The sequence below is a fragment of the Marinicauda pacifica genome (assembly GCF_004793635.1).
GTDB classification, from domain to species: Bacteria; Pseudomonadota; Alphaproteobacteria; order Caulobacterales; family Maricaulaceae; genus Marinicauda; species Marinicauda pacifica.
The window spans coordinates 1,055,298-1,111,310 of record NZ_SRXV01000001.1 but is presented as its reverse complement, the minus strand read 5'-3'; the positions used below and the strand labels follow the sequence as shown (position 1 = coordinate 1,111,310).

The 56,013-nt window shown below is 65.7% G+C and carries 53 protein-coding genes (2 of these 53 running past the window's edge); 26 read left to right on the top strand and 27 right to left on the bottom strand.

Translation table 11 applies throughout. The features are described 5' to 3' along the window. The 5 genes from E5162_RS05335 to E5162_RS05315 form a co-directional block, all read right to left on the bottom strand. A protein-coding gene (locus E5162_RS05335; RefSeq protein ID WP_135943892.1) for a sodium:calcium antiporter crosses the window boundary here: on the bottom strand, window positions 1–90 show its beginning. The gene continues 954 nt to the left of window position 1, outside the view; the window shows 90 of its 1,044 coding nt (coding positions 1–90); the start codon lies at window positions 88–90; the stop codon falls past the left edge of the window. Between the two features lie 38 nt (window positions 91–128). Further along, entirely contained in the window at window positions 129–560 is a 432-nt protein-coding gene (locus E5162_RS05330; RefSeq protein ID WP_135943891.1) for an HIT family protein, read from the bottom strand. After that, window positions 557–1,117, bottom strand: coding sequence for a hypothetical protein (locus tag E5162_RS05325; protein WP_135943890.1), 561 nt, complete (start codon window positions 1,115–1,117; stop codon window positions 557–559). The genes E5162_RS05330 and E5162_RS05325 overlap by 4 nt, the downstream gene beginning before the upstream one ends. Continuing rightward, a complete protein-coding gene (locus E5162_RS05320) occupies window positions 1,114–2,259 on the bottom strand; it encodes a GNAT family N-acetyltransferase (RefSeq protein WP_135943889.1) in 1,146 nt (381 codons plus the stop codon). The genes E5162_RS05325 and E5162_RS05320 overlap by 4 nt, the downstream gene beginning before the upstream one ends. 154 nt (window positions 2,260–2,413) lie before the next feature. Continuing rightward, window positions 2,414–3,361: an isopenicillin N synthase family dioxygenase gene (locus E5162_RS05315; RefSeq protein ID WP_135943888.1), complete on the bottom strand. Its 948-nt coding sequence runs from the start codon at window positions 3,359–3,361 to the stop codon at window positions 2,414–2,416. Window positions 3,362–3,471: 110 nt separating this feature from the next. Between E5162_RS05315 and E5162_RS05310 the strand changes: the two genes are divergently transcribed. From E5162_RS05310 to E5162_RS05300, 3 genes are all read left to right on the top strand, one after another. Then, window positions 3,472–4,194 (top strand): glutathione S-transferase family protein, encoded by a 723-nt coding sequence (locus E5162_RS05310; protein ID WP_135943887.1) that lies wholly within the window; start codon window positions 3,472–3,474, stop codon window positions 4,192–4,194. An 81-nt stretch (window positions 4,195–4,275) separates the two neighbouring features. After that, window positions 4,276–5,448 (top strand): hypothetical protein, encoded by a 1,173-nt coding sequence (locus E5162_RS05305; RefSeq protein WP_135943886.1) that lies wholly within the window; start codon window positions 4,276–4,278, stop codon window positions 5,446–5,448. 213 nt (window positions 5,449–5,661) lie between these two features. Next, on the top strand, window positions 5,662–5,934 hold the full coding sequence (locus E5162_RS05300) for an SEL1-like repeat protein (RefSeq protein ID WP_135943885.1): 273 nt from the start codon (window positions 5,662–5,664) through the stop codon (window positions 5,932–5,934). Between the two features lie 34 nt (window positions 5,935–5,968). On the opposite strand, the gene E5162_RS05295 is transcribed toward E5162_RS05300, so the two are convergent. Further along, on the bottom strand, window positions 5,969–6,694 hold the full coding sequence (locus E5162_RS05295) for a polysaccharide biosynthesis/export family protein (RefSeq protein ID WP_135943884.1): 726 nt from the start codon (window positions 6,692–6,694) through the stop codon (window positions 5,969–5,971). An 89-nt stretch (window positions 6,695–6,783) separates the two neighbouring features. On the opposite strand from E5162_RS05295, the gene E5162_RS05290 reads away from it, so the two are divergent. The 3 genes from E5162_RS05290 to E5162_RS05280 are packed head-to-tail and all read left to right on the top strand — an operon-like array spanning window position 6,784 to window position 10,226. Next, entirely contained in the window at window positions 6,784–8,304 is a 1,521-nt protein-coding gene (locus tag E5162_RS05290) for a GumC family protein (protein ID WP_135943883.1), read from the top strand. 45 nt (window positions 8,305–8,349) lie between these two features. Then, on the top strand, window positions 8,350–8,964 hold the full coding sequence (locus tag E5162_RS05285) for a hypothetical protein (protein ID WP_135943882.1): 615 nt from the start codon (window positions 8,350–8,352) through the stop codon (window positions 8,962–8,964). Next, window positions 8,961–10,226, top strand: a complete 1,266-nt coding sequence (locus E5162_RS05280; protein ID WP_135943881.1) for an O-antigen ligase family protein — start codon at window positions 8,961–8,963, stop codon at window positions 10,224–10,226. The genes E5162_RS05285 and E5162_RS05280 overlap by 4 nt, the downstream gene beginning before the upstream one ends. Here the strand turns inward: E5162_RS05280 and E5162_RS05275 are convergent. Genes E5162_RS05275 through E5162_RS05260 form a run of 4 tightly spaced genes read right to left on the bottom strand, consistent with a single transcriptional unit; the run spans window position 10,205 to window position 14,281 of the window. After that, window positions 10,205–11,128, bottom strand: coding sequence for a glycosyltransferase family 2 protein (locus E5162_RS05275; protein WP_135943880.1), 924 nt, complete (start codon window positions 11,126–11,128; stop codon window positions 10,205–10,207). The genes E5162_RS05280 and E5162_RS05275 overlap by 22 nt on opposite strands. Further along, window positions 11,125–11,907 (bottom strand): polysaccharide deacetylase family protein, encoded by a 783-nt coding sequence (locus E5162_RS05270; protein WP_135943879.1) that lies wholly within the window; start codon window positions 11,905–11,907, stop codon window positions 11,125–11,127. The genes E5162_RS05275 and E5162_RS05270 overlap by 4 nt, the downstream gene beginning before the upstream one ends. After that, window positions 11,904–12,833 (bottom strand): glycosyltransferase family 2 protein, encoded by a 930-nt coding sequence (locus tag E5162_RS05265; RefSeq protein ID WP_135943878.1) that lies wholly within the window; start codon window positions 12,831–12,833, stop codon window positions 11,904–11,906. The genes E5162_RS05270 and E5162_RS05265 overlap by 4 nt, the downstream gene beginning before the upstream one ends. Then, window positions 12,830–14,281 carry an oligosaccharide flippase family protein gene (locus E5162_RS05260; protein ID WP_135943877.1) on the bottom strand — a complete coding sequence of 484 codons (1,452 nt, stop codon included), beginning with the start codon at window positions 14,279–14,281 and terminating at the stop codon, window positions 12,830–12,832. Before E5162_RS05260 ends, E5162_RS05265 begins: the two co-directional genes overlap by 4 nt. A 198-nt stretch (window positions 14,282–14,479) precedes the next feature. Here E5162_RS05260 and E5162_RS05255 point away from each other — a divergent pair, with 198 nt between their 5' ends. From E5162_RS05255 to E5162_RS05240, 4 genes are all read left to right on the top strand, one after another. Continuing rightward, window positions 14,480–15,562 carry a GNAT family N-acetyltransferase gene (locus E5162_RS05255; RefSeq protein WP_135943876.1) on the top strand — a complete coding sequence of 361 codons (1,083 nt, stop codon included), beginning with the start codon at window positions 14,480–14,482 and terminating at the stop codon, window positions 15,560–15,562. Next, window positions 15,559–16,674, top strand: a complete 1,116-nt coding sequence (locus E5162_RS05250) for a glycoside hydrolase family 5 protein (RefSeq protein ID WP_135943875.1) — start codon at window positions 15,559–15,561, stop codon at window positions 16,672–16,674. The genes E5162_RS05255 and E5162_RS05250 overlap by 4 nt, the downstream gene beginning before the upstream one ends. Window positions 16,675–16,784: 110 nt before the next feature. Next, window positions 16,785–17,573, top strand: a complete 789-nt coding sequence (locus E5162_RS05245) for a glycosyltransferase family 2 protein (RefSeq protein ID WP_135943874.1) — start codon at window positions 16,785–16,787, stop codon at window positions 17,571–17,573. Window positions 17,574–17,602: 29 nt separating this feature from the next. Further along, window positions 17,603–19,312 (top strand): ArnT family glycosyltransferase, encoded by a 1,710-nt coding sequence (locus E5162_RS05240; protein WP_233342151.1) that lies wholly within the window; start codon window positions 17,603–17,605, stop codon window positions 19,310–19,312. A 457-nt stretch (window positions 19,313–19,769) separates the two neighbouring features. On the opposite strand, the gene typA is transcribed toward E5162_RS05240, so the two are convergent. Then, window positions 19,770–21,593, bottom strand: a complete 1,824-nt coding sequence (typA, locus tag E5162_RS05235; RefSeq protein WP_135943873.1) for a translational GTPase TypA — start codon at window positions 21,591–21,593, stop codon at window positions 19,770–19,772. 151 nt (window positions 21,594–21,744) lie between these two features. On the opposite strand from typA, the gene E5162_RS05230 reads away from it, so the two are divergent. Next, window positions 21,745–24,354 carry a M14 family zinc carboxypeptidase gene (locus E5162_RS05230; RefSeq protein WP_135943872.1) on the top strand — a complete coding sequence of 870 codons (2,610 nt, stop codon included), beginning with the start codon at window positions 21,745–21,747 and terminating at the stop codon, window positions 24,352–24,354. A gap of 561 nt (window positions 24,355–24,915) precedes the next feature. On the opposite strand, the gene E5162_RS05225 is transcribed toward E5162_RS05230, so the two are convergent. Next, window positions 24,916–25,677 (bottom strand): crotonase/enoyl-CoA hydratase family protein, encoded by a 762-nt coding sequence (locus E5162_RS05225; protein WP_135943871.1) that lies wholly within the window; start codon window positions 25,675–25,677, stop codon window positions 24,916–24,918. Between the two features lie 61 nt (window positions 25,678–25,738). Further along, window positions 25,739–26,191, bottom strand: coding sequence for a MarR family winged helix-turn-helix transcriptional regulator (locus tag E5162_RS05220; protein ID WP_135943870.1), 453 nt, complete (start codon window positions 26,189–26,191; stop codon window positions 25,739–25,741). A gap of 138 nt (window positions 26,192–26,329) precedes the next feature. Here E5162_RS05220 and E5162_RS05215 point away from each other — a divergent pair, with 138 nt between their 5' ends. Then, complete coding sequence (locus tag E5162_RS05215) at window positions 26,330–27,343, top strand: alpha/beta hydrolase (protein WP_135943869.1); 1,014 nt, start codon at window positions 26,330–26,332, stop codon at window positions 27,341–27,343. Between the two features lie 137 nt (window positions 27,344–27,480). On the opposite strand, the gene E5162_RS05210 is transcribed toward E5162_RS05215, so the two are convergent. After that, the gene (locus E5162_RS05210) at window positions 27,481–28,389 is read right to left on the bottom strand and encodes an alpha/beta fold hydrolase (RefSeq protein WP_135943868.1); all 909 of its coding nucleotides are present in this window, start codon (window positions 28,387–28,389) and stop codon (window positions 27,481–27,483) included. Between the two features lie 117 nt (window positions 28,390–28,506). On the opposite strand from E5162_RS05210, the gene E5162_RS05205 reads away from it, so the two are divergent. The 3 genes from E5162_RS05205 to E5162_RS05195 all read left to right on the top strand — a co-directional run bounded on the left by E5162_RS05205 (window position 28,507) and on the right by E5162_RS05195 (window position 32,006). Next, entirely contained in the window at window positions 28,507–29,310 is an 804-nt protein-coding gene (locus E5162_RS05205) for a DUF547 domain-containing protein (RefSeq protein WP_158291200.1), read from the top strand. A 222-nt stretch (window positions 29,311–29,532) separates the two neighbouring features. Then, window positions 29,533–30,921 (top strand): membrane-bound lytic murein transglycosylase MltF, encoded by a 1,389-nt coding sequence (mltF, locus tag E5162_RS05200; protein WP_135943866.1) that lies wholly within the window; start codon window positions 29,533–29,535, stop codon window positions 30,919–30,921. Window positions 30,922–31,070: 149 nt separating this feature from the next. Further along, on the top strand, window positions 31,071–32,006 hold the full coding sequence (locus E5162_RS05195; protein WP_206751039.1) for a mechanosensitive ion channel family protein: 936 nt from the start codon (window positions 31,071–31,073) through the stop codon (window positions 32,004–32,006). Window positions 32,007–32,094: 88 nt separating this feature from the next. On the opposite strand, the gene E5162_RS05190 is transcribed toward E5162_RS05195, so the two are convergent. The 4 genes from E5162_RS05190 to E5162_RS05175 all read right to left on the bottom strand — a co-directional run bounded on the left by E5162_RS05190 (window position 32,095) and on the right by E5162_RS05175 (window position 34,565). After that, complete coding sequence (locus tag E5162_RS05190) at window positions 32,095–33,468, bottom strand: NAD-dependent succinate-semialdehyde dehydrogenase (RefSeq protein ID WP_135943865.1); 1,374 nt, start codon at window positions 33,466–33,468, stop codon at window positions 32,095–32,097. Window positions 33,469–33,603: 135 nt separating this feature from the next. Continuing rightward, on the bottom strand, window positions 33,604–33,918 hold the full coding sequence (locus E5162_RS05185; RefSeq protein WP_135943864.1) for a type II toxin-antitoxin system RelE/ParE family toxin: 315 nt from the start codon (window positions 33,916–33,918) through the stop codon (window positions 33,604–33,606). 7 nt (window positions 33,919–33,925) lie between these two features. Beyond that, the gene (locus tag E5162_RS05180) at window positions 33,926–34,180 is read right to left on the bottom strand and encodes a ribbon-helix-helix domain-containing protein (RefSeq protein ID WP_135943863.1); all 255 of its coding nucleotides are present in this window, start codon (window positions 34,178–34,180) and stop codon (window positions 33,926–33,928) included. A 79-nt stretch (window positions 34,181–34,259) separates the two neighbouring features. After that, on the bottom strand, window positions 34,260–34,565 hold the full coding sequence (locus tag E5162_RS05175; protein WP_135943862.1) for a hypothetical protein: 306 nt from the start codon (window positions 34,563–34,565) through the stop codon (window positions 34,260–34,262). A 153-nt stretch (window positions 34,566–34,718) separates the two neighbouring features. On the opposite strand from E5162_RS05175, the gene E5162_RS05170 reads away from it, so the two are divergent. Continuing rightward, a complete protein-coding gene (locus E5162_RS05170) occupies window positions 34,719–35,138 on the top strand; it encodes an ion channel (RefSeq protein WP_135943861.1) in 420 nt (139 codons plus the stop codon). A 51-nt stretch (window positions 35,139–35,189) separates the two neighbouring features. Here E5162_RS05170 and E5162_RS05165 read toward each other — a convergent pair whose 3' ends face one another. Further along, window positions 35,190–36,074, bottom strand: a complete 885-nt coding sequence (locus E5162_RS05165; protein ID WP_135943860.1) for a methylenetetrahydrofolate reductase — start codon at window positions 36,072–36,074, stop codon at window positions 35,190–35,192. Between the two features lie 85 nt (window positions 36,075–36,159). After that, complete coding sequence (ligM, locus tag E5162_RS05160) at window positions 36,160–37,560, bottom strand: vanillate/3-O-methylgallate O-demethylase (RefSeq protein WP_135943859.1); 1,401 nt, start codon at window positions 37,558–37,560, stop codon at window positions 36,160–36,162. A gap of 152 nt (window positions 37,561–37,712) precedes the next feature. On the opposite strand from ligM, the gene purU reads away from it, so the two are divergent. Beyond that, entirely contained in the window at window positions 37,713–38,576 is an 864-nt protein-coding gene (purU, locus tag E5162_RS05155; protein WP_135943858.1) for a formyltetrahydrofolate deformylase, read from the top strand. Window positions 38,577–38,642: 66 nt separating this feature from the next. On the opposite strand, the gene E5162_RS05150 is transcribed toward purU, so the two are convergent. The 5 genes from E5162_RS05150 to E5162_RS05130 all read right to left on the bottom strand — a co-directional run bounded on the left by E5162_RS05150 (window position 38,643) and on the right by E5162_RS05130 (window position 46,412). After that, window positions 38,643–40,847 (bottom strand): TonB-dependent receptor, encoded by a 2,205-nt coding sequence (locus E5162_RS05150; RefSeq protein ID WP_206751038.1) that lies wholly within the window; start codon window positions 40,845–40,847, stop codon window positions 38,643–38,645. Window positions 40,848–41,228: 381 nt separating this feature from the next. Then, complete coding sequence (locus tag E5162_RS05145) at window positions 41,229–42,533, bottom strand: MFS transporter (RefSeq protein WP_135943856.1); 1,305 nt, start codon at window positions 42,531–42,533, stop codon at window positions 41,229–41,231. Between the two features lie 79 nt (window positions 42,534–42,612). Continuing rightward, window positions 42,613–44,118: an AMP-binding protein gene (locus E5162_RS05140; RefSeq protein ID WP_135943855.1), complete on the bottom strand. Its 1,506-nt coding sequence runs from the start codon at window positions 44,116–44,118 to the stop codon at window positions 42,613–42,615. Window positions 44,119–44,127: 9 nt separating this feature from the next. Next, window positions 44,128–44,991 carry a p-hydroxycinnamoyl CoA hydratase/lyase gene (locus E5162_RS05135; protein ID WP_135943854.1) on the bottom strand — a complete coding sequence of 288 codons (864 nt, stop codon included), beginning with the start codon at window positions 44,989–44,991 and terminating at the stop codon, window positions 44,128–44,130. Between the two features lie 23 nt (window positions 44,992–45,014). After that, window positions 45,015–46,412, bottom strand: a complete 1,398-nt coding sequence (locus E5162_RS05130; RefSeq protein ID WP_135943853.1) for an aldehyde dehydrogenase — start codon at window positions 46,410–46,412, stop codon at window positions 45,015–45,017. Window positions 46,413–46,492: 80 nt separating this feature from the next. On the opposite strand from E5162_RS05130, the gene E5162_RS05125 reads away from it, so the two are divergent. After that, window positions 46,493–46,927 carry a MarR family winged helix-turn-helix transcriptional regulator gene (locus E5162_RS05125; RefSeq protein WP_158291199.1) on the top strand — a complete coding sequence of 145 codons (435 nt, stop codon included), beginning with the start codon at window positions 46,493–46,495 and terminating at the stop codon, window positions 46,925–46,927. Window positions 46,928–46,952: 25 nt separating this feature from the next. Here the strand turns inward: E5162_RS05125 and E5162_RS05120 are convergent, their stop codons facing one another. Together E5162_RS05120 and E5162_RS05115 are read right to left on the bottom strand one after the other, a co-directional pair. Continuing rightward, on the bottom strand, window positions 46,953–47,711 hold the full coding sequence (locus E5162_RS05120) for a GntR family transcriptional regulator (protein ID WP_135943851.1): 759 nt from the start codon (window positions 47,709–47,711) through the stop codon (window positions 46,953–46,955). 133 nt (window positions 47,712–47,844) lie between these two features. Continuing rightward, entirely contained in the window at window positions 47,845–49,089 is a 1,245-nt protein-coding gene (locus E5162_RS05115; RefSeq protein ID WP_135943850.1) for a LysR family transcriptional regulator, read from the bottom strand. Between the two features lie 119 nt (window positions 49,090–49,208). Between E5162_RS05115 and E5162_RS05110 the strand changes: the two genes are divergently transcribed. The 8 genes in view from E5162_RS05110 to E5162_RS05075 are tightly spaced (at most 3 nt apart) and all read left to right on the top strand, a layout consistent with a single transcriptional unit that may run on beyond the window. Further along, entirely contained in the window at window positions 49,209–49,910 is a 702-nt protein-coding gene (locus tag E5162_RS05110) for a 4-carboxy-4-hydroxy-2-oxoadipate aldolase/oxaloacetate decarboxylase (RefSeq protein WP_135943849.1), read from the top strand. A 3-nt stretch (window positions 49,911–49,913) separates the two neighbouring features. Next, window positions 49,914–51,005: a 4-oxalomesaconate tautomerase gene (locus E5162_RS05105; protein ID WP_135943848.1), complete on the top strand. Its 1,092-nt coding sequence runs from the start codon at window positions 49,914–49,916 to the stop codon at window positions 51,003–51,005. After that, on the top strand, window positions 51,002–51,901 hold the full coding sequence (locus E5162_RS05100) for an NAD(P)-dependent oxidoreductase (RefSeq protein WP_135943847.1): 900 nt from the start codon (window positions 51,002–51,004) through the stop codon (window positions 51,899–51,901). Before E5162_RS05105 ends, E5162_RS05100 begins: the two co-directional genes overlap by 4 nt. Continuing rightward, complete coding sequence (locus E5162_RS05095; protein WP_135943846.1) at window positions 51,898–52,920, top strand: amidohydrolase family protein; 1,023 nt, start codon at window positions 51,898–51,900, stop codon at window positions 52,918–52,920. The genes E5162_RS05100 and E5162_RS05095 overlap by 4 nt, the downstream gene beginning before the upstream one ends. Next, window positions 52,917–53,828, top strand: coding sequence for an amidohydrolase family protein (locus E5162_RS05090; protein WP_135943845.1), 912 nt, complete (start codon window positions 52,917–52,919; stop codon window positions 53,826–53,828). The genes E5162_RS05095 and E5162_RS05090 overlap by 4 nt, the downstream gene beginning before the upstream one ends. Further along, window positions 53,825–54,229: a protocatechuate 4,5-dioxygenase subunit alpha gene (ligA, locus tag E5162_RS05085; RefSeq protein ID WP_135943844.1), complete on the top strand. Its 405-nt coding sequence runs from the start codon at window positions 53,825–53,827 to the stop codon at window positions 54,227–54,229. Before E5162_RS05090 ends, ligA begins: the two co-directional genes overlap by 4 nt. Before the next feature lies 1 nt (window position 54,230). Beyond that, complete coding sequence (locus E5162_RS05080; RefSeq protein WP_135943843.1) at window positions 54,231–55,079, top strand: class III extradiol dioxygenase subunit beta; 849 nt, start codon at window positions 54,231–54,233, stop codon at window positions 55,077–55,079. Further along, window positions 55,076–56,013, top strand: partial view of a Gfo/Idh/MocA family oxidoreductase gene (locus E5162_RS05075; RefSeq protein ID WP_135943842.1) — the 5' portion only. Its footprint extends 4 nt past the window's final position; the window shows 938 of its 942 coding nt (coding positions 1–938); it begins with the start codon at window positions 55,076–55,078; its stop codon lies off the right edge, out of view. Before E5162_RS05080 ends, E5162_RS05075 begins: the two co-directional genes overlap by 4 nt.

Here is a 56,013-nt window from a genome sequence, read left to right as displayed (position 1 = left end):
CGCACCGGCCGACGCAATGATGAGCGTGCAGATCAGGAAGCCGGCAATGACGGCTGGAAGGGGCAGATTGGCAATGAGGCTGATTGTCATGGCGAGACCAACGGGTCATGCCGCGACGGGTTCCCCGGCTACAGCGCTGCCTTGATCTTTTCAGCCTGGGCCTTGAGCGTTTCGGTATTGGCCTGGCCGCTCTGGCCGTGTTCTCCGATGGCCTGGCCGGTATATCGCGGGATCACGTGGAAGTGAATGTGAAAGATCGACTGTCCGGCCGGCGCCCCGTTGAACTGGGTAACGGTCACGCCGTCAGGATCCAGTCCCCTGGCAACCGCCTTGGCGATGGCTTTGACCCGCGTGATCGCCGCCTGTGCGGCTTCGTCGGAGAGTTCCAGCAGGTTGCGCGCGCGTTCCTTGGGAATGACGAGCGTGTGGCCCGGACTCTGGGGAAAGATGTCCATGACGCAGAGAACATGCTCGTCTTCATGGACTGTGACCGCTGGAATCTGCCCGGAGATCATCTTGGCAAAGACATTCTCGTCGTCGTAATCGCCGTGAAGGCTCATTGAGGCGGCTCCCTGTCATCATCGCTGCGCGAACGGTCGTGATAACCGATAGAACGCGTCCACGCCAAAAAGGCTTTGAATTTTTTTGCCATCGCACGCCAGTCAACCAGCGGAGCGTCCGGATTGTAGCCGAGTTCCTGGCGGGTGAAGGGTTTGCGGCTACCCGGATACCAGCCATGCCAGCATTCCACGCATTCGCGGGCCGCCAGGGGGGCTGGCAGGCCTGCAAGTTGCCTGAGGCGCGTCTTCATCCGCATGGTGCGCCCGGCTACGCCGCGCGTGGAGCCGCCGCATCGAGGACACGCCAGGGCGTTCGCGTCCAGTTCGAGGCTGGCACCTAGGCGGCCGGGGCGACGCAGGAACGCCTCTGCATCCGTGCGCTGATCGGACCGGACATAGATGGGGAAGCCGTCTGATACCGACATTTGGCCCGACAGGACGCCAATGCGTTGTTCATTGTGCGCAAAAGCCTCGATGCCGGCACCCCTCAGGGCGGCCAGAACCGGTTGCGCCTGGCTGGCCTCCAGCGGTGTGGTGAGTTTCACGAAACCGGTCATAGATCCTGCTTGAAGGGCATTTCGGTTTCCAGGTCCTCGATCTCTTGAGCGATCGCGACGCGCTCGCGGCGCAGATAACGATCTACCGCATCTGCGAAACTCTCATCGGGCAGGTAGTGGGCCGAGTAGACAGCCTGGGGCCGGTATCCGCGCGGCATCTTGTGGGGCCCCTGGGCGCCGGCCTCGACCCGTTCGAGGCGGTGCTCGATCGCGAAATCGATTGCGCGATGATAGCAAAGTTCGAAGTGAAGATTGTCCCGGTGCTCCAGAATGCCCCAATACCGGCCGAAGAGGGCGTGCGAGCCGATGAAGTTCAGGGCCGCAGCGATATAACCCGCCTCGTTGCGCGCCATGACCAGCAACACGTCGTCAGCCATGCGTTCGTGGATGAGTGCGAAGAATTCACGATTGAGGTAGGGCGTGCCCCATTTGCGCGCGCCGGTCTCCTGGTAGCAGGCGAAGAAGACGTCCCAATGGTGTTCTGTCAGATCCGAACCGCGAAGCGCCTCAATGGTGAGACCCTCGCATGCGGCGACGCGCTCCTTGCGCAGCGCCTTACGCTTTCGTGAGGAGAGGTCGGCGAGGAAGTCGTCGTAACTGCCATAGCCGCGATTGGTCCAGATGAACTGGATATCGCAGCGTTTTAGCAGACCTGCCTCCCCGAGCGCCTGCCAGGCGTCTTCTTCAGGGAATAGCACGTGCCAGGACGACAGGCCCCATTCGCCCACGACATGGCGGGCAGCCTCCACGAGGGCGACCTGGACGTCCCGATGGCTGGCCAGCACGCGGCGTCCGGTGGCAGGCGTGAAGGGAATTGCGGTCAGGAGCTTGGGGTAATACTGCCCTCCGGCGGTTTCGAAGGCGTTGGCCCAGCCGTGATCGAACACGAATTCGCCGTAGGAATGGCCTTTCAGGTAAAGCGGCAAAGCTCCAACGAGCGCGCCGGTCGCCTCGTCCTCGGCCAGAAGGTGCTTGGGACCCCAGCCGGTGTCTTCCGCCGCGCACCCCGAACTCTCCAGAGCCTCCAGAAAATTCCAGGACAGAAAAGGGTCGTACGCGGCACCGGGCGGATTGGCGACGGCGTCCCAAGCCTCGCGCGAGATCTCCGAGAGGCGTTCGATCATGCGAATGCGAAGGGACATAAAAAATGGTTTCCGGCCGCCGGCGGTGACGGCCAACATATAGAGCGGTCCCCGCGTTCCGGGGAGGGTTCCCTGAATCCCGTGCTCCAGGGAACGCACCTCGTGGAAATTCCTGCCGCTCGCCGGGCGTTTTTCCGCACCCGCCGACCCGGCGCTACATCAGGCCGATCTCTCGCAGACGCTCGGTCAGATATGCGTCTGCGGTGATGGGCTGTTCATAGCGGTCAGGCCTCTCGGCCGAAACGCATCCGGGCAGTGTCTTGATTTCGAAGTCCGGATTGAAGTGCAGGAAGAAGGGCGTTGAATAGCGCGGATACTTCATCCGTTCTGCCGACGGGTTCACGACGCGGTGGGTGGTGGACGGCAGCACGTCATTGGTCAGGCGCTGCAGCATGTCGCCGATATTGACGACGAGAGCATCGCGCGGCGGTTGGATGGGAAGCCAGTCACCATTGCGGGTTTTGACCTGGAGCCCGGCTTCCTCGGCGCCCAGCAGCAAGGTGATGACGTTGATGTCTTCGTGGGCTCCCGCGCGCACGCCGCCCGGTTCTCCCTCGATCGGGGGATAGTGCAGCAGGCGCAGGACCGAGTTGCCTTCGTCGACCGTGGAGTCGAACCAGGTTTCCTCAAGCTCGAGATCGCGTGCGATGGCGCGCAGCAAGACGCGTCCCATGGTATCGAGCGCTTCGTAAAGCGCCTTGGTTGACGCATCGAAGCCGTCGACTTCCGCGACGCTGACATTGTCCGGCATGGAGCGCGCGTAGCGATGGCCGTCAGGAAGATCGCGTCCGCGATGCCAGAATTCCTTCAGGTCCCGTTCCTTTGCCCCCTTGGCGACTTCGATCCCGAACGGCGTGTAGCCGCGCGCACCGCCCTGACCCTCCTGGTGGTATTGCCGTTTGGTCTCTGGCGGCAGGGCGAAGAATGCCTTTGTGTCGGCCACGGCACGATCGATGATGGTCTGGTCCACGCCATGATCGCGGACGACGGCAAAGCCGTACTCGCGAAATGACCGGCCGAGCGCGGCGGCAAATCCGTCCGGATCGCTCGCCGACTGGGCGAAGGAGACCGGGGCGATGCTGTCTTGAGTCAATATTGTCATGATGGTCCGGGTTTAATCCTGAGCTCGCGCGCTCGTGAAGAAGGCCGGGTTGACCAAAACGCCGCAGAGCCCAATCTGCAAGCCGACACTGCAGAGCCTGGAGAGCCCTCATGACCGCGCCGATCGAACTGTATTACTGGCCGACCCCGAACGGGTGGAAGATTTCCATCGCACTCGAGGAGATGGAACTGCCCTATGCCGTGAAGCCGGTCAATATCGGTGCTGGCGAGCAGTTCAAGTCCGAATTTCTGGCCATCAGTCCCAATAACCGCATGCCGGCGATCGTTGATCCTGATGGGCCCGACGGCAAACCTATATCGGTCTTCGAAAGCGGAGCCATCCTGCAATACCTCGCGCGCAAGACAGGACGCTTCTACGGCGATACCGAGCGCGACCGGGTCCAGGTGGATGAGTGGCTGATGTGGCAAATGGCCGGGCTGGGCCCGATGGGCGGACAGGCTCATCACTTCCGCAGCTATGCCCCGCGGATCGAGCCGGACGCGTCCAAACTGGAATACGGCAAGACGCGCTATACCAACGAGGTAAACCGTCTCTACGGCGTACTCGACACCCAGTTGACCGGGCGGGACTTCGTGACCGGAACCTACTCCATCGCGGACATGGCCATCTGGCCCTGGATCCTGCCGGACGGGCAAGGCCAGGACCTGGGCGACTTTCCCGCCCTGAAGGCCTGGTATGAGCGTTTGAAAGAGCGTCCCGCCTTGCGGCGCGGACGCGATGTGGGCAAGGAATTCAGCCGCTCGCTGGCCGACGACAATGAGGACATGAAGAAGGCCCGCGATGTGCTTTTCGGGCAAAAGGCCCGCAAATAGCGAACCGGCCCGGACCGGTTTTGCTTCAAGCCTGCTCACCTGCGTGCTTTGTTGCCGCCGGGGCTTGAAGTGAGGGCTAAGGTGGAAGCAACCAATCAGGAAGACGGGTCCGTACGCAGGGTGTCCACCGCGACGCTGCGCGTTCTGCGCCCTCTCGCCTTTTTCTGCTTGCTCGTGTCTGCGGTGTTCTTGGCGTACCAGGCGGGCTCGATCCATTACCGTGAGACAGGCTGGTCGCCTGTGCTGCGAACGAGCGAGGCGCGCGTCCAGGCTCTCATCGAGGACCGGGTCAGGAATGTGGATGCCGCGCGCGCCTATTGGGACTCGGAGCTGGCCCGGCGGGTCGATCCGTCCCGCTCTCCGATTCCAGACCTCGACGGCGTGCGTTCGCTGGGCGGGGCGCTTGACCTCCTGTCCGAGCGAAAGGCGTTTGCGCTCTCGCTCCGCGACGGGGGGTCGCAAGGCGTGGCGAATGCCCGCTTGCGTGCCCGGCCGGTCTGGCAGCAAGAGCGCCTGATCGAGGCGGAGCTGACCGGTCTCGCGCGCACCGCCCGCGAAGCCGGCATCGCCCCTCCCGAGCTTGTCCTGGCCGACCCGGCGATTTTGCGCAGGGCCCGGCAGAGCGAGCGGCTCTATGGGCGCGCGATTTCAGAGTTCGACCGCTGGTTCGTCGATCCGGCCGGCCGAAGCCTGCGGCTGGCTGCGTTTCCCGGCTGGACGGGCCGCGTCGAGGACGCGGTGCTTCTGCACGCGAGTGTGAGCCCTGACACGCGCGACCCGGCTGAACGCCATCTGGCCGGCCTCCTGCGAGGCACCGGCGATCCGGGTGTTCGCGCCGGCGCCCGCATGCTGTACGCCGGGCACCAGGCCGGCCTGCTCACCGCCGGTCTCGTCGAAGGCGCCAGCGAGCGCGAGCTGATGGAGATGGCGCAGGGCGCGAACCGGTTGCGGTTGCGTCTCGGCGCGGGGCCGGCGCTGCGCGTCATGCCCGCAGTGCGCTCAGCTCAAGACGTCGAACATCTCGTGCGCCTCTCAAACCTGCTGGGTCCGGATACGCTGGCGGTGGTCGAGCTGTTCGGGGACGACGCGGCCTATCTGCTCGACGCGATGAGTATGCCGGCAGCGCCAGGCTGGTCGGTCAGAATGCGGCTCGCGCTCGCAGCTACATGCGGTCTTCTCGCATTGCTCCTGGTCGTCAGCGCGCCGCTCGGCGCGGCGCTCAGGCGCACGCACGGGTCAGGCGGGGCGGGCTAACGATTCAGGAATACGGTTTAATCGAAAGTAGGAAATCCTAACGAAAATAAACGGTTAAATTGTGTTATTCTTGATGCGCTTTAACCGTGTGGATACCAAAGGCCGACATTCTCCATCTCGTAGAAGGGGCTCGAAGAGGCCTTGAGTGGATGGCAAAGCCCGGTGACACCGTTGAGATGCGGGCACCCGGCGACAGAAAAGGGGAATGGCAGAATGGCCTTCACCGATGTTGAAACCGCGCAAGTGCATGAAGCGGTTACGGTCGAGCCGAAAGGCGATGACCTGTGCAAGTTGGGCCTGCTCTATTCGACGGGCCAGGGTGGTGTGATCGACTATGTCGAGGCCCACAAATGGTTCAACCTCGCAGCCCTGATGGGCTCCGAACCGGCCAAGCACTACCGCCGCGAAGTCTCCGAAGAAATGGACATGGACCAGATCGCGGCCGCTCAGCGCGCGGCGCGCGAATGGCTCTCCACGCGCCACTAGGCGTCATAGCCAAGTAGGTCGGCCTTCGCTTACGCTAGTTGTCGTTCAGGATCGAGTTCGCCAGGGCGTAGCCGAAGGCTTCGTTGAACGGCACGATGTTGGCGATGTACTGCTCGACGAACAGGTTGACCTCCGCAATGGTCGAGCGCGGCACGAAAACGATATCGTGCCGGCGTAGCGGAACCTGGTCGGCCGGCCGGCCGCTCAATGCATCGCGCAGGTCGACGGTGCGCATCATGGCCGATCCATCCGGAGCCCGGCGCAGCACCACGACTTCGCCTCGGCGGGCCGTATTCTGGAAGCCGCCGGCAAGCAGCACCGCCTCCAGCGTGCCTGTGCGCATGTCAGGCAGCGGATACAGACCCGGGGTCGCGACTTCGCCGCCCACGAAAATATTCTGGGAGGCCGCACCGGTGGCGCGAACCTCCACGATAGGATCGCGCAGGACGCTCGAATAGCGCTGGGCGATCAGGCGCGCGGCTTCAGGCTCTGTGAGGTCGGCGACCATCAGCGCGCCGAGCATGGGCAGGTTCGCGCGCCCGTCCGGACCGACTGTGACCGGGCCCGACAGCTCGTTCGCAGTGTATACCGTTACCGTAATCTCATCACCGGGATAGAGCCGGTAGGCTGGATCCTCCGAGCTCCACTCGGCGAAGCGTGCCGGATCGAACCCGGTCGAGGGCGCCGACTGCGGCGATCCCGCGCAAGCGGTCAACGCAAGCAGGGCGAGCGCGACCGGGCTTTGGCGAAAAATGACCATCGTGCACCCTCTTAAGAAGTCTGACTATTTTTGCACCGTGGCGCGGTACGGCTAAGGAAAAATTAAGCGCACGCGCGCGAGATGGGGGCATGAGCGATTACGAGCAATCCAGCACCGGCCGGGGGCCAGGCGCCAATTCGCCACGCCGCGAGATGGACCTGTTCGATATCGTTGCGCTGGCCTGGGCCGAAAAGATCCTCATTGTGCTGGTCTTCCTGGCACTCTTCATTCCGGCCGCCATTGCCGCCTACGTCCTGCTCCAGCCTACTTACGAGGCCCAGTCGCGGCTCCTGATTCTGCTCGACGAGGAAAACCCCACTCCGGCGGCAGCCGGTACGGGCGACGCCTTCGTGCTCGATCAGGTCATGCAGTCAGAGATCGAGATTCTGAATTCGGACGCGGTCCGCCGCTTTGCGCTGGAACGCAGCGGAGCGGAGGTGACGCCCACGGCGTTGCAGCGTCTTCGAGACGGGTTTTCCATCAACCGCCCGCCGTTTTCCAGCGTCCTGATCGCGCAGTTCGAATCTGCCGACCCGGAGCGGGCGGCCCGGACCTTGAATGCGATCGTCGATGCCTATCTGGCTTATCGCCAGGAAATTCTTCTCGAAGACGGGGCGGGCAGTCTGTCTGCACGGCTGGCGCGGGCCGAAATCGTGGCCGAGAGCGCGGCAGCCGATCTGCGCAACTTCCTGATCTCTCACGACATCGGTGATTTCGAAGCCGAGCGGGCCGCCCTTATTGCGCGTATCAGCGATCTTCAGACCCGGCTCCTTGCTGCTGAAGCCGAGGCCGATGCCGCCCAGGCTGGGGCTGCGGCGCTGCGCGAGCGTCTCGAAACCCTGCCTCAGACTATCGAACAATATGTCGAGAACGATGTGTCTGGTCAGCTGCTGACGCTTGAAGTGCGCAGGCGGGAGCTGCTGGCGCGTTATCTGCCGGAGGCACCGCCGGTCATCGCCGTGGAACGCGAGATCGAAGCGTTGCGCGACTTCATCCAGTCCGGCGGCGCGGAGGGTGCAGGCCAGCGCCGCACGGGCCCGAACCCGATTTACCAGGAACTCGATACCACAAGACTGCAGCAGGCGAATGCGGCAGTAACCCAGACGCGTCTGGCGCGCGCCCTGCGCGGTCAATTGGCGAATGCGCGCGAACAGTCGGCGCGCCTGCGCGCTCTGCGCCCCGCTTACGACCGCCTCAATCGCGAGGCCCAGGCTGCAACGCTCGCCGCCGAGCGTCTGGTTGGTCAGGTCGCCAATGCTGACGCTCAGGCTGCCGGTTCGCCCGAGGCGGCGGAGGCGGTGCGGATCGTCGAGCGCGCCTATCCGCCCGATCAGGCCAGTTCGCTGCGCAAGATCGGCGTGATCGGTGCCGGCGTGTTCGCCCTGGGGCTGGCCATGCTGACCGGTCTGCTGCGCGGATATCTGACCGGCTACCGCCCGCGATCTTCGCCTCCGCCGCGCGTGTCGCGCGACGCTCCGCCCCATGCCTACCGCGATGCGGCGTCTCAGGACATGCCGCCGCGGGCCCCGCATTCGACCCCTACGCGCAAGCGGCGATCGATGCCGGTACTGGCGCGCGTCGCAGAAGAGCCAGCGTCAGCGCCTCGTTAACTGTCACTGGGTAGGATGGCTTCGAATAAAGGAGCCTGGCTCAGCATGTCCGCCCGCGCGCAACTGGAAGATCTGTCGCGGCGCCTCACCACGCGTGAGGCGCGCGGGCGTGCCTATATGGTCGTTCCGATCACGCCGGGGGCGGGGGCGTCCTTCATCTGCGCCCGCCTGGCCGCGAACGCGGCCCGGGAATCGGCGCGGCCAGTTTGGCTTTTCGATCTCGATTTCGGCGCGAACCCCCAGTCCACACGCACGCGGATGAACGGGGCGGCCTATAGCGCGGACCTTGGTGCTGAACGCTTCTGGCGCTCCGAGCCGGAGGGCGCTGGACGCCTGGCGCTTCGCAAGGTCGATGCGGCGCCGGTCCTGATTTCGGTGTTTGAACGCGATCCCGGTGAGGTTCGCCGGGTGACGTTCGCGTCAGCTCCTGCCTATTGGGACCGTGTCCGTGACGCCTGCGGGCTGGCCCTCATCGACATTCCCTGCGACAGCCCGGCGGCCACAGCGCTTTGCGCGGATGTGGACGGGGTAATCCTCGTGGGCGATGCAAAGACGACCACGCGCGCGATGGCCGATTCGCTGGCTGACGAGATCGAGCACGCCGGCGGCGAGGTGCTCGGGGTGATCCTCAACCGCGCCCCGGAACAGGCCACCCGGTGAGCGCGGCCCGTCTGGCCGAGCGCTGGCGCAGCCAGACTCCTGTTCTGACCGGCTTGCCTGTGATCGAAGGCGCCGTTGCCGTCGTGCTGCTGTTCCTCTTCTCCCAGGCGCTTCTCGGTCCGCTTCTGGCCGACCCTGCCGATCCCGAGGGCGCCCCGATCCTCCGGCTCATCTGGCCGCCGGTCTACGCGCTGACCCTGGTCCTGATGCTGAGCCGGCCCGGCGCTTCATTGCGCTATCTTGCCTACGGATGGCCGGTACTGGCCCTGGCGGCGTTGACCGTGCTGTCCACGGCCTGGTCGCTCGATCCGGCGCTGACGCTCCGCCGCAGCTTTGCCATCTTCATGACCACGCTGTTCGGTATCTGGCTGGCCGCCGCCTTCTCATGGCGCGACCTGCTGCGTGTCCTCGGCGCGCTCTTTGCCCTGCTTGCCGTCATGAGCTTCGTCGCCGGGCTCGCGGTGCCGGGGTTTGGCATCATGCAGGAAATCCATCCCGGCGCCTGGAAAGGGCTGTGGTGGGAGAAGAACACGCTGGGCGCCCTGATGGCCTGGGCGCTGCTTGTTTTTGTCTCCGCCGGAGCGATCGACCCGCGCTACGCATGGGTCTGGCGCGCTCTGGCGCCGCTCGCGCTGCTTCTGGTCCTGCTCTCCACCTCGAAGACGGCGTTGCTGGCGAGCCTCGTGGCGTTGGGCGGTCCGCTCGCCATCGCCCTGGTGCGACGCGATTTCACCTTTGCCGCCGTGACTCTGGTGACTGCAGCACTGGGTCTGGCGGCGGGTGTGATCGCGCTGATTATCGGTCCCGCAGCCATCCTCGAAGCGCTGGGCCGCGATCCGTCCCTGACGGGGCGGATTCCCATCTGGGCAGGACTGATCGATGTGATCGGGCAGGCGCCCTGGACCGGCTTTGGATATGGCGCGTTCTGGGCGGCCGAAGACGGGCCGGTGCACTGGCTGCGCAAGGCAACGGAGTGGGATGTGCCGACCGCTCACAATGCCTGGATCGAAACCGCGCTGGCGCTCGGCTTGCCCGGCCTCGTACTGGGTGCCTTCGTTTTCCTGCGCGCCCTCGGGCAGGGCGTGCTGCGCCTGCTTTCCGGCAACGAAACCTATTTCGCGCTGACCTTCATGGTGACCTGGGGTCTGATCAGCGTCAGTGAAAGCAACATGCTCCAGCAAAACAGCCTGGTCTGGGTGCTGCTGGTAACGGTTACGACCAAGCTGGCCGCGCCGCGCGATCAGGCGTGCGAGGCGCCGTAGAAGCGCGGCTCGAAACGCTCCATCCAGACTAGCTTGCCGGCGCCTTTGGCGGTCCGGTCCAGACACGCGGCGCACGCGCGCGCGCTGATCAGCCGGGCGGGGAGGGCACACAGGCCGTAGACCAGCAGCTGAGCCGCTCCGATCGCCATCCAGGCCGCCAGCCCGGGCCAGTCCGGCTGCGCGCGTCTGAAGCAATTCTGGCTCGGCCCCTGCCCGTAGGCGAAGCTGCGCAAGAGCAGGTGACGCCAGTTCGCACGTCGCGGCTCCACATGTTCGATGACTTCGGCCCCGGCCGCCCACCCGAAGCGCGCGCCGTCCCGGGACAAGGCGGCAAACAGAATATCGTCTTCGCCTCCGGTCTCGTTCGCGACCGGATCGAAAGGCGGCTCGGGCAGAGAGACCTCGCGCCGGTCGATGAGCGAGTTGCCGCATCCGCGAGGCCGGGTCAGAACCTGGTCGACGTCCGGACCCGTGCGCGAATAGAGGCGCGAAATGTACGCGTTACGGACTCTCGCGCGGCTGCCGGTCGATGCCGGCGCCTGGGCACGCACCGGGCCAAACACGACGGCCGCATTCAGCCTGTCACGGGCGATCAGCAGGCTTTCCAGCCAGTGCGGCGCGGCGCTTTCATCATCGTCGAGCTGGACTAGGAAGCGGCCACGTGCAGCCTCAAATCCGGCATTGCGCGCATTGGCGACTCCGGCCCGGGGCTCGTGGACATAGTCGATCACGACCGGGCTCGCCGAGGCCAGGGCCTCGGTGACCGAACGGGCGCCGCCTTCGGGCGCGTTGTCTACGACAACGATCTGGTCTGGACGTACGGTCTGGGTGAACAGGCTGCGCAGCGCGCGGGCCAGCCCGTCCGGCCGGCGGAAGGTCGGAACCAGGACCGTGACGCTCACGAGACGCGCTCGGCCTGCGGAGTTTCGATCCGGGTCAGCGCGTCTCCCATCGTCATCACGCGGCAGGACAGGTCTGCGGCGAGCTGGCAGACCTCGTCCAGGAAATCCGGTGTGCATCCCCACTGGCTGGGCCGCTCGCTGACATCGTGACCGTAGAAGATGAGCCAGCCAGGGTTGGCGGCCGCGTCACGGACCGCGTCGAGGGCGCGTGCCAGACCGGCTTTGCCGCCGTCGAGCGGCACGGCCTTCAGCAGTGCGCGGTCCGCATGTCCCCTATTGATGCCGGGTTGCACGCCGCGCAAGGCGCGATAGCGCTGCGACAGGGCTTTCTTTGTGGCCGGGCTCGCCTCGCCATAGGGAAAGGCAAAGACGCCGAGTTCGCTCTCATGGCCCATGGCAGCGAGGGCGCGCCGGTTCCGGGCGCAATCGGCCATCACAGCCTCGACCGGCGCGCAGCCGGAATCCAGATGGCCGTAGGTGTGGCAACCGATCTCGTGCCCGGCTGTGCGAAGGCGCAGAAGATCGCCCGGCTTGAACAGCGCGCCGAGATGGTTTTGCGAGCCGGCATATCCGGCTGCCGCGAAATAGGTGGCCCGCCAGCCGAAGCGTTCCAGGATGTCGGCGCCCGTCCAGGCGGCCGAACGCGGGAAGTCGTCGAATGTGAAGGAGATGAGCGCGCGGTTCAGCACGATCTGCAAGGGCTGGCGGGCCAGCTGACGGGCTGCGAGCCTGCGTAGCTTGCCTGCCGGGCCGCCGGACGGGATGTAGGTGTCGTTCATTGCATGGCCTCCGCTGCGCGTGCCGCGCGGTAGAATTTGATTGCCAGGACACGCAGGCGCACCGGCAACGCCTCCGTGAGTGCTGCCCGGCGCATGACTGTCCTCATCGGGCGGGCGAGGCGCAGCCGGCGTACGAGACGCGCCCAGCGCGCGCCCGGCAGACGGGTCATTTCGCGATTGCGTTCCAGGAAGCGCGCGAAATTCGCGCCGCCATCGTCATACTTGGCGAGGAGTTCGCCGACGGTGTGCAAGCCGACATGGCTGGCCGGAATGTCGAGATGGACCAGCCGGGCCTTCTTCGCCGCGCGGGCGGCCCAGTCCACATCTTCCCAGCCCCAGCCGGAAAACCCTGTGTCGAAGGCCACTTCGCCCATGAGCGAGCGGCGCACGAGCAGGTTGGAGCTGCAGAAGGCCGAGGTGCCGATCCGGCTGCGCTGTGCGGCCGAGGCCACGTCCCCGGCGCTTGCCAGTGCCGCGTGGACGCGGTGTTCGCGGGCGATCTGGTCCGGCAGCTCAAAGCCGCCGAACGCGGCGTCGAAGTCTTGCCGGTTCGAGATGGCGCCGAGCCAGTCGCGGATGAAGCCGGTCGGTATCGACATGTCAGCATCCAGGAAAAGCAGCCAGTCTGCGCGAGCCCGGCCTGCCAGCGTGTTGCGCCCGGAGGCGCGGCCGAGATTGGTGCGCGCGCTGACGAGGCGGGCCGGGGCGCGGCTGGCCAGTACCGCAGCCGTTACGGCGGCGTTGAGCGCGGGGTCCGGTTGCCCATCGTCGAAAAGGACGATCTCGATATCGGCGTCTTCGCGCGCCAGTGCGTCTATCAGCGTACGCGGATCGTCCTTGTAGAACGGTATCAGCACTGACAGGGCAGGCGTCCCCTGCCGGGCTGACCGGGCGTTGCGCACTTCGTGAAAGAGGGGCGGACTCATGAGATGGCCTCCCGGAGCGGACGGCCGATGCCGGGAAGGAAATTCCGGCAGCCGGCAATATTGAAGACGAGGGCGAGCGGCACGAACACGCCGACGCCGACTGCGACGCGCGACACCAGGTCGACCAGGGCCGGGCCGAACTCCGGCAGCGCGAGAATTGCCGCGCCCATGATGACCGCGGCTGCGCCCGCCTTGATCCAGTCGGCAACCGGCAGGGGCAGGGCGAAGGTGCGCTGCCCGAGCAGCGCGCAGGCCAGAAGCGAGACGGCATAGGCGATGACGGTCGCGATCGCGGCGCCGGCGATGCCGAAGGCCGGCACCAGAAAGAGGTTCAAAATCAAGTTGAAAGCCGCGCCCGCCATCATGGTGAGCGCCATCGCGCGCGGCTGACGCCCCAGGATGAAGGCCTCGTGGAAGTAGTAGGTCATGAGCCCGTTCAGGAGCCCGGCGAGCGCGATCCAGGGCATGATGGCCGCGGCCTGGGCGGCGATCTCCGGCGCGATCATCAGGCGGGCCAGAGGCTCGGCGACGAGCGCGAGGCCGAGCGCAGCCGGAAAGCCGATGAGGCCCATCAGCGCGCCGGCCTGCTTCATCACGCGCCGGGCTGCGGCGGGGCCCTCGGTTTCCAGAGCGGTGATCGCCAGCGGGCCGGCGGCGGCGCCGAGCCAGATGAAGACGATGTCGAGCGAGCGGTCCGCAATGCCGTAGCCCGCGGCGTAGGCGCCGGTCGCGGCATTGCCGAGAAAGCCTGCAATAACAAAGCGGTCTCCGGTAGACAGCAGATATTCGAACATCAGGGAGAAGGCGACGGGAGCGCCATAGGCCAGGAAGGTCATGGCCCGCACGCCGCTGGCCCGGTCGGGCTTCGCGCCGCTGAGCAGCACGGGCAGGTCGATCAGGCACGCGATGAGGGCGGCGAGGGCCATGCCGGCGAACGGCCCGGCCGGACCCAGCCCGCCGGCCAGGGTGAAGACGATGCCCAGCGCGAATCCGCCAACCAGTGTAAGGCTTTGCAGGATGGAATAGCGCACCGCTTCGCCTGCCGCGCGCCGTGTGACCAGCGACAGGGAGAGGGCAGAGCGGATAACCAGATGACCGACCGCAAAGCCTGATGCGCTTTTCATGGCGGGGCTGAGCGGGCTGAACGCGATGGCGAGGCCCAGCAGCGCGGCAGTGGCCACGCCGAGGAACAGGTAAACCCTTATGGCGGTTGCGAAATGAGGCTTGAAGCGGCCCCGCGCCGCGGCGCGGGCGTGGAAGCGTGCGACCGCCGCGTCGAGCCAGCTGAACAGCGCCGTCCCGATCAGCGAGGCCGCCACCAGAATGAGGGAGTACTGGCCGTATTCGTCCGGCGTCAGGATGCGCGTGAAGACCACCACGCCGCCGAACCCGACAATCGCCTGGGCCAGGTATACCGGCAAATATGCGATCAGATGGCGGTTCAACATGAGGCGGCGGTGTCCCGATTTCGCGACGTGGATAGAGTTGCCGGCGAAGATGCAAACTCCGGGCCGGGGCGAGGGCGCTGACCAGCCGGTCAATTCGGTACGAAGTATGCAGGAAGAGGGCTGAAGACTGCCTTAACCGGCGGGGATGTATCAGTTTGGCTCGAGACAAAAGAGCCGCTAAAGCAGGACGTTGGACCGATGCTCCAGGTGGAGAACAAGAAGGTTCAAGAGCTTGGACCTGAAGACCGGGCCGCGTGGCGCCGCTTGCGCGCGGCCGATCCGGGCCTTGCCAGTCCGTACTTCTCGCTCGGATTTGTTCAGGCGGTAAGCCGTGTACGGAATGATGTCCGAGTTCTGGTCGCGCGTGAAAACAATGAAATCATTGCCTTCCTGCCGTTGCAGGTCGGAATTCTGGGTCACGCAAGGCCGGTCGGCGGGCCGTTTGGCGACCATCACGGGCTGATCGCGGCGCCGGGACAGGCCATCGACCTGAAGGCCCTTTTGAGTGCGGGGGGGATATCGGTTTTCGATTTCTTCGGGGTGCCGGGCCATCAGCGCGCCTTCCGGGCCGGCGCGCGCGGCGAGGACGGCTCCTGGGTGATCGATCTATCCGACGGATACGACGCGTTCGTGGAGACGCGCAGCGCCATCGAGCCGAAAGCGTTCCGCAATCTGCGCTCGCGCCAGAAGAAGCTGGAAAAGGCCGATGGGGGCTATGTTTTCCGGCCCGACGACCGGCGCGAGGAGGTCTTCGAGACCGCGCTCGCCTGGAAGTCGGCGCAATATGTGCGAACCGGACATTTCGACGCGTTTTCAGTGGACTGGACGCGAAACCTCCTCAAAACGCTTGTCCACGACGAGGGGGAGGATTGCCACGGACTTGTCTCCAGCCTCGAGATCGGCGGCAGGCTGGCGGCCATCCATGTGGGAATGCGCTCCAGCTCGGTCCTGCACTACTGGTTTCCCGTGTATGACCCGGAGTTTTCCAGCTTCGGTCCGGGTCTCGCGCTGCTGATGAAGATTTGCGAGCACGTCAGCCAGGACGGCATCGCGCAAGTCCATCTCGGGCCGGGCGAGTATGCGTTCAAGTCGGACCTGGCGTCATGGCAGATTCCGCTACTGTCCGGCTATGTCGCCACTACCTCCCTGCTCGGTGCAGCTAGAACGCTGGCAAACGGCATTGACGCTTCGGCGCGCGCCCTGCCGCTGGGTCCGGTCTCGACTCTGCCCGGCCGGGCAATGCGTAGGCTCGACCGGATGACCTCCTTCCGGCCGGCATGACCGGCCGCCGCGAGCTGCTCGCCGGGCTGGCCGCGGGGGGGATAAGTGCGCTGCTGGGGGCGGGGATAAGTCCCGCTTTGGCGCGCCCCGACGGATTGAGGCTGGGGTCGTCCGAAGAGCCAGCCTCAAGACGCGCGCTCTGGTCGGTGGCCGGTGGTCCTTTGCTTCGGGGCGCGGTCTTCGCCCAGCGCCGGGTCTATCCCGATCTCGACGGACGCGATTTCCTGGGCTCCGGCCCGGTCGGCGCTCCGATCACGGACGAGGCCCTGTCCGGGCTGCGCGAGGCCGGTGCCAATCTGGCCGTCTGGTCGGGGCCCGGCCCGTTCAGCGAAGCGGCTCCGTTCGCGCCCGACCCGGCCATCGTCGCCGAGATCGAGACGTGGCTGGCGCGCTGCGAGCGCCAAGGCCTCTACACCGTGCTCGGCTTTCGAACCGGTCCGGGCCGCAGCGCCTTCGCCTTTCATCCCGAAGAGGTCTGGTATCCGCGCCAGCTCTATGACGACAGCGTGTGGCGCGAGGCCCGCAAACAGGCCGCCTGGGTCGAGATGGTGGACTGGGCGGCGGAGCGCTTCGGCGATGCCCCGGCGCTCGCCGGGATTCTCGCCATGGTCGAACCCAATGATGACTGGCTGGGCCTGCCCGGACGCTGGGACGCGATGGCCGAACGCCTGGCCGAAGGCTGGCGCCATCCCGGCGTGCCGCTCCTGCTGAGCCCCGGCGGCTGGGCGGACATGGCGGGCGCCGACGCGCTGCGCCGGCGCGTGGGGCCGGACCCGGTGATCGTGGTTCACAGCTACACGCCGCGCGACTATACCCATCAAGGTCAGGGCGATGACGTGCGGTGGGACGGGGCGGAGCTGGACTTGCCCCGGGCCGCCGGAGACTGGGCCTGTCTCGAATTTGGCGCCGTCAATGCGGCGCCCGGACAGGACGATTATCTGGCGAGCCGAATCGCGCAGTTCGAAACGGCGGGCGCCAGCTGGGCGGCGTTCGCGTGGGGCAATGGCTGGCCGGCCTACGAGGCGCGCGAGAACGCGATGGCGCTGCGCTTAAGCCCGCCTGCCCGCACGGTGCTGGGAGAGGCCTTTGGCGCAAACCGGGTCCGGCCTTGAAAAACTCTGTCCCAAGACGTGGCATCCGGTCAGGCTTCGCGGTAGAACGCGGGCTGATCTGAACGCGGTCGGCCCGGGCCGCGCCGCCCCGTCACGAAGAGCGTTATCCGATGACCGCGCCCCAGCTTTCGATCGTCATCCCTGCCTTCAACGAAGCTGAAACGATCGAGACCGTGGTGCGCGAGGCGCTCGACGTGGTTGGGGAGCGTCTTGCGACGTTCGAGATCATCGTGGTCGACGATGGCAGCGCGGACGATACCGCCGGAGCCCTTGGCGCGCTCGCCGCCGCCGACAGCCGCGTGCGCGTCGTCCGGCATCCCAACAGGTCGGGCAAGAGCGCGGCGCTGCGCACCGGCATGTTGTGTGCGCGCGCGATGTGGTGCGCGACGATGGACGGGGACGGCCAGGACGATCCGCGCTCCATGCTCGACATGATCGACACCATCGACCTGACGGCGATCGGCACGGTCGGCGTCGTGGCGGCGAACCGGAAGAACCGGACCGATGGCGGCAGCCGCAAGACGGCCTCGCGCATCGCCAACGGCCTGCGCCGGTCTCTTCTGAATGACGATTGCCCGGACACGGCCTGCGGGCTGAAGCTCATCCCGCGCGATCTCTTCCTAGTGCTGCCCTTCTTCGATGCGCTGCACCGCTATCTGCCGGCGCTGAGCGGTCATCTGGGCTATGAGACGGTGAATGTGCCGGTTCGCAACAGGCCGCGTGCGGCGGGACAATCGAAATATACCAATTTCGGACGCGCCGTGGCCGGATTCTTCGATCTGATGGGCGTCATCTGGATCATGCGGCGCACCCATGTGCCCGCACCCGATTTCGTGCTGGGGGCCGGGACATCCCCGCCGCCGGGCACGCAGCGCGACGGACAGGGCGCGGCCTCCTGAGAGGCGCGCCCAGGGGAGGGAGAGGCGGCGTGAACGCTCCACTGGAAGATCCGGCATCGACCGGACACGATTCGACACTGTCACCGCGCGCCTGGCTCATCCTGATGCTGCTGGCGCTGGCCGCCTTCGTGCCGGGGCTGTTTTCCATCCCGGCCATGGACCGGGACGAGTCCCGCTATGCCCAGGCCAGCGTGCAGATGATGGAGACGGGCGACTTCATCGATATCCGCTTCCAGACCGAGCCGCGCTACAAGCAGCCGGTCGGCACGTACTGGCTGCAATCGATCGCCGCCGCGCCGTTCGGCGGCGAGGACGCGCCCATCGGCGCCCATCGCCTGCCCGGACTGGCCTTCTCCCTGCTGGCGGTGGCCCTGACGGCCTGGCTGGGCGCCCGGCTTTTCTCACCCACGATAGGCTTCAGTGCCGGACTGGTGCTGGCGATCAGCCTGATGCTGGCGCTGGAGGCGCGCACCGCGAAGACAGACGCCATCCTTCTGGGGCTGGGCATGGTCGCGCAGGTGGCGCTGGCCATGATCGTCCTGCGTGAGGAGTCCGCACGGCCGAAGTTTCTGGGCTGGCCCGCTTTGCTGTGGGCGGCCATCGGGGCGAGCCTGCTGGTCAAGGGACCGATCTTCTTCATGGTCACGGCGCTGACGCTGGGCGGCTATGCGCTCTGGAAACGCGATGCGTCGATCCTGCTGAAGGTCCGGCCGCTGCCGGGTATCGCGCTGGCGCTGGCGATCTTCCTGCCCTGGTTCCTGGCGATCAATTTGATGACCGACTGGGCGTTCGCGGCCAAGGCCGTCGGCTGGTCGCTGCTAGGCAAGGTGACCGAGGCGCACGAGGCCCATGGCGGGCCGCTGGGCTATCACCTGATGTTGTCCCCGGTCACGCTGTGGCCAGGCTCGGTCCTGCTCGTTCTCGGTGTGCTGGCGGCCTGGCGCTATCGCAGCGACGACCGGGTCAAGTTCCTGATCGCCTGGGCCTTGCCGACCTATATCGTCTTCGAACTGGTCGCGACCAAGCTGCCCCATTACACGCTGCCGGCCTTTCCCGCGATTGCGTTGCTGATCGCGATCGGGATGGAGCGCCGCGACGTGCTGCTGTCGCGGCGTGCCGCATCCATCGCGTTCTGGATCTTTGCCGGGCTGGCGATTGCCGCCGGCCTGGTGGTGGCCGCCGTGCCGCTGGCCGGACGGATTTTCTTCGAGATGCCGGTGGGCGTGATCGCGCCGGTCACGCTGGCTCTGGGCGTGGTGGCCGCGGTGGCGGTGTTTGCGCTGGCGCGACGGCCGAGCGTCAATCGCCTGGTGGCGACCGGGGTGGCGGCTGCCGCGACCTATACCGCCGCCTTCGCCTTTGCCATTCCCGGCGTGACGCCGCTGTGGACCTCACGCGACATGGGCGTGCTGGCCCGCTCCATCGAAGCAGAGGGCTGCGAGTTCGTAGAGATCACGGTGGCCGGTTATCGCGAGCCGTCGCTCGCCTTCAATCTGGGGACCGGCACGCTGCTGGCCAATGACGGCGAGCAGGCGGCGGACTTCCTGCTGGTCCACCGCGAATGCGGGCTGGCCATCGTGGATGCGGCCGAAGCGCCGGTGTTCAACTCTGCGATCAACGCGGCGAACGGTACGCTGGTCGAGCTCGGCCGGCTGGAGGGCTATAATTACGTGAAGGGCGATCCGCTCTCGCTGACCTTCTACACGCTGGAAGGGTCCAATCTGAGCCGGCCGGACTGACCTGAAACCCCGGCCAAGCCGCAGGCGCCGAGCCGGGGCCTCGCGGCCACGTGATCAGTCAGGTCCCGGGTCCGCTGCGCGGCCCGGGATTTCAAGGGTGGGAGGAGACGGGAGAGGATCGGCCCCGCCCGGCAGCGCGAAGGGCGCCGCGCTATCCTAAGCCACCCCGCCTTCGTCATTCCCGGTTTGACCTGGGATCTGAGAGACGGCGAAACGCTCGCTTTCTTACCTGAAACCCCGGCCAAGCCGCAGGCGCCGAGCCGGGGCCTCGGGGCCACGTGATCAGTCAGGTCCCGGGTCCGCTGCGCGGCCCGGGATTTCACGGGTGGGAGGAGACCGGAGAGGATCGGCCCCGCCCGGCATCGCGAAGGGCGCTGCGCTATCCCAAGCCGCCCCGCCTTCGTCATCCCGGGCTCGCCCGGAATGACGAAGCAGTCAGGTTGCGCCGTGAACGGGACTACGCCGCGCGGCTGGCTTTCTTGCGCTCGTGCTCCAGCAGGAGCTTCTTGCGGATGCGGATGGATTCCGGCGTGATCTCGACCAGTTCGTCATCGTTGATGAACTGAAGCGCGAACTCCAGCGTGACGCGGATCGGCGGGACGAGCACGACGGCTTCGTCGGTGCCCGAGGCCCGCATATTGGTCAGCTTCTTGCCCTTGAGCGGGTTGACCAGCATGTCGTCGTCGCGCGCATTGATGCCGATCACCATGCCTTCATAGACCTCGGTGCCGTGGCCGATGAAGAGCTTGCCGCGCTCCTGGATGTTCCAGAGGGCGAAGGCGAGCGCCTTGCCGCTGGCCATCGACACGATGGCGCCCTTCTGACGCTGGCCGACATCGCCTTCGCCGCGCGGGCCGTAATGGTCGAAGCCGTGGAACATCAGGCCGGAGCCCTGGGTCAGGGTCAGGAATTCGGAGCGGAAGCCGATCAGGCCGCGCGTCGGGATGATGTATTCCAGGCGCACGCGTCCCTTGCCGTCCGGCACCATGTTCTTCATCTCGGCGCGGCGCGAACCGATGCGCTCCATCACCGAGCCCTGGTGGTCTTCCTCGACATCGATGGTCAGCGTCTCGAAGGGCTCGTGAATCTTGCCGTCGATCTCCTTCAGGATGACCTCGGGGCGGCCGACCGCCAGCTCGAAGCCCTCGCGGCGCATTGTCTCGATCAGGATGGAGAGGTGGAGTTCGCCGCGGCCGGCGACGCGGAACTTGTCCGCATTGTCCAGCTGCTCGACGCGCAGGGCGACGTTGGAGATCAGCTCGCGGTCAAGACGCTCCTTGATCTGGCGCGAGGTGACGTACTTGCCTTCACGCCCGGCAAACGGAGAATCGTTGACCTGGAAGGTCATCGAGATGGTCGGCTCGTCCACGACCAGCGGCGGCAGACCTTCGAGATGGTCGGGATGGCAGACCGTGTCGGAGATGTTGAGCGGATCGACGCCGGTGAACATGACGATGTCGCCGGCGCTCGCCTGATCGGTCTCCACGCGCTGAAGGCCGTGGAAGCCGAGCACCTGGAGTACCTTGCCCTTGCGGCTCTTGCCGTCGGCGCCGACGACGCCGACCAGCTGGTTCTTCGACAGGGTGCCGCGGCGGATGCGTCCGAGGCCGATCACGCCGGTATAGCTGGAATAATCAAGCGCGCTGACCTGAAGCTGGAGCGGAGCGTCCGGATCCACGTCGGGCGCGGAGACCCGGTCGACGATGGTCTGGAAGAGCGGATCCATGTTCTCGGTCGGGGTTTCCGGGTCGAGCGTCGCCCAGCCCTGAAGCGCCGAGGCGAAGACGATCGGGAAATCCATCTGCTCGTCGGTGGCGCCGAGGCGGTCGAACAGGTCGAAGGTCTGGTCCACGACCCAGTCGGGACGCGCGCCGGGGCGGTCGATCTTGTTGATGACCACGATCGGCTTCAGGCCGAGCGCCAGCGCTTTTTTCGTCACGAAAGTGGTCTGGGGCATCGGCCCGTCGACCGCGTCGACCAGCAGCAGCACCGAATCGACCATGGACAGCACGCGCTCGACTTCGCCGCCAAAGTCGGCGTGGCCGGGCGTGTCGACGATGTTGATGCGGTAGTCCTGCCACTTCACAGCCGTGTTCTTGGCCAGGATGGTGATGCCGCGCTCGCGCTCCAAGTCGTTGGAATCCATGACGCGTTCGACGTCTTCGCCGCGGTCTCCGAGCGTGCCGGACTGGCGCAGCAGCTTGTCGACGAGGGTGGTCTTGCCGTGGTCGACGTGCGCGACGATGGCGATATTACGCAGATTTTCGACCGGGCTGGTCATGGCGGGCTTTCCTTGACGGGGGAGTGTTTGCGCGCCCTCATACAGGCGGTCGGGCGCGATGGCTAGCACCGGTGATCACCGGGGCTGGACGCGGGGGGTGAGCGTTGTACCCTCCCGCCCAAAGAAATTGCGAAAAACGCGGGGAAAATCAATGAAACAACTGGTGCGTGCAGGTCTTGGACTTTGCCTGCTGGCGGGCGTAACGGCGCCGGCCAGCGCGGAACCCATCGGCTTCTTCCAGGTCGAGGGCGTCACCTATGACAGCGCGATCCCGACGCCGGAAGAGGTGTTCGGCTTCGAGATCGGCGAGCGGCCCGTGCGCCACAGCCAGATGGTCGACTATCTGCGCCAGCTCGCCGAGCTGTCCGACCGGATCGATGTCGAGACGATCGGCTATTCCCACGAGCACCGGCCCATCCTGTTCTTCACCATCACCAGCCCGGACAACCACGCCAATCTGGACGAGATCCGCGAGACGCATCTCGAGCGCCGCCTGGGCGAAGCCGAGGCCGATGCCGCGCCGATGCCGATCTGGCTGAATTATGGCGTGCACGGGGCGGAAAGCGCCGGCATGGATGCCGCCATCCCGCTGCTCTATCACTATGCCGCCGCGGACGACGAGGCGGTGGCCGAGACGCTGGACGAGGCGGTCCTCCTGGTCACGGCGATCTTCAATCCGGACGGGCACACGCGCCGGATCGATCACGTCAACACGTTCTGGGGCTATACCAATGTCTCCGATCCCGACCATGCCCAGCACGATCTGTGGACCAAGGCGCGCACCAATCACTACTGGTTCGATCTCAACCGCCAGTGGCTGCTGCTGACCCAGCCCGAACCCCAGGCCTGGATCCGTAAATGGCATGAGTGGAAGCCGATGGTCTCGGCCGATTTCCACGAGATGGGGACCGACAGCCCGTTCTACTTCCACCCGGGCGAGCCGGCGCGGATGAACCCGCTCATCCCCGACACGGCGCGCGAGCTGACGCTGGGCATCGCCCAGCACCATGTCGAGTGGCTGGACAGCGAGGCGCGGCTCTACACCTCCGAGCAGGGCTTCGACAATTTCTACATCGGCAAGGGCTCGACCTATCCCCAGGTCAACGGCTCGCTCGGCATCCTGTTCGAGATCGGCGCGGCAAGGGGCGGGGAGATCGAGTCCGAGCGCGGGCTGGTGAGCCATGCCGACAATGTGCGCACCCATTTCCGCACCTCGCTGACCACCGTGCAGGGCTCGCTTGCCCAGCGCGAGGCGATCACCGACTTCCAGCGCGGCTTCTTCGAGGACGTGGCCCAGCTGGCCCGCCAGGACAGCGCGCGCGCCTATGTCTTCTCCGCGCCCGGCGATGCGAGCCGCGCCGCGCGCTTCATCGAGCTGCTGCGTCAGCACGATATTGCGGTCAATACGCTGGCGCGCGATGTCGAGGTGGACGGGCGGACCTATGCTGCCGCGGACTCCTTCGTGGTCGACCTTAATCAGGCCCAGTACCGGATGATCCGGGGCCTGTTCGACCGTCTGACCGAGTTTGAGGAGAATATCTTCTACGACGTGTCCGGCTGGACGCTCCCGCTGGCCTACGATCTGGATTATGCCCCGCTGGGCGGCCAGTTCAGCGCCAACCTGGTGGGCGATGCCGCGACCGGGGCGATGGCTCCGGCGGTGCCGCCGCGCGCCAGCTATGGCTATGTCTTCTCCTGGACTGACAGCCTGGCCCCGCGCGCGCTCTACTCCGTGCTCGATGCCGGCCTGTTCGCGCGCGTCGCGACTGAGCCCTTTGAAGCCCAAACCACGGACGGGACACTGGAGTTTGCACGCGGTTCGGTCTTCGTGCCGCTGGCGCGTCAGGACATGGGCGGTGCGGACATCCACGAGCTGGTGCGCTCGATCACCGACGATACCGGCATCCGCGTTCACGCGGTGACATCAGGTTTCACCCCGACCTCGGGCGCCGATTTCGGCGCGGCGGACGTGTTCCGCACCGTCGAGCGGCCCGAAGTGCTCGTGCTCTTCGATGACGGTCTGGCCAGCTACGATGCCGGCGAGGTCTGGTGGACGCTCGATTACCGCATGCGCGTGCCGGTGACGCTGCGTCAGAAGGACGATCTGGGCGGGCTGGACTGGTCGCGCTACACCCACATGGTGCTGGTCGGCGGTAATGCGGCGCTGAGCGAAAGTGCCACCGGGCGGGTCAATCAGTGGATCACCGAACAGGGCGGCACGCTGATCGCGACGCGCCAGGGCGCGCTGTGGGCCCAGAGCGCCATTCTGGGGCTCGAGGCCGGCGAGGACGGCGACGCCGAGGCCGGCGAGAGCGGCGAGGCGGTACCCGACGAGACGCGGCCCGAACGCCTCGACTTTGCCGATATGGGCGTGCGCGATGCCGAGCACATCATCGGCGGGGCGCTGTTCGAGACCGATATCGATATCACCAACCCGATCGGCTACGGCCTGTCGGACCGCCAGCTCGCGGTGAACCGCAACATGACCGCCACCCTCACGCGTCCGGAGGGCGATCCCTATGCCGTGGTCTCCGAGTACACCGACGCGCCGCTCCTGTCCGGCTATGCCTCCGACCGCCGGATCGGCGAAATCGCGGGCACGCCGGCCGTGGTCGCGCGCCGTCACGGGCAGGGCTCGGTCGTCCTGATCGCCGACAACCCGGTCTTCCGCGGCACGTATGCAGGCAGTGAGCGGGTTCTGACCAACGCGATCTTCCTGTCCGGCCTGCTCGACCGCCCGTTCGGCGATTACGAGGAGTAGGCGAGGGCTCACCTCCAGCAAGAAGCCGGCGCTTGAACGAGCGCCGGCTTTTTTGTGTCTCAAAGCGCGGTGCGCCTGCGGCTTGGCCGGGGTTTTCAGAAAAAAAGGGGCCGCTCCCCGGCAAAGGCCGGGGCCTCGGTCGAGAGCTACGCACCCGCCATCCGATGCTTCGAGGCTCGCCATGCTCGCGCCTCAGCATGAGGGTGTGGGTGGGGTGAAGGGAGCCAGATATTCAAAACAATACAAATGCTCTTTCCCAGCGAAGGCTGGGATCCAGGGAACATAAAGTGCCGTCATCCGATGACGTCGCCCTGTCCTCTCTGGGTTCCGGCTCTCGCTTTGCTCGGCCGGAATGACGAAATCCGGAATTATTTCAAAGCATTAAAAACTTCGTCATCCCGGACTTGATCCGGGACCCAGAGATCGTGGAGTGCCGTCCTCCGATGACGGCAGTGCGGCCTCTCCTGGGTCCCAGCCTTCGCTGGGAGAGAGAGCTCATAATACCGTCATCAGGCCCCGGGTCTCGCTTCGCTCGGCCGGGGTTTCAGGAGGTGATGGGCGCTAGAACCGGCCGCCGCGGCCTTCGCCGCCGGTGAAGCGCTTTGCTCCTTCAAGGGTCTCTCCGCTGGCGAGCGTGTCGAGGCCGCGCCGGGTTTCGTTGACGAGTGCGCCGGCTTCGTCCAGCGGCCATTGTTCGAGCACGCTCATGCGGTCATTGCGCATGCAGCGGGCGGGAAAACCGGCGATCCGGCCGGCGAGGTCGAGGGCGCAGCTCAGTGCCTCTCCGGTCTCGCACACCCGGTTGGCGAGGCCGATCTGAAGCGCTTCTTCGGCCTCGACGGCGCGGCCGGTCAGGATCATGTCCATGGCGCGCGACTGGCCGATCAGGCGGGGCAGGCGGATCGTGCCGCCATCAATGAGCGGCACGCCGAAGCGCCGGCAGAAGACGCCGAAGACGGCGGACCTTGCCGCGACGCGCAGGTCGCACCAGAGGGCGAGCTCCAGTCCGCCGGCGACGGCATGGCCCTCGATCGCGGCGATCACCGGCTTGGACAGGCGCATCCGGGTCGGGCCCATCGGGCCGTCGCCGGTCTCCTCGACCCGGTTCATGTTATCTGTGCCGATGGCTTTCAGGTCCGCGCCTGCGCAGAACGTGCCGCCGGCGCCGGTCAGGATGGCAATACCCGCGCCGTCGTCGGACTCGAAGCGCTCGAAGGCGTCGACGAGGGCGCGGGCGGTCGGGCCGTCGACCGCATTGCGCGCCTCGGGCCGATCCAGCGTGATGACCGCCACGCGATCGCGGATTTCATAATGGACGGTCATGATCGTCTCCCCGATTGAATGCCGGCACGGAGCGCGTGCCGTAAAAGCGCGGCAGGCGGCCTCACTCTTTTTCGACCAGGCGGTTGCGCAGCTCCCGAACCAGCTGATTCAACTCCATCAGGTCGCCCATCGGCAAGCGGGAGTTTGAAAGCAGGGAGGCCGGGATGCAGGTTGCCTTCTCCTTCAGCGCTTCGCCCGTTTCGGTCAGGCGCACCAGAACCTGGCGCTCGTCGCGCGGGTTGCGGTCCCGTGTCACCAGCCCGGCCGTTTCCAGCCGCTTGACCATCGGGGTAAGCGTGCTGGCTTCCAGGTCGAGACGATGGGCCAGCTCGCTGACGCTGCGCTCGTCGCGCTCCCAGAGCAGGCTGAGGGTCAGGTATTGCGGGTAGGTGATCCCTAGGCTGTCCAGCAGCGGCTTGTAGGTGCGCTGGATGGCCAGATTTGCCGCGTAGATCGCATAGCAAACGTGTTCTTCCAGAGCCAGCGGCCCGCCCAAACCTGCGTGCTTCTCCATGATCGGTGCCTTCCACATATATTATTTCAATGCGTTACAAGAAAAATACTACCGCGATAAAGATTGTCTTGACAAGGGATAACCGCACGGCGCAAAACAACATCGCGATAACAGTTATTGCAATAAACAAATGGAGAAATCGTGATGTTGAAAACCTTGCTGCCTGCCGCCGCGGCCAGCCTCTTGTCCGCCAGCGCCTTCGCCCAGCCGGTTCTCGAGCCGCAAACGCAAGCCTTCGTCGATGCCGCCAGCGCGGGCACACCGATCCACACCCTGTCCTACGCGGACGCCCGTGCGGTCCTGGCTTCGGTCCAGTCGCCGGCCATCGCCAGCGCCCCGACGACGGTCGAAGACCTGACCTGGCCGGTGGGGCCGACCGGTGAGGTGCGCGTGCGCATCGTCCGGCCGGAAGGCGCCGAAGGCGTGCTTCCCGTCCTGATGTATTTTCACGGGGGCGGGTGGGTGATGGGCGACCGCAACACGCACGATCATCTGATCCGCGAGCTGTCCGCCCAGGCCAATGCGGCCGTCGTCTTCGTCGAGTACGACAACGCGCCCGAGCTGATCTATCCGGACAATAACGAGCAAGGCTATGCTGCGCTCGAATACGTCGCGGCTCATGGCGCGGCGCTCAATCTCGATGCCGGCCGGATTGCCGTTGCCGGTGACAGCGCCGGGGGCAACATGGCCGCAGCGATCACGATGATGAGCCAGGCGCGCGGCGGACCCGAAATCATTCACCAGGTGCTGTTCTATCCCGTGACCGACGATATCTCGGCCAACGGGTCCTACACGCTCTTTGGTGACGGTCCCTTCCTGACCGAGGCGGCGATGCATTATTTTCTCGACGCCAACTACCCGGCTGACCGCCGCGGCGAGGTTCTGGCCTTCCCGTTGAAAGCCCCGGTCGAGGATCTGGCCGGCCTGCCGTCCGCAACGGTCATCGTGGCCGAGAACGATCTGCTGCGTGACGAAGGTGAGGCCTATGCCCGCAAGCTCATCCAGGCCGGCGTCGCTGTCACTTCGACGCGCTATATCGGCACGATCCACGACTTCGTGATGCTGAACGCCCTGGCCGGAACGCCGGCGGCGCAGGCCGCGATCACCCAGGCCAGCGCGGAACTGCGCGACGCGTTCGACCGTCAGGACTGAGTGCGCCTGCGATATCCGGGCGGAGCGGCGGCGGGGTGCAAACTCCGCCGCCGCTTTTCCTGTCTGCCGCCGCTTTTCCTGTCTGAAGGTGAATTCTCAGTGCGGGAAGGGGCGCTTCTGCCTTCGAGAGCACGCGGTCACCCGGCCAGCCCGTCATCGGTTTCAGCCATGAGCCGGGTCAAAATGCGCGAGAGCCAGCGCCGTGTCTCGTCCGGGGATTCCATGGCCAGCAAGTGTCCGTCTTCTTCTGCGCATTCGATCTGCGCGCCGGCGCCGAGCAGCGCCTTGGGATCGCGCAGGGTGGAGCCGTGTCCGGCCTGAAGCACGTGGATGGGCGCGCGCAGCTGGCGGGCGGCCTTGATCGGCGCATGGCGCTGGGCGGCGAAATTGGCCGCCTCCCACGCGGGCGGGCAGGCGAGGTGCCATTCGCCGTCCTGTTCCACCAGCCCGTCTTCGAGATAGTCGTCCAGCATGCCGTCGGCCCAGCGCGAGAAGGTCGATTTCGAGCTGTAACGCGCCTTGACCGCTTCGATATCGGCCCAGCCGTCCTTGCGCGCCTTGGCATTGGTCACGAGCGGGAAGCGGTTCATGAAGGCCGGTCCTGCCGGTGTGTGCATCAGGACGCGCAAAGTGGCGGGCATGATGACCGGTTCGATCAGGGCAAGCCCCAGCGGGGCCGGGTCAAGCCGCGCGGCCGCCAGAATCTGCGAGGTCGCGCCCATCGAATGCCCGGCCAGGATGAGCGGGCGCGGCATGAGGCTGCGTGCCACTTCGGCGAGGTCCTCGCCATGGATCTGCCAGCCATCCAGCGTGTCCGGGTCCCACGGCGCAGTCGAGCGGCCATGGCCGCGCAGATCGACCGCGACGATCTCCACCTGGCCGCTGAGCGGCGCCAGCAGGCGGCGGTAGGTCGAGGCATTAAATCCGTTGGCGTGCGCGAAGATCAGGACCGGCGCGCCCTCGCATGCCCAGCGGTAACCTGTCAGAGCGCCCCCGCGGACCGGAAAGGTGATGCGGGAGGACTGTGCGGCACTGGGGTCGGGCATGGGCGTCTTGCATCCTCGATTTGGGCCGGTCCGGACCTAGATATCGAGAGAGTTGCGGCAAGGAATCGCCGCGGCGGTCCGGACAGGACGCTCAAGTATCTCAGGGAGACACAGCGGATGCGACTCTTGATTGCCGTGCTTGGCCTGGCCTGTCTGACCGCGCCGATTCCCGCTTATGCCCAGCCCGGGCCACCGCCGGACCGTGCCAGCGATCGCGCAGACCTTCACGCCGGATGGGCGCGGCTTCTCACGCTCTACCTTCGCGAGGACGCACAGGGCGCGAACCGCTTCGACTATCAGGCGCTGAGAGAGACACAAGCCGACCGCGAAGCGCTGGACGCCTATATTGCCGGGCTGGAGGCCATCGACCCGGACACCCTGTCGCGCGACGAGGCCTTCGCCTTCTGGGCCAATCTCTACAATGCGGTCACGGTGCGCCTGATCGTGGAGGAAGACCCGCAAGACTCGATCCGCGAGATCAGGCCGCACCTGTTTGCCGCCGGGCCCTGGGGCATGGAGCTGGTGACCGTGGCGGGGCAGGCGCTGAGCCTGGACGCGATCGAGCATGACATAATGCGCGAGCGATACGAGGCCGCCCTGGTGCACTATGCGGTCAATTGCGCGTCCATTTCCTGCCCCGACCTGCAACCGGAGCCGTGGCGCGGCGAGACGCTGGACGCCGACCTGGACGAGGCCGCACGCGGCTATATCAACGATCCGCGCGGTGTGACCGTGACCGGGCAGGGCCTGCGCGTCTCGCGCATCTATCGCTGGTATCGCGAGGACTTTGGCGGGGACGAAGCGGGCGTTATCGATCATCTGCTGGACTACGCGCGCCCGGAGCTGGCGGCCCGGATCCGGTCCAACCCGCAGATTTCAGGTCATGCCTATGACTGGTCGCTGAACCGTCCCGAAGACTAGCCGGGTTGAACGAGTCGCGCTGTGGGGACGCGCCTTGGCAGCGCGCTTCAACAGTTTGGAGCGCGGCCGCAGTGAATATAATATTCATTATATTTCAGGAAGTAATCGGGAAAAGCGAATCGTTTCCGTTTTGTAATGAACCAGGTGCCCGAAAAGACACCGGAAACGAACACAAAAACGCCCCGATTTGAAATTTTACGTCCCACTCATTAGGTTAGAGGGATGACCTTATCTATGCGGCGCAAGTTCATCATCGCGGCCGGAGTGTCGGCGGCTTGTCTTCTCAGCGCGTGTGGCGGGAACGGGGTCGGGCTCGGCTCGTCCAGCTTCACCGTCGGCGAGACCTTCCCGGAAGCGGGCGGGGAGCTTGTGGTTGCCACGCTTCAAGGCCCCACCAGCTACATGGAAGACGAGCAGGGCGAGACCGGCTACGAGGTCGAACTCGTCCAGGCCTTTGCCGCGGCCAACGATCTGACCGTGCGCTTCGTGGTGAAGCGCGATATCGAGGCCCTGCTCGACGCGGTGGCGAACGGAGAGGTTCACCTGGCCGCCGCCGGGCTGACCAATACCGAGGCACGCCGGGCGGCGCAGACCCAGTTCGGGCCGGCCTACAAGAATGTGCGCCAGCAGCTGGTCTGCCGGGGCGGCGCCGTGCGCCCGTCCGATATCGACGAGCTGGACGAGGCCCGGATTTCTGTCGTGGCCGGATCCAGCTATGTCGAAACGCTTGAGGGCCTGAAGGAAGACAATCCCGATATTGGCTGGACGACGCGCCAGGCCGGGTCGGCCATGCCGCTGCTCGCCGCCGTCGAGCGCGGACAGATCGACTGCACCGTGGCAGATTCCAACCTCGTGGCCTATGCCCGCCGGCGCCATCCCGATCTGGTCGTCCCGATGGAGCTGAGCGAGGATCAGCCGCTGGCCTGGGTGCGCAGCACGCAGGTCGAGGGCCTGGAGCCACGCCTGGAAGCGTGGTTTGCGCAGGCTCACCAGAACGATTATCTGCAGGCGCTCGACGAGCGCTGGTACGGCCATTTCGACGAATTCGACTATGTTGACGTGGTGCGCTTCATCGAGCGGCTGGACGAGCGCCTGCCGCGCTATCGCAGCTTCTTCGAGATGGCGGCGCAGGACACACCGTTCGACTGGCCGCTTCTGGCCGCCCAAGCCTATCAGGAATCGCACTGGGATCCCGACGCGGTGAGCGCGACCGGCGTGCGCGGCCTCATGATGCTCACCCTGGCTACGGCGTCGGAGGTCGGCATCGAGAACCGTCTCGATCCGCGCCAGAGCGTGCAGGGCGGGGCGGAGTATCTGGCCAATCTCTATGACCGCATTCCAGACGGGGTAGAGGGCGAAGACCGGCTCTGGTTCGCGCTGGCCGCCTACAATGTCGGCATGGGTCACATCTACGATGCGCGCCGCCTGGCCGAGCGCCGCGGCCTCGACAAGAATAGCTGGGAGGCCATGGAAGAGGTGCTGCCGCTGCTCAGCCAGCGCGAGTATTACACCACGGTGCGCCACGGCTATGCGCGCGGCCACGAGCCGGTTCAGTATGTCCGCAAGATCCGCGAATATTACGCCATGCTGCACGCCAATCTGCAGATCTAGGCGTGCGGTTTCACGTCTGACGATAAAAGCCCGCGCCGGCCTGGCGCGGGCTTTTTCGTGGCTGGCATGGGCCGGGTCTCGCTAACAGCGTGAAACCTTCTTACGCCCGGGCCGGTTAGTCCTGTCATCGACCGGACAGGGAGGGGCGTTTGCGCCAGGAAGAGGCTCAGGAGGCGGCCGAGGCCGCCCGGACCGCGATCTCATTCTTCGAGCCTCTGCTCGAGGAGCTGAACTCGATCTGGATCGGCTTCGTCCAGTCCATCCCGCAAATCGTCCTCTCGATCCTTCTCGTCCTGGTGACCTGGCTCGTGGCTGCGCTGGTCAGCCGGGGCGTGCACAAGGCGGCCCTGCGAGCCCACGCGCGGCGCGCGCTCGCCGACCTGTTCCAGACCCTGTCCAGCATCGCGATCTGGATTGTCGGCCTGCTGATCGCGGCGATGGTGCTGTTTCCTTCGGTCACGCCCGCCCAGGCGATCAGTGCGCTCGGGATTGGCGGCATCGCGGTCGGGCTCGCCTTTCGCGACACGTTCGAGAATTTTCTCGCCGGTATCTTCATCCTGGCGCGCCAACCCATGCGCAAGGGCGACCATATCGAGGTCAACGATGTCAGCGGGGATATCGAGGAAGTCACGATCCGCGACACGTATATCCGCCAGAAGAGCAACGAGCTGGTCATCGTGCCCAACTCGATCCTGTTCAAGAATCCGGTCGAGGTCGAAACCGACCGGCCGCAGCGCCGCTACGATATCGTGGTGGGCGTGGCCTATGGCGAGGATGCGCGTACGGCGCTCGACGTGATCAAGCAGGCCGCCGAGGGGGCGGACGAGATCGACAAGGACAAGGGCGTGGAGGTGTATGCGCGCGAGTTCAACTCCTCCTCACTGGATTTCACCGTGCGCTGGTGGGCCGGCTCGGCGCCGGTGGACAAGCACAAGTCGCGTTCCGCCGTGGTGCTGGCGATCAAGGACGGGCTGGACTCCGCCGGCATCGAAATTCCCTTCCCCTACCGCACGCTCACCTTCAAGGAGGGATTGTCCATCGAGTCCCGGACCGGCGAGGGGGACGAGGAGGGCGGCGAGGACTAGAGCCCGCCGCTTGCCGTCAAGGTACAAGAAACGCCCGCCCGGATGGCCCGGGCGGGCGTTCTTTCAGAGGCGTTTAGCGTTGCGCCGCTCAGGCGATGTAGAGCGACTTGGCGTTGACGAATTCCTTCATCCCGAAGCCGCCATGTTCCCGGCCATACCCGGAATCCTTCACGCCGCCGAAGGGCATGTTGGGAATGGCCAGGTTATAGCCGTTGATGCAGACCATGCCGGTGTCGAAATGGCGGCTGGCGAGCTCTCGCGCGCGGTCCTCGTCTTGCGAGAAGATGCCGCCGCCCAGGCCATAGCGGCTGTCATTGGCGATGCGCATCGCGTCCTCGTCGTCCTTCGCCTTGATGATCGAGGCGACGGGACCGAACAGCTCGTCGTCATGGGCGGGCTGGCCGGGCGCGACATCCACCAGCACGGTGGCTGGGTAGTAGGCGCCGGTCCGGTCCGGGATCTCGCCGCCGCAAAGGATTTTCGCGCCCTTCTTCACGCTGTCTGTGACCTGCTCGTGCAGCGTGTCGCGCAGATCGCCGCGTGCCATGGGGCCGAGATCGGAGTCCTCGTCGAACGGGTCGCCCATCTTCATCGCGCGCATCTTCTGCGTGAACCGGTCGACGAACTCGTCATAGTGACGGGCCGTGACGATGAAGCGCTTGGCCGCGACGCAGGTCTCGCCATTGTTGTAGATGCGCCCGGTGACGCAGGCATCCACGGCGACGTCGAGGTCGGCGTCCTGCAGGATCAGGTAGGCGTCGTTGGAGCCGAGCTCCAGCACGGTCTTCTTTAGGTTTTCCGCCGCTTTTTTCGCTACGACCTTGCCGGCCCCGTCACTGCCGGTGAGCGTGACGCCGCGCACGCGCTCATGTTCGATCACCGTGTCGGACTGGTCGTGATCGATGATGAGCACGGTGAAGAGGTTTTCAGGCAGGCCGGCGCGCTCGAACACGTCGCGCAGGAAGAGCCCGCTGCCGGTGCAGTTGGCGGCGTGCTTGAGCAGGACCCCATTGCCGGCCATGAGATTGGCGATGGCGTAGCGGACCGCCTGATAGCAGGGGAAATTCCAGGGCTGGATGCCGTAGATGACGCCGAGGGGCGAATAGGTGACGACGCCGGTGCCGCCGGGAATCTCGCGCTCCTCGTCGGCCAGCTCGCTTGGGCCATTATCGGCGGTAAAGTCGCAAATGGCCGCGCACAGCTCGATCTCGTCATGGCTGGCGCTTATCAGCTTGCCGACCTCCTGACTCATGAGCTTTGCAAACGCGTCCTTGCTGTCGCGCAGTTCTTTCCCGATGGCGCGGATGACCGCGGCGCGGTCGTCCAGCGATTTCAGGCGCCAGTCGAGAAAGGCCTTGTGGCAGGCCTCCACGGCGGCATCGACCTGATCGTCGTTCATCAGCGCGTATTCGGCGAGGGGTTCGTCTGTGGCGGGGTTGATCGTCTTGATGGGGCCGGACATGGGGGCTCCTGTGGCTGGGGGGTCCACACAGAACCGGGCGGCGAGGCGGCCCGTTCCGCCCGCGCGCGCTGAGATTGCATCTGCGGCAAGGCTTGAAATGGGTGCGCAGGGCGCTAGCGGCGCGGGGCATCGGCGTCAGGAGCCGAAATCCTCGTTGAAGCGGTCGATCGCGTGCATGCGCTCGTGCAGGATCGTGACGATACCCACGTCGCCGTTGTCGAGCCGGCGCCAGTAGACGACGTGATGGCCGTAACGGAAGAAGAAGCCGACAACGCCGAACTCGGCGGGAACGGGGCGCGAGAGAATCCGGTGCGTCTCGATCTGAGTGAAAGCTTCGAAAAGGCCGGAGATATAGCGGTCCGCCTGTTCGGTGCCCCATCGGTCACGCGTATAGCGGTAGATTTCGTCCAGACGGTGGGAGGCCGCCTGCTGGACGCGGACTGCGGCCACTTCCCGCTTATGCCTTGTTGCGCGCGATGATCTCGGCGGCGGAGAGCGGCTGGTATGTGGAGTCCGGGGCCGCGAAGGCGTGATTGAGCTCTGCCTTCAGGCGCTCGAACGCGGCCTCGTCGGCACGCGCCTTGTCGCGGCGGATCAGGTCGCGGATGTATTCGCTGACATTGTCGTAGGAGCCGGCCTCGCCCACATTGGCCGCGACAAAATCGCTGAGGATCTCGCTCAGCCTTACAGTCATCGTTGTGGTTCGGGGCATTCAGGTTTCCCAGGCCGATCGTGTCTTCAATATAATCAAAATTGCTTACAGCGCCAAGCCGCGCCTGGAGGCGGCGGGATTAATCGCCGGAGGCGTAGAGCAGGGCGATGTCGCGGTGATAGAGCTGGCAGTCCGCGCTCTCTGTCCTGACCACGGCCCGGGCCGGTTCGAGCACGATCACGCAGCCATTGTCGAAGCGGTATTCGCGCCCGCCATCGGCCAGCGTCTGCTGCTCGGGCACTTCGTCCATCGGCCGGCCGGAATCCGAGGCATCACTCGCCGGCTCGCCTGACGGCTCACCTGCCGGGCGCACGCGTTCGGGTGATGCAGGATCGCTGCAGGCGGCCAAGAGCAGGGCCAGCGCAAAAATCGGGATCGTTTTCATTTCTCGTCCTCCTGAGACAGGAAGACCAACGCGCACGGAGAGGGATAGGTTCTGCCGGCTTCCGCCATTCTTCGTACCCATCCGGTCGCCGGAACATAGACAAGCGGCGCAAGTTCACACGGGATATGGCTGACCCCCGGCAGGGAGGAGACAATGCTCTCGCTTTTCATCGGTTTCACGCTCGTGGCGGCGCTGGGCCTAGGCCACCATTACGGGCTTCTGGCGGTCCGCGAGACCACGAAGGGGTCGGATAACCATCCGCGCCGCGTCGTGGTCCTGACCTTTCTCGGCCTGCTCGCGATCCACACCGTGGAGATTCTGGCGTTTGCCGGGGCTTACAAGGCGCTGCTTGCCTGGGGCGGGCTGGGAAGCTTCGGCGGCGGTTTCGACGAAAGCTGGAGCGGGCTGGTCTATTTCTCCGGAATCAACTTTGCCACGCTGGGCTATACCCAGATCGAGACCAGCGGCCCGATCCGCATGATCAACATGATGCAGTCTCTGGGCGGCTTCATGGTGCTGACCTGGTCGGCGACCTTCCTCTATTCGGTCAGCGCGCGCGCCTGGCAGAAATAGGCCGGGCAGGGGCGTGGGCGGGCAGGGACAGGAGCCGGGACAGGACCGGTCTCAGGCCGCGCGGCTGCGCTTCAGGCAGTCCGCCGCCCAGGTCACGCTCTCGGCCAGCGAGGAAAAGGTGAAGAAGTGAATGCCGGAGATCGGCAGGTCCGGCTTCTGGCGGCGGGCCTGTGCGAGCTCGCTCAGCAGGCGCTCCGGCGTTTCACCGCTCAGCAAGCTCCGCGTGAGTGCCTGACGTTCCTTGAGCGCGCGCAGAGAGGGACCGACGCCGCATATCATCGCGTACTTGATGAGGGTCGCGCGATCGGCCGGCCCGGCAATGCCGACCCGCAGGCGGGCCTTGCAGCCCTCGCTCTGCAGGCGCTCGGCAAAGGCGACGATCGGGGCGGCGTCAAAGCAGAACTGGCTGACCAGGTCCATGGAGAGGCCGCACGCCTCGGCCTGCAGGAGCTTGTCGGTCCGCGCCCGGTCCAGCTCGCTATCGGAGATGCGCGGATGGCCCTCCGGGTATGCGGAAATGGACAGGCGGCGAATGCCGTGGCGTTCGAACAGCCCGGTCTCGATGAGCTGGAGCGCGCTGTCGAATGCGCCTGCCGGCGTGTCGCGATCGCCGCCGAGGACCAGGGCGCGGTCGACGCCGGCTTCGCGCACGAGGCGCGCGAGCAGCGCGTCGAGGTCTGCCACATGCGAAATGTGACGCGCCACGATATGGGGCACCGGCACGTGGCCGAGCGCGCGCAGCTCCACCGCCATCTCGACCTGGCGCGCGGGCTTCTCCTTCGGCAGGGCGGCGATGAAGACTTCGGTGCCGGATGGCAGGATGGGCTGAACCTGTGAGAGGGATCTGGCGTCGCGCGTGGTCACCTCGACCGAATATCCGTCCAGGATGTGCGCCCATTCGGAGCAGGGCGCCGATTGTGCGTGCTGCTGGGACATGGTCGTTATCTCCCGTGCCAGGGGGCGCATGTCGGGGCGCGCCTCGCGCCGGGCCGAAGGCCGGCGAAGCGCCGGTTGGCGCGGATCACTCCGCACCCCCCGTTCGCCAGCCGGCGGCGTATTGTTCGCGGGCCACGCGCGAATAGGGCGCCGGGCTGACCACGGCGCGGACTTCGATCTGCTTGTGACGCTCGACTGTGGTCTTGCTGGTGCCGCCATCGGGCTCGCCCCAGACGACCTTGACTTCCTGACCGATTTCGACGCGCGGATCGACGGTCGCCAGCGACAGGGCGATGCGTTCGTTGAAGCTGTATCCGGTGAACATCGAAAAGCCGACGGTCTCGCCGTCATGAAGCACGGCGTCGTAGTTGGAGGAGGCGTAGTTGGCGAGCGGCAGGTCGAAGAATTTGTAATTTTCCGCGCCGTTGAAATAGGAGGCGAAGATCTTCGCCATATCCTCGCCATTCCAGGCCAGGGTGACCTTGCGGCGCTGGCTTTCGGGCTCGATCTTCTCGAGCGCCTCGCGGCCGATGAAGTCGTGATCGAACTTGATGAAGGGGCCGTAGCCGAGCTCGAACGGGGTGAGGTAGTAGTCCTCGATGTTGCGCGAGATGAAGCTGCCGCCGATCGAGCCGGTCGCTTCATAGCCGTTGGCCGGCAGCCATTCGCGATAGGCCTTCATCTTCTCGCCGGTATAGACGGCCGGGAGCGGCGAGGGGATCCACCCCGATTCCAGCGTATTGGTGGCGTAAGTCCGCGATCCGACCGGCACGATGCCGAATTCGGCGCCGGCTTCCAGAATCGCGTCGCGGATTTCCGGCCCCTCGGCGTAAGGGCCCCAGATTTCCAGTCCCGGCGCGCCGGCCATGCCGTGGCGCAGGGCGCGCACCTTGCGGCCCTTGATCGTGATGTAGCCCATGTTGAAGAACTTGATGTCGGGCATCGGTTCGCCGGTGAGCTTCTCGATCACCTGCTGCGCATTGGGCCCCTGGATCTGGTAGCGGTAGTGCACCCGCGTGACCGCCTTGCCCATGGGCGCGCCCGGCGACCGGTCGTCCTTGCGGACCTCGACGTCGTATCCGCCGGTCTCGGCATGGAACATCAGCCAGTTCGCCGACGGCGCCCGGCCGACGAAGACGAACTTGTTTTCCGCCAGATAGAAGAGGATGCCGTCGCCGATCACGTGGCCGTCATAGGAGCAGGGCACGTATTGCTTGGCCGTGTCGACGCGGAACTTGCCCAAGCTGTTGATCGCCGTGTCTGACAGAAGCTTCAGCGCGTCGGGGCCCTCGATGAAGAGGTCGACCATGTGATGCGACTGGTCGAACAGAACCGCGGTTTCCCGCCAGGCGCGCTGCTCGTCGCGCCAGTTGGAGAATTCGGTGGGAACGACCGGATAGACATAGGCGCCGATCTGCGAGTTGCGCAGCATGTCGACCGTGTTGCCGGCCGACTGAATGACGTCCTCAAGCGATTTGCGGCTCATGGATTCTCCTCCCTGATCTCATTATTGTATGCAATATTATCGCAAGGGGAGGAGGGCAAGCGAAAAACGTTGTATATTGCATACAATTTGGAATGCGGCTAATGGGCTCGGAGTGCCGGAAGCGGTTTCCGGCGGTAGCGGGGAACGACCGTATGACCGAGACCTACGTTCTGACGCTTTCGTGCGACGACCGGCCGGGTATCGTGGCCGGCGTTGCCGGGCTCATCTTTTCCAGCGGCGGCAATGTCATCGAGGCCCAGCAGTTCGACGATCTCGAAACCCGGCGCTTCTTCATGCGCGTGGAATTTCGCGTGGAGGCGGGACGCGGCGCTGCCGATACGATCGACGCGGGTTTGCATGCAATGGCCGCGGAAGCCAGCGGCTTCACCTGGACGCTGCGCGACACGGCACGCCGCCAGCGCGTGCTCCTTCTGGTGTCCAAGTTCGACCATTGTCTGGGCGACCTGCTGTACCGCAACCGGATCGGCGAGCTGAAGATGGACGTGGTGGGGATTGTCTCCAATCACCCGAAAGAGGCGCTGAACCTCACCCTGATCGGCGATATTCCGTATCACTATCTTCCCGTCACGCCGCAGACGCGTTCCGAGCAGGAAGCGCGCATCAAGGCCATCATCGAGGAGACCTCGGCAGAGCTGGTCGTGCTGGCGCGCTACATGCAGATCCTGTCGCAGGACATGGCCGACCATCTGCACGGGCGCTGCATCAATATCCATCATTCCTTCCTGCCCGGATTCAAGGGCGCCCGGCCCTACCACCAGGCCCACGAGCGCGGCGTCAAAATGATCGGGGCGACAGCCCACTACGTGACGTCGGACCTCGATGAGGGCCCGATCATCGTCCAGGACGTGGAGCCGATCACCCATGCCGACTCCCCGGAGGCGCTGATCCGCAAGGGCCGCGACATAGAGCGCCGTGTGCTGGCGCGCGCCGTCGCTCATCATCTGGAGAACCGTATCCTCATGAATGGCTGCAAGACGGTCGTGTTTCAGACCTGAGCGCCGGAAAAAGGCCGGCCGCGGGGTGCGGCCGGCCTTCGCCTGTTCCGGTGCCTGTCCGTAACGCTAGAAGTCGAGCGTGAAGCTCAGCGTGAAGTTTCTCGGACGGGCGTTGATGACCTCGGCATAGCCTGACGACGTCGTGGTCGAGGACGTACCCGCCACCGGATAGAGTTCATCCGTCAGGTTGTGACCGTGCAGCGCCAGCCGCCAGTCGCTGCCGAGGCTCACAAGAGTAAGCGACCCGTTCACCAGCGTGACTTCATCGGCCGCGATATTCGTCGAATTGCCGGCATCGAAGAAGATGGCGTCGGTGAAGCTGACATCAATCCGCGGGATCAGCTCGAAATCGGGCGTCGGGTGGAAGGTGTAGGACGCCCCGACATGCCAGGTCCAGTCGGGCACGAAGGGCAGCTTGCTGTCCAGTGTGGCGACGGCGGTCGGATTGGTTCCGCCAACGGTCGGGTCGTTGATGCTGTCATAGCCGGCATCCAGATAGCCCATGCTGGCGTCGAGCATCAGGTCCGCGGTCGGAGACCAGGTCCATTCCAGCTCCGCACCCTCGATGGTCGCTTCACCGGCATTGAACAGCAACGGCACCACGCCCAGCCGGTAGGTGAGCTGGATATCGTCATACTTCGTGGTGAAGATCGCGCCGTTCAGGCGCATGCCGCGCGCCGGATTGGCCTTGAAGCCGATCTCGAAGGATTCCGCCGTTTCCTCGTCGAACGCGATCGGGACATTGCCTGGCGTCGCCGCGTTGTAGCGCTGGTTGAAGCCACCGCTCTTGAAGCCCTGGGCAAAGCGGAAATAGGTCATGAAAGTGTCGGTCCAGCGATACTGGATGCTGGCCGACCCTGTGAGCGAGGAGAAGCTCTGGGTGAACTCGTCGTCGGAGATGAAGAGGCAGCCGACCTGGGTCGGCGGCGGTCCGCCGAACGGGCAGAGCGTGCTCGGGATGGGCGGCTCCGGGCTGTTCACGCCGGCGACGTTGAACAGCGAACCCTGGATCGTCTTGTCCTCCTCGGTATAGCGCAGGCCGCCGCCGACGCTCAGCGCATCGGAGATGTCCCACGTCCAGTCGGTGAAGGCGGCCCAGGCCTCGGTGCCCAGATTGACGCGCTGGGTGTCGTAGGAGGTGCCCGGCGTGCCGAGCGGGACGATGAGCCGGTCGTAGGAGCTCTCGTCGAAATAGTAGACGCCCGCGACGCCGGTGACGGAGCCGAGATCGAACAGCGTCTGGAATTCCTGGCTGAACTGCTCGCTTTCACTGTCGTAATTGGTGTGCAGGACGAGCAGGGGCGTGTTGTCCGCATCGCGCGACCCGGTCCATTCCAGCGTGCGTGCCGACGTGATCGACTTCAGGGTCAGCGTGTCGGACACGTCCCATTCCGCGGTCAGCGCAAGTCCGCCATTTTCCAGCGTACTGGAGGCGGGATAGGTGCCGCCATTGGTGAACGGACCCATTTCCTGGAAATCGTTCGCGCAGCGCGGATCGTCGATCATCGGGACAGGGGTCGGTGGCGGGAAGCTGGCCCCCGGGCAGCCGCCGACCACGCTGCCGATGATCGGAAAGAGCTGGCTCTCATTGATCTCGACGAACACGAAGGGCGAGCCGTTCTCGTCTTCCTTGGAATAATCGCCGCGCAGGAGGAAGCTGACATCCGGCGAGGGTTCCCAGCGCACCGTGCCCTGAGCGGTCCAGGTGTCTTCATTGCCCAGATCGACGCCGTCAAAAGCCCGGGTGACATAGCCGTCGCGCTGGCGCGCACCGAAGGAGACGCGGCCCTCGAGTTCCTCGCTGATCGGCACGTCCAGAGCGATGAAGCCCTCGTAGAGATTGTCCTCACCGACGCCGAGACGAAGCGTGTTGCCCGCGCCCGGCTCGTTGGTGCTCATCAGGACCGCGCCACCGATCGTGTTCCGGCCGAAGAGCGTGCCCTGCGGACCGCGCAGCACCTGAACGCTGGCGATGTCGCGGAAGTCCATCGCGCCGCCCACCGAGCGGCCCATATAGACTTCGTCGATATAGATGCCCACGCCGGGATCGACGGCGGGGGTGGCGTCGGTCTGGCCGATGCCGCGGATGAAGACCTGAGCGGCCGAGTTGTTGCCGGTCAGCGTGCCGTAGGTGGCAAATTGCAGGTTCGGCACGATCTGGTCGAGTTCGACGGTATTGGTGATGCCCTGGCGCTCCAGGTCATCGGCCGAGACTGCGGTCACCGAGACCGGGACATCCTGCATGCTCTCTTCGCGGCGGCGTGCGGTCACCAGGATGGTGTCCTGCCGGGCCACCTGCGTGTCTGTCGGTGTGTCCGACGGCACGTCCTGAGCCCAGGCCGGGGCCGCGAGACAGGCCACTGTTGTGAGTAATACGAGTTTAGGACATGCGCGTCCTGCGAGCGTGAACGCTCCGTGACCCTTGCGGACCATGTTCTCCTCCCCTTTTAAGCCTGACCGGTCTTTGCCGGATTATTGCAGGCTATGCTTGCACTAAAAGCTATAAGTTATAGCAATTAAAAGCTATCGTATATAGTGATATTGAGATGCCTTCTGGAAGCGCCGGGGCTGGTGCACGCTTGCAACACCCGGGCCGATCCAGACCCGGTCCGCCATGCCTGGCAGGGCCGGGCAGCGCGTCCCGCTTCCCGGTCACGCCGCGGCTCTCGGGCGTCCGAGCATGAGCAGCGCCACCATGGCGACCAGCGATCCGCTCGCCATGATGAGCGCGACGGTCGACAATCCGAATCCCGTCTCGAACAGGAAGCCGGCCAGGATCGGCCCGAGGGCGGCGCCCCCGCGGCCCATGCCGATGGCAAATCCCGTCCCGCTCGCGCGCACCTCGGTCGGGAAGGACTGGACGAAGAGCGCGTAGAGACCCACGACGGCCGAGTTGGTGCAGAATCCGGCGACCGCCGATACCAGCGCCAGCTGGCCCAGCGTGGCCTGTCCGAGGCCGAAATAGGTCACCGTGACGAAGGCGAGGCCGAGCGCACCGATCACGAGCCAGCGCGTGTTGAACCGCACCGAAAGCAGGCCGAGCAGGAGTGAGCCTGCCATGCCGCCAATGTTCGCGGCGACCAGAACGCCTCCCGCGAGGGAGGGCGCATAGCCCAGATCGACGACGATTTTCGGGATCCATTTCAGGATGAAATAGAAGGTCATGATGTGGGCGAAATAGGCCACCGTGAGCAGCACGGTGATGCGTGCGAGCGCCGGGCTGAAAAGCTGCCTGAAGCCCTTCGCGTCCGTGCTCTCGGGGATGTCGGCCAGGCGCGAGACGGTGGCGTGGCCCATCCGGGTGAGTGTCTTGTTGATCCGTTCGAGCGCTCCGCTCGGGCGCCGCCGGTCGAGATATTCGATCGACTCCGGCAAGAGCATCGACACCAGCGGAAGGAAGAGCGCGGTGACCGCGCCGCCGAAGAAGAAGATCGCTCGCCAGTCAAATTGGGCCAGCAGGACCGAAGAGATCGACCCGCCGACAATGGCGCCCAGCGGATAACCGGCGGCCATCACCGTGACGGCGAGCGTGCGCCAGCGCGCATTGGAATACTCGGCAGCCATCGCGTTGATGCTGGCCAGCATGCCGCCAATGCCGAGTCCGGTCATCAGGCGGTAGGCGGACAATTCGGTCAGACCGTTGGCGAAGGGGACCAGGAACATGCCGGCGACCATCACGATCAGGCAGAGCTGGATGGTCGGACGCCGGCCGATCAGATCGGCGGTCCGGCCCAGCAGGACCGAGCCGACCGCCATGCCGATCAGCTCCATCGACAGGACGACGCCGAGGGCGCCGCGAGTGATGTTCCACTCCTCGGCGATGCCGGGTGCTGCGAAGCTGATCGACAGCACATCAAATCCGTCGAGGGCATTGAGCAGGACGCAGAGGGCCACGGCCACAATCTGCATCGTGCCCATGCGGGACTGGGCGAGGATCTCGCCTGGTTGCTGACTCATGTCTTCCTCCCCTTGAGCCCCGTGCGGTTCTCCGCTTTCCGGGTGATTATTCTTTAGCGGGCTGCCGGAGGCGCCCGCCTTATGCGTCTTCCATCCGCGCCAGTGCCCGTAGCTCGCCCTTCAGCACCTTGCCGGCGCCGTTGCGCGGGAGCGCGTCGACCAGGCTGACATGTTTGGGAATCTTGAACTTTGCGAGGACCGCCGAAAGCGAGGACAGGATTTCCTCACGGGCCGTCTGGCCATCGCGGTCGGCGGCAGCGTCGCCGGCCAGCGCCACGAAGAGATGCCCGACTTCGCCCCATCGCGCGTCGGGAACTCCGATCACCGCGCATTCGGTGACCAGCGGATGTCCGGCCAGAGCCGCCTCCACTTCGGCCGGGTAGACGTTCTCGCCGCCGGAGATGAACATGTCTTTCTTGCGATCGACCAGCCAGTGATAGCCCTCGGGGTCGGTACGCACGATGTCGCCGGTCCTGAACCAGCCGCCATCGACGAATGCTGCCTGGCTCTCTTCGGGCCGGCGCCAGTAGCCCGACGCGATATTGTCGCCGCGCAGCAGCAATTCCCCCGGCTCGCCGAGCGGGCACTCGCGCCCTGACTCGTCCACGATCCGGGTCTGCACGCGGGGCGTGGCCAGACCGGCCGAACCGGCCCGCTCGCGGATGAGCTGCGGATCGAGGGGCATGCCGAACACCGTGCCGGCCTCGCTCATGCCGAACCCGTCCGCGACCGGAATGCCGAAGTCCAGCCAGGCGGCGATATCGGCGGCCGGGTGGGGCGCCCCGCCGGTGAACAGCGCCGTCAGGCCCGACAGCCGCGCCGGATCGAAGCCGGGCTCCGAGCGCAAGGCGGCGGCCATCTGAGGAACGCAGAAATAATGGGTGGCGCCAATGGCCGGATCGCCCAGCCGGTCGAGCGTGCGCGCGGGAATGAAACCGTCGGACACCATGACCGTGCCGCCTCGCATGAAGGCCGGACGGATATTGGTGACCAGGCCGATGACATGGAACATCGGAGCGTCGGCCAGAAAGACGCTGTCCGGCGTGACCTGTCCGAGCAGGGAAAAGTTGATCGCGGTCTCGGCCAGATTGCGCTCGTTGAGAACCGCCCCCTTGGGCCGTCCGGACGTGCCGGACGTGTAGAGGATCAGCGAGGGTGTGTCGGGGTCGATCGGCCGGTCCGGCATGGGATCGAGGCGCGCGGCCTCGGCGGCAAGCTCGTCAAGGGCCAGACCCTCGATCTCCGCCGCGTCGAGCCGGGCGTCCCCGGTGACCAGCGCAGGCTCGCAATCGTCGAGAAGCCAGCTCAGCTCGGTCCGCGACAGGCGCCAGTTCAGCGGCACGTAGATCGCGCCGATCCGGGCGCAGGCATGGTGCAGCAACACCAGATCCACACAATTTCCAGCGATTGCCGCAACCCGTTCATCCCGGCCGACGCCGCGGGCCGCGAGGGCCGCGGCAAACCGGCCGACCGCCAGGTGGAGCTGTGCATAGGTCCAGCGGCGACCGCTCGCGAGATCGCAGGCTGCCAGCTTCCCGGGACGGAGACGGGCATTCAGCGCGATGAAGTCAGCCGCAGAGGTCATGAACCGACGTTATTTCTTCTGCCGGGAGGCGTCGTAGGACTCCAGTCCGGGCTTGTAGGCCTTCTCGTCGATGAACTGGCGAATCCCTTCCTTGCGGCCGTCACTGTCAAACGAGTTGGCCGCCTCCTGTGCGCGCACGAGATAGTCCTCGGCATTGTCGTAGGTCATTTCGCGCACGCGCCGGATCGCGTCCTTGGTGGCCTTGAGAGCGGCCGGATTCTTGCCGAGCAGGGTGTTGGCGACCTCGCTCACGCGGCTTTCCAGCGTCTCGAGCGGATGAGCTTCGTTGACGAGACCCCATTCGGCCGCCTTCCGGCCGTCGATCGGCTCGCCCATCATCGCGTGATACATGGCGTTGCGGTAGGACAGGAGTTCGGTCGCGACCTTGGTGGCGCCCCCGCCGGGCAGGATGCCCCAGTTGATCTCCGACAGGCCGAACTGGGCTTCCTCGGCGGCGAAGGCCAGGTCGCAGGCGAGGAGAGGGCCGTAGCCGCCGCCGAAACACCAGCCATTGACCATCGCGATGGTCGGCTTCTGGTACCAGCGCAGCCGGCGCCACCAGCCATAGGCTTCGCGCTGGGTCCGGCGAACCGCGCCCAGGCCCTGCGCCTCGGTCTCGCGGAAATACTCCTTCAGGTCCATGCCGGCCGACCAGGCGCTACCCTCGCCGGTCAGAACGAGCACGCCGACATCGTCGCGGAACTCCAGCTCTTCGAGCACGCGCAGCATCTGCCGGTTCAGTTTCGGATTCATGCAGTTGCGCTTCTCGGGGCGATTGAACTTCACCCAGGCGATCCGACCCTTCACCTCATAGGCGACCGTGTCCGCTTCAGCTTGCTGTGAAGCCGCATCGGCTTTTCTTGCCTCAGTCATTTTTTCTTGTCCTCGAATGTTGTTCAGATCGGGTAGTGGCCCGGTTGTGTTTCCATGGTGATCCAGCGCAGTTCGGTAAATTCGGCGATGCCCGCCTTGCCGCCGAACCGGCCGTAGCCGGACGCGCCGACGCCGCCGAAGGGCATTTGCGGTTCATCGTGGACCGTGGGGCCGTTGACATGGCAGATGCCGGACCGGATGCGCCGGGCGACGCCCAGACCGCGCGCCGTGTCGCGGGTGAAGACGGCGGCCGACAGGCCGTATTCGGTATCGTTGGCGAGGCGGATCGCGTCCTCCTCGTCCTTTGCGCGAATGATCCCGACCACGGGGCCGAAGCTCTCGTCGCGGTAGAGGTTCATGGCGTCGGTCACGCCGTCGACGACCGTGGCCGGCATCAGCACGCTATCGGCCTTGCCGCCGGCCAGAATCCGGGCGCCCTTGCCCTCGGCGTCGGAGATCAGGCTGTTGACCGTATCGACCGTCTTGCGATCGACCACAGCGCCGAGCGGGGTGTTGCCCTCGCGCGGATCCCCGGTGGCCATGGACCTGGCCTTGTCGGCAAAGCGCGAAGCGAACTCGTCGGCGACGGCGTCGACGACAATGATCCGCTCGGTCGACATGCAGATCTGACCTTGATTCATGAAGGCCCCGAACGCGGCCGCCTTGACGGCCTCGTCAAGGTCGGCATCCTCGAGAACGAGCAGCGGCGCCTTGCCGCCGAGTTCGAGAAGAACGGGCTTGAGGTGTTCGGCCGCGCGCTTGGCGATGATACGGCCGACCGACGTCGATCCCGTGAAATTGATCCGCCGGATGGCGGGATGATCGATCAGGGCGCCGACGATCTCGGCCGCATTCTCTGGAGCATTGGTGACGACATTGACCGTTCCCTCAGGAAAGCCGGCCTCGGCAAAGGCTTCGACGATCAGCTCGTGGGTCCGCGGACAGGTCTCGGAGGCCTTGAGGACAACAGAATTGCCGCACGCTAGCGGAACGGCGATCGCGCGGACGCCGAGAATGATCGGCGCGTTCCAGGGCGCGATGCCGAGAATGGGCCCGACCGGCTCGCGCAACGCCATGGCCAGGCAGCCCGGCTTGTCGGACGGGATGACCTCGCCGCCGATCTGGGTCGTGATCGAGGCGGCCTCGCGCACCATCCCCGCCGCGAGCATCAGGTTGAACCCGGCCCAGCCGGCGGTCGCGCCAATTTCCCCCATCATGGCCTCGACGAACGCGTCCTTGCGAGCTTCCAGAGCCTCGGCCGCCTTCATCAAAACGGCACGGCGGGCATTCGGTCCCATGGCGGCCCAGAGAGGGAAGGCGGCCTGTGCGCGGTCGGCCACCGCACGCGCGTCCGCGGCAGTCATCGCGGCGGCACGACTGGCGACTTGCCCAGTCACCGGATTGACGCGTTCAAATTTCATTGCGTACTTCCTCCCCTAATGCCGTTTTGATTGCTATGATATATAGCTTTTTTTCGCTGATGCCACAACAAGAACCAGATATGCAAGCCCCACTGCGCGATCCTCTCAAGAATTTTGTCGGCTACGCTCTGCGCCGCGCGTCCTCGCTGGAGATGGCGAACCTCTCCAATCAGCTTGCCCAGCTCGATCTGCGGCCGACCGAAGGGTCGGTTATCGTGATCGTGCAGGCCAATCCCGGCATCCGGCAAAGCGATATCGGACGGATGCTCGATATCGCCAGCGCCAACATGACGCCACTCATCGCACGGCTCGATAGCCGCGGCCTGATCCTGCGCAAACGCAAGGACGGGCGGTCGCAGGGCCTGCGCCTGACCGAGGAGGGTATGCGCCTGGCCACACAGGCCCTGGCGGAAATGGAGAAGCACGAACGCGAGATGATGGCGCGCGTGCCCGAGGCGATGCGCGAGCCGCTCGTCAGCGCCCTGCAATCGATCTGGCGCGAACAGCCCGAATAAACGCGCATAGAGCCGTAGCGCGCGGCTACTCGCTGTCGGACTGCGATCCGGTCTCGCGGCGCAGGAGCGCCGCGCCCGGCACCTGACCCAGCAGATCGCTGCGACTCAGGGCCGTTGTCAGATTGCGCCGGGCCAGGCGCGCATGTTCGCGCGCCAGCGCTTCAGCGCGCGCCCCTTCGCCCTGGACGATCGCTTCGAGGATGAGGCGATGCTGGATCTGACCGTACTTCAGAATTTCGGCCTCCTCCTCGGCTTCGACGCCGACGAGGACAAAGGCGTTGGGCGAGGCGAAGGGAAGGGATTCGATATGCGCCATGGAGCGGCGGATCATCGTGCTGTCAGCCGCGTCCAGGAGCTGGCTGTGAAACGCCTCGTTCAGTTCGATATAGGGCTCCAGCCGGTCGGCCGGGTCGCGGGAGCGCACGACTTCATCCAGGGCCTCCACTGTCCTGCGCATGGCTGCCAGCGCCTCGGGCGAGGGGCGTCTTTCCGCTGCAAGCCGGGCCGCCATACCCTCCAGGCCGCCGCGAATTTCGATGGCGTCCTGCACATCCTCGGCGGAGAAGTCCTGCACGCGAAACCCGCCGCCGGGCAGGGTTTCCAGAAAGCCCTCGTGTTCGAGCATGGTCAGGGCCAGACGCACCGGGGTCCGCGAAATGCCCAGCTTGTCGACCACGGCGAGTTCGGACACGCGCTGGCCGGGGGCGAAGACGCCGGTGAGAATGAATTCGCGCAGTTTCAGGAGCGCCTGGATTTGCTGACGCGACCGCCGGGCGGGCTTCATGACCGGTGTCCGGCCCGGCATGCCTGCCGCAGCGTCCCCTCAGCGGGACCGGCAGTCGTGCCGGTGTCGTGAAAATTGTTCATCAAGGGCCCCCTGGCGACCATGAGAGATGCATACTGCGTTGCGGGCGTCTTCAAAACCCTGCCTTCCCATGGCCGAACGTCTCCGCCGCCAGCCGGCGGACGGCACCCATGAGCGTGGACTGGGCCTGCGTCGGGCGCCAGTCGGCCCGGTAGGTCAGGCCGATCGCCCGCGATATGCGGCCTGCGGGATGCGGCCGGGAGACGAGCATGCCGGCGGCGCGCTCCAGCACGATCTGGGCGTTGGAGAGCAGCATCAGCCGGTCGCTCTCCATGAGCAGGATGCGCGCGGCGTTCAGCGAGCTGCATTCGACAATGTCGGACGGCGGCGCCAGCCCCGCGCCCGCGAACAGGTCGACGAAGTGGGCATGAAGCGGCGCTGCGCTGCGTGGGGCGACCCAGGGATAGGCCGTCAGCAGGTGCGGCGGGACCTCGGCCTGCGCGGCCAGCTTGTGTCCGGCCCGCATGACGATGGACAGCACATCGTCGAAGAGCGGTTCTTCGACGAGTTCCCTGGCGGGCAGATCCTCGCGCATGGCGCCGATGAGGAAATCGATCTCGCCGCGGCGCAGCCCGAGCAGCAGGGATTCGTACGGACCTTCGAGGATCGAGACCCTGTGGCCGGCATGGTCTTGCGTGAACACGCTGACGGCCTTGGGCAGAAGATAGCTGCGCGCGAGCGGCATGGCGCCGACGACGGTCCGGCCCGTCTCTCCGCCGCCCAGCGCGGCAATCTCCGCGCCGGCCTGGTCCAGCTCGTGCCGGTAGAGCCGGGCGTGGCGCGCGAACGCCTCCGCGATCCGGGTCGGGCGCACCCCGAAACTGGTGGTCTCGAAAAGGGAGGTGCCGACGACACGCTCCAGCTCCCGCAGGGATTTGTGCAGCGAGGCGCGGCTCACCCCGACAGCCCGGGAGGCCAGGACAAACGAGCCTTGCTGCACGATTGCGGTCAGCGCTTCGAGCTGTGCCGAGGTGGTATGGCTGTGCAGGGGCGCCGCGCGCCTCGAGAGTATCGAGTCGGCCGCATCGAGATGGCGAAAGGCGCGCTCCAGGCGGCCCGCCAGCACGTCTCCCGCGCTGGTCGGGGCGACGCCGCCCTTGCCCCGGCGCAGCAGGCTGGCTCCGAAGCGTTCCTCCAGATTATGGATCGCCTGGCTGGCGGCTGGCTGGGTGATGTGCATCTCCCCGGCCGCGCGCGAAATCATGCCTGTTCGCGCAGCAGCCAGAAAAACACGCAAATGGCGCAGGTTGAGAGGTTTTTCCCGCATATCGGGCTCGGTTTCCGCCGCCGGTTTCACGCCCGCTCCTCCTGCTCGTGGGTCACGTGTGTCAACTAATACTTATATTGCAGAACAAATATCAATTGGCCTTGCAGACCGCCTCACCGGATGATGGAGAAAACCGGGAGGACATCGCGATGGGCGAAACCGTCGTCGTTCGCAATATCAAACGCACCGAGCCTGAAACCGTGGATGCTTTCCGCGCCGGCGGTTACGGGGTGGCGACCGTGCACGAGGCGCAGGGCCGCAAGGGCCTGCTCGGCCCGCATATGCGCCCGATCTATACCGGCGCACATGTCACCGGCCCGGCCGTGACCGTCTCTATCCCGCCCTGCGATAACTGGATGATCCATGTCGCGGTCGAACAGTGCCAGCCTGGAGATGTGCTCGTCGTCGCGCCCACCTCTAGCTCGGATGCCGGTTATTTCGGAGACCTGCTGGCCGGCTCGCTGATGGCGCGCGGGGTGAAGGGCCTCATCATCGATGCGGGCGTGCGCGATGTGGCGGATCTAAGGACGATGGAGTTTCCGGTCTGGTCCAGGGCCGTTCATGCCCAGGGCACGGTCAAGGAGACGCTGGGCAGCGTGAACAGACCCGTCGTGTGCGCGGGCGCCCTCGTGCGGCCCGGCGATCTGATCGTCGCCGACGATGACGGCGTGTGCGTCGTCGCCCGCGAGGAGGCCGCCGGCGTGCTGGAGAAATCCAGGGCGCGCGAGGAGAAGGAGGCCGCGGTGCGCGAACGGCTCAATGCCGGAGAGCTGGGGCTGGACGTCTACGCCATGCGCGACCGGCTCGCGGCGAAAGGCCTGGTCTATGTCGACCAGGAGGAGGACTCCTAGGCCATGCAACGCGCTATCGCGGCCACATTGATGCGCGGCGGCACCTCGAAGGGGCTGTATTTCGCCGCCGACGACCTGCCGGGCGACATCGCGGTGCGCGACCGCGTGCTGCTGGCCGCGATGGGCTCGCCCGATCCGCGTCAGATCGACGGGGCCGGGGGAGGCCATCCGCTCACGAGCAAAGTGGCCGTGCTTTCCCCGTCCACGCGCGAGGATGCGGATATCGACTATCTCTTCCTGCAGGTCGCTGTGGACCGGGCCGAGGTCTCGGGCACGCAGAATTGCGGCAATATTCTCGCCGGTGTCGGACCCTGGGCGATCGAGAACGGGCATGTCCCCGCGCAGGACGGCACCACGCCGGTCCGCATTCACATGGTCAATACCGGCGGCATTGCGGTGGCCCATATCGCGACACCGCAGGGCAAGGTGGAATACGCGGGCGATGCGCGGATCGACGGCGTGCCGGGGACCGCTGCAGCGATTGCGCTTGAATTTCTCGATATCGCCGGGGCATCGTGCGGCGCGCTCCTGCCCACCGGCCAGGTCGTCGACGAGGTCGACGGCGTGCGCGCGACCTGCATCGATCACGGCATGCCCGTGGTCATCCTGGACGCGGCGCAATTCGGCAAGACCGGGGCGGAAAGCCCGCAGGAGCTCGAAGCGGATACAGAGCTGAAGGCCCGGATCGAGGCGCTCCGGCTGGAGCTGGGCCGGCGCATGACTCTCGGCGATGTGACGAACAAGACCGTGCCCAAGATGTGCCTGGTGTCCGCGCCGCGCGAGGGCGGGGTCATTGCAACGCGAACCTTTATCCCGCACCGCGTGCACGAGGCGATTGGCGTGCTGGGAGCCGTCAGCGTGGCCACGGCCTGCATGCTGCCGGGCTCAGTCGCGGCGGAGATTGCCGACATTGAGGCGGGCGACGGCGAGCGGCGCCTGAACGTGGAGCATCCAACCGGCTTCTTCACGGTCGATATAGACGTGTCCACGGCCGGCGGCACGGTCGAGGTCCGCCGCGCCGCCCTGCTGCGCACCGCCCGGCTCCTGATGCGCGGCGACATCTTCATTCCTGCCAGCGTGTGGAGCGCACCATGACGGGGGAGGGCGATACCGTTCTGCTGGGCTTCGGCGAGGTGGGCCAGATTCTCGGCGCGGACATTGCCGGGCGCGGCGCTGCTCTGACCGCGTACGACATCGCTTTCGATGATCCGGCCAGCGCGCCGGCGCGCGCAGCCCGGGAGTCCTCGCGCGTCGAGCCGGCCCCCAGCGCGGACGCTGCCGCCGCGAGGGCCGGCCTGATCGTGTCCGCGGTGACGGCCGAAGCCGCCCTGGAGGCGGCCCGTTCGGTCGCCGGATCGCTGCGTCCCGGCGCGGTCTATCTCGACCTCAACTCGGCTTCACCCGGCACGAAGCGCGAGGCCGCATCGCTGATCGAGGCGGCTGGCGGGCAATATGTGGAGGCTGCGGTGATGAGCCCGGTCCCGCCCAAGCGCCTCGCCACGCCGATCCTGCTCGGAGGACCGCACGCGCGGAGCTTCATGCCGGTCGCGCAATCGCTCGGCTTCTCGGCCATGACCGTCTTCTCCGCGGAGCTCGGGAAGGCCTCGGCCGCGAAGATGTGCCGGTCTGTCGTGGTGAAGGGGATGGAGGCGCTGCTGCTCGAGGCCCTGGTGACGGCCCGTCATCACGGGCTGGAAGACACGGTACTCAAATCGCTCGACGATCTCTTCCCGGGCCCGGACTGGCCGGAGCTGGCGCGCTACATGATTTCGCGCTCGCTCGAGCACGGGCGCCGCCGGGCCGAGGAAATGCGCGAAGCGGCCCGGACCGTGAACGAAGCGGGACTGGAACCGCTCATGAGCTCCGCCGCAGCAGAACGCCAGGCGCGCGCCGGCGCGCTGACCGAACAGCCCGACTATCAGGATCTGGATGCCATGCTCGACGCACTGACGCAGGCGGCCCGCCGGGCCAAGCTGGAGGCAGCCCAATGATCATCGACTGTCATGGTCATCAGACCCTCGTGCCCAAGGCCCATCTCGCGTTTCGCGACGCGCAGATGGCGCGGCTGGAAGACCCGAGCCTGCCGCGCCCGCCGCAGCCGGAGATGAGCGACGACGAGATCCGCGAGATCATCGAGGCCAACCAGCTCAAACTTCTCCGCGAGCGCGGCGGCGACATGACGATCTTCTCGCCGCGCGCCTCGAAGATGGAGCCCCATGTCGGCGATGGCGAGACGGCCCGCGACTGGTCGCGCGCCTGCAACAATCTGATCCACCGGGTGGCCGGCCTCTATCCGGACGCCTTTGCCGGCGTGTGCATGCTGCCCCAGCGCCCGGGCGCGCCGCTGGATGACGCGATCGAGGAACTCGAGCGCTGCGTGAACGAGCTCGGCTTCGTGGGGTGCAATCTCAACCCCGACCCGTCGGGCGGGCACTGGAATGCGCCGCCCCTGACGGACCGCTACTGGTATCCGATCTACGAAAAGATGGTGGAGCTCGAAGTCCCGGCGATGATCCATGTCTCCGGATCGTGCAACCAGGCCTTCCACGCGACGGGCTCCTACTACATCGCCGCCGATACCAACGCCTTCATGCAATTTCTGGAAGGCGACCTGTTTGCCGACTTCCCGGAGCTGAAATTCATCATCCCCCACGGCGGAGGGGCGGTGCCGTATCACTGGGGCCGCTATCGCGGGCTGGCCGACATGCTGGGGCGTCCCCCGCTCGGCGAGCACGTGATGAAGAACGTCTATTTCGACACATGCGTCTATCACCAGGCGGGCATCGACTGCCTGTTCGAGGTCATCGATATCGACAACATCCTGTTCGGTTCGGAAATGGTCGGGGCCGTGCGCGGGATCGACCCGGAGACGGGCCATTATTTCGACGATACGCGGCGCTATGTCGACGCGCTCGACCTCTCCGAGGCCGATGCGCTCAAGGTCTTCGAAGGCAATGCGCGCCGCGTCTATCCGCGTCTCGACCGGGCGTTGAAAGCGAGGGGCAAATGACCCGCACCGCGGCTTTCGAGAAAACGCCGGGATGGCTCGACTGGCATAGCAATCCCAAGACGCCTGATTTCACGCCGCCGCCCGGCGCGGTCGACGCGCATTGCCATGTCTTCGGTCCCGGCGACGAGTTCCCGTTCGCGCCGGAGCGCAAATACACGCCCTGCGACGCCTCCAAGGATCAGCTTTTCGCCCTGCGCGACCATCTCGGATTTTCGCGCAATGTGATCGTGCAGGCGACCTGCCACGGGGCCGACAACAGCGCGGTGATCGACGCGATCGCGCATTCGCACGGCAAGGCGAAGGGAATTGCCTCGATCAAGCCGGCCATTACCGACGCGGAGCTCGCCGCGCTCGATGCCGGCGGGATCAAGGGCGTGCGCTTCAACTTCGTCAGGCGCCTGGTCAATCCGCTGCCCCCGGAGGTTCTGCGCGAGCTGGTGGGGCGCATCGCCCCGCTGGGCTGGCATATCGTTGTGTATTTCGAGGCTGCGGACCTGCCCGGCCTGTACGATTTTCTGGCGGACCTGCCGGTGATCGCCGTGGCCGATCACATGGGCCGTCCCGATGTGTCCCAGCCGCTGGATGCGCCGGGTTTCGAACTCTTCCTGCGCCTGATGCGCGAGAGCGCGCATATCTGGGCGAAGGTCAGCGGGGCCGAACGCCTCTCCCAGTCCGGTCCGCCGGGATATGACGACTTCGTCCCGTTCGCGCGCCGCGTGGTGGAACGCTTCCCCGACCGTGTGCTCTGGGGCACAGACTGGCCGCATCCTAACCTGAAATCGCACATGCCCGACGATGGCGCGCTGGTCGATCTGCTGCCGCGCATCGCGCCGACGCCCGAGCTCCAGCGCAAGCTGCTGGTGGACAATCCGATGCGGCTCTACTGGCCCGAGGAGGTCAAGACATGACAACCGATATTCACGACTATCTCGCGGAGTTCGAGGATATCCCCGGCACGCGGGTCTACACGACGAAGCGGGCGCGCCAGGGCTATTGGCTCAACCAGTTCGCGATGAGCCTGATGAAGGCGGAAAACCGCAAGCGCTGGCTGGCCGACGAGGAAGCCTATATCGCCGACTGGCCGGTGACCTCCGAACAGAAAGAGGCACTGCTCGCGCGCGACTATAACCGCATGCTCGATCTGGGCGGCAACATCTACTATCTCGCCAAGATTTTCTCGACGGACGGCAAGTCCTTCGTCGAGGCGGTCTCGACCATGACCGGCATGTCGGTCGACGAATACAAGGCGATGATGCAGGCCGGCGGACGGTCGCCGGACGGCGTGCGCTCCATCCGGGAGGGTCGCTGACATGGCCAGGCTGACCGCAGGCATCGCGACAAGCCACATCCCGCTTCTGGGCGTGGCGATCGATCAGGGCAAGACGGAAGAAGACTACTTCAAGCCGATCTTTGCCGGCTATGAGTGGACGAAGGACTGGATCGCCCGGCCCGAGAACCGGCCCGATGTGGTCATCCTGGTCTATAACGACCACGCCTCCGCCTTCGATATGAACCTCATTCCCACCTTTGCGATCGGGTGTGCGGACAGCTTCCAGCCGGCCGACGAGGGCTGGGGCCCGCGCCCGGTTCCTGTCGTCGAGAACGATGCGGACTTTGCCTGGCATATCGCCCAGAGCTGCATTCTCGACGAGTTCGACATGACCATCATCAACAAGATGGATGTGGATCACGGCCTGACCGTGCCGCTCTCCGTCATGTTCGGCCAGCCGGAGGCCTGGCCGGTCAAGGTGGTGCCCGTCGCGGTCAATGTGGTGACCTATCCGGTCCCTTCAGGCAATCGCTGCTGGAAGCTGGGCGAGGCGATCGCCCGGGCCGTGGCGCGCTATCCCGAAGACCTCAACGTCCAGATCTGGGGCACGGGCGGCATGAGCCACCAGCTGCAGGGACCGCGGGCCGGGCTCATCAACCGGGAATGGGACACCCGCTTCCTCGACGACCTGACCGCCGACCCGGAGCGGCTGCGTCATATCGAACATATCGAATACCTGCGCGAGACCGGCTCGGAAGGCATCGAGATGGTCATGTGGCTCATCATGCGCGGCGCGCTCCAGGGCCGGGTGCGCGAACTGCACCGCCACTATCACGTGCCGGGATCGAATACGGCCGTAGGACACATCGTACTGGAGAATGACCAATGAAACTTGCACTCGCAGGCGCCGGAGCCTTTGGCGAAAAGCACCTTGACGGGCTGAAGAAGATCGACGGCGTCGAGGTCGTCAGCCTGGTCGACCGTACCCAGGAAAAAGGCCGGGAAATCGCGGAGAAATACGGGATCGGCCACGTCACGACCGACCTCGACGAGACGCTCGCGCGAGACGATGTCGATGCCGTCATCCTGTGTACGCCCACCCAGATGCATGCCGCGCAGGCGATTGCGTGCATGGAGGCGGGCAAACATGTGGAGGTGGAGATTCCGCTGGCCGACAGCTGGGCCGACGCCCAGGCCGTGATGGCCAAGCAGAAGGAGACCGGGCTGGTCTGCATGGTCGGCCACACGCGCCGCTTCAATCCCTCCCACCAATGGGTCCACAACAAGATCAAGGCCGGAGACTTGTCCATCCAGCAGATGGACGTGCAGACCTTCTTCTTCCGCCGCACCAACACCAATGCCAAGGGCGAGCCGCGCAGCTGGACCGATCACCTTCTCTGGCACCATGCCGCGCACACGGTCGATCTCTTCCAGTACCAGACGGGCGAGGCGGTCACGGTCGCCCAGGCCGTGGAGGGGCCGCCCCATCCCGAACTCGGCATCGCCATGGACATGTCGATCCAGCTGAAAACGGAAAGCGGGAAGATTTGCACCCTGTCCCTGTCCTTCAACAATGACGGGCCGCTGGGAACCTTCTTCCGCTACATCTGCGATAATGGAACCTATATCGCCCGCTATGACGATCTGGTGACCGGGCGCGAAGAGGCAATCGACGTCTCCGATGTCGACGTCTCGATGAACGGGATCGAGTTGCAGGATCGCGAATTCGTCGCCGCCATCCGCGAGGGCCGCGAGCCGAACAGCTCCGTCGCCAAGGTCCTGCCCTGCTACGAAACGCTCTACCGGCTCGAAGAAGGCATGAA

Coding starts and splice junctions, on each gene's coding strand:
- E5162_RS05330 (WP_135943891.1), bottom strand. CDS start 560: ATGAGCCTTCACGGCGATTACGACGACGAGAATGTCTTTGCCAAGATG.
- E5162_RS05095 (WP_135943846.1), top strand. CDS start 51,898: ATGATCATCGACTGTCATGGTCATCAGACCCTCGTGCCCAAGGCCCAT.
- E5162_RS05255 (WP_135943876.1), top strand. CDS start 14,480: ATGCTCCAGGTGGAGAACAAGAAGGTTCAAGAGCTTGGACCTGAAGAC.
- E5162_RS05130 (WP_135943853.1), bottom strand. CDS start 46,412: ATGAAATTTGAACGCGTCAATCCGGTGACTGGGCAAGTCGCCAGTCGT.
- E5162_RS05290 (WP_135943883.1), top strand. CDS start 6,784: ATGAGCGATTACGAGCAATCCAGCACCGGCCGGGGGCCAGGCGCCAAT.
- E5162_RS05105 (WP_135943848.1), top strand. CDS start 49,914: ATGCAACGCGCTATCGCGGCCACATTGATGCGCGGCGGCACCTCGAAG.
- E5162_RS05205 (WP_158291200.1), top strand. CDS start 28,507: ATGCGACTCTTGATTGCCGTGCTTGGCCTGGCCTGTCTGACCGCGCCG.
- E5162_RS05315 (WP_135943888.1), bottom strand. CDS start 3,361: ATGACAATATTGACTCAAGACAGCATCGCCCCGGTCTCCTTCGCCCAG.
- E5162_RS05265 (WP_135943878.1), bottom strand. CDS start 12,833: ATGAGTCCGCCCCTCTTTCACGAAGTGCGCAACGCCCGGTCAGCCCGG.
- E5162_RS05170 (WP_135943861.1), top strand. CDS start 34,719: ATGCTCTCGCTTTTCATCGGTTTCACGCTCGTGGCGGCGCTGGGCCTA.
- E5162_RS05110 (WP_135943849.1), top strand. CDS start 49,209: ATGGGCGAAACCGTCGTCGTTCGCAATATCAAACGCACCGAGCCTGAA.
- E5162_RS05125 (WP_158291199.1), top strand. CDS start 46,493: ATGCAAGCCCCACTGCGCGATCCTCTCAAGAATTTTGTCGGCTACGCT.
- E5162_RS05175 (WP_135943862.1), bottom strand. CDS start 34,565: ATGAAAACGATCCCGATTTTTGCGCTGGCCCTGCTCTTGGCCGCCTGC.
- E5162_RS05300 (WP_135943885.1), top strand. CDS start 5,662: ATGGCCTTCACCGATGTTGAAACCGCGCAAGTGCATGAAGCGGTTACG.
- E5162_RS05250 (WP_135943875.1), top strand. CDS start 15,559: ATGACCGGCCGCCGCGAGCTGCTCGCCGGGCTGGCCGCGGGGGGGATA.
- E5162_RS05295 (WP_135943884.1), bottom strand. CDS start 6,694: ATGGTCATTTTTCGCCAAAGCCCGGTCGCGCTCGCCCTGCTTGCGTTG.
- E5162_RS05325 (WP_135943890.1), bottom strand. CDS start 1,117: ATGACCGGTTTCGTGAAACTCACCACACCGCTGGAGGCCAGCCAGGCG.
- E5162_RS05165 (WP_135943860.1), bottom strand. CDS start 36,074: ATGTCCCAGCAGCACGCACAATCGGCGCCCTGCTCCGAATGGGCGCAC.
- E5162_RS05210 (WP_135943868.1), bottom strand. CDS start 28,389: ATGCCCGACCCCAGTGCCGCACAGTCCTCCCGCATCACCTTTCCGGTC.
- E5162_RS05285 (WP_135943882.1), top strand. CDS start 8,350: ATGTCCGCCCGCGCGCAACTGGAAGATCTGTCGCGGCGCCTCACCACG.
- E5162_RS05230 (WP_135943872.1), top strand. CDS start 21,745: ATGAAACAACTGGTGCGTGCAGGTCTTGGACTTTGCCTGCTGGCGGGC.
- E5162_RS05090 (WP_135943845.1), top strand. CDS start 52,917: ATGACCCGCACCGCGGCTTTCGAGAAAACGCCGGGATGGCTCGACTGG.
- E5162_RS05225 (WP_135943871.1), bottom strand. CDS start 25,677: ATGACCGTCCATTATGAAATCCGCGATCGCGTGGCGGTCATCACGCTG.
- E5162_RS05140 (WP_135943855.1), bottom strand. CDS start 44,118: ATGACCTCTGCGGCTGACTTCATCGCGCTGAATGCCCGTCTCCGTCCC.
- ligA (WP_135943844.1), top strand. CDS start 53,825: ATGACAACCGATATTCACGACTATCTCGCGGAGTTCGAGGATATCCCC.
- ligM (WP_135943859.1), bottom strand. CDS start 37,560: ATGAGCCGCAAATCGCTTGAGGACGTCATTCAGTCGGCCGGCAACACG.
- E5162_RS05100 (WP_135943847.1), top strand. CDS start 51,002: ATGACGGGGGAGGGCGATACCGTTCTGCTGGGCTTCGGCGAGGTGGGC.
- E5162_RS05135 (WP_135943854.1), bottom strand. CDS start 44,991: ATGACTGAGGCAAGAAAAGCCGATGCGGCTTCACAGCAAGCTGAAGCG.
- E5162_RS05080 (WP_135943843.1), top strand. CDS start 54,231: ATGGCCAGGCTGACCGCAGGCATCGCGACAAGCCACATCCCGCTTCTG.
- E5162_RS05320 (WP_135943889.1), bottom strand. CDS start 2,259: ATGTCCCTTCGCATTCGCATGATCGAACGCCTCTCGGAGATCTCGCGC.
- mltF (WP_135943866.1), top strand. CDS start 29,533: ATGACCTTATCTATGCGGCGCAAGTTCATCATCGCGGCCGGAGTGTCG.
- purU (WP_135943858.1), top strand. CDS start 37,713: ATGACCGAGACCTACGTTCTGACGCTTTCGTGCGACGACCGGCCGGGT.
- E5162_RS05180 (WP_135943863.1), bottom strand. CDS start 34,180: ATGCCCCGAACCACAACGATGACTGTAAGGCTGAGCGAGATCCTCAGC.
- typA (WP_135943873.1), bottom strand. CDS start 21,593: ATGACCAGCCCGGTCGAAAATCTGCGTAATATCGCCATCGTCGCGCAC.
- E5162_RS05245 (WP_135943874.1), top strand. CDS start 16,785: ATGACCGCGCCCCAGCTTTCGATCGTCATCCCTGCCTTCAACGAAGCT.
- E5162_RS05270 (WP_135943879.1), bottom strand. CDS start 11,907: ATGAACGACACCTACATCCCGTCCGGCGGCCCGGCAGGCAAGCTACGC.
- E5162_RS05120 (WP_135943851.1), bottom strand. CDS start 47,711: ATGAAGCCCGCCCGGCGGTCGCGTCAGCAAATCCAGGCGCTCCTGAAA.
- E5162_RS05310 (WP_135943887.1), top strand. CDS start 3,472: ATGACCGCGCCGATCGAACTGTATTACTGGCCGACCCCGAACGGGTGG.
- E5162_RS05220 (WP_135943870.1), bottom strand. CDS start 26,191: ATGGAGAAGCACGCAGGTTTGGGCGGGCCGCTGGCTCTGGAAGAACAC.
- E5162_RS05260 (WP_135943877.1), bottom strand. CDS start 14,281: ATGTTGAACCGCCATCTGATCGCATATTTGCCGGTATACCTGGCCCAG.
- E5162_RS05145 (WP_135943856.1), bottom strand. CDS start 42,533: ATGAGTCAGCAACCAGGCGAGATCCTCGCCCAGTCCCGCATGGGCACG.
- E5162_RS05190 (WP_135943865.1), bottom strand. CDS start 33,468: ATGTCCGGCCCCATCAAGACGATCAACCCCGCCACAGACGAACCCCTC.